This is a genomic window from Myroides guanonis (genome assembly GCF_900114085.1).
In the GTDB taxonomy this organism is placed as follows: Bacteria; Bacteroidota; Bacteroidia; order Flavobacteriales; family Flavobacteriaceae; genus Flavobacterium; species Flavobacterium guanonis.
Map to the genome: position 1 here is coordinate 1 of NZ_FORU01000008.1, position 57,671 is coordinate 57,671.

Sequence of the window (57,671 nt, forward strand, 5' to 3'; positions counted from 1 at the left end):
GGGTCAATTGAATCATAAAAGGTGAATTTGATTTAAATTATTCAAATCTGGGATATCAAAAAACAAAACAGATACTAAAGGATAACATAGAGGCATATAATAGTCTTAGACCACATAATAGTTGTGACAATTTAACCCCGAACCAAGCTCATTTAGAAAAGGGTTTTTTAACCAAGAGATGGAAGAACTATTACAAGATAAAACAACTAAAAAAAGAAGATGTACAGCAATCTTAGGACTACTAAATTACATGTACAGTTATAAGCAGGATTAATAACAATAACTGTACAGCTATACTAGGACGAGACACCTCCATATCTTTTGTGGACTTTGAGTAGACCTTAAGTGGACTTTCAGTGGACCTTGACTAGACACTGCATACTTTATCCATGCCTAATCCTTTCTTTTGACATAAACCACAAAAGGTTTACAGTTTATTTATCTGTTCCATTTCGTATGTTTTAGTCTGATACATTTTCGGATTTTCGGTGGAACTATTTTCCGTTTCATCCTAAAACAAAATTATGGTAGTTTTCAATGCACGATTTTAAATGTAGCAAAAATGGACACTTTTGGTCCATTTTAGTTTTTTTAAAACACTGGAAACAAGCGTCATAATAATTATGGATTTGCACCGGTGCGGGTTTCATTTGAAAAAAGGTCGATTTACCGAAGCCGACCCGAAAGAAACCAACAGCCTACCCACAGAAAAATGTGCTTTGATTCTTCTTTTGACCTTGGTTTTTTCGAAAAACAGTATTAAAAAACACAATAAAGCACCTAACACCTTTAAAAAAAGTTTTGAATTCATTTCAACCTAAAATCAAAATTTACAAACACACTTAAAAAGTAAAAGATGAAAGTATTTTAACCGTATTTGTTAGATGTTTTCTTTGAAGAATAACATAATGTCACAAGCAATAAGAAAAAATCTATAGCTAGTACAGACCTTTCATAAACGAACTCATATTTTCACTTCATTATTCCAATGCCGTTGGAGATGAAAAAACCCCATTAATAAAAATTATAGAAGCCTTTGAAATGATTTTTGATAAAGAACTGAAAGCAGATACCTACAAGCGTTTGTCGAATCAAAAGAAACGAAAAAAAGAATCAACTCCATTTCTAAATAAAATATCATCCATTCTGACAATGGAAACTCAAAAAATCTAAAGACAAATCCTAGTTGAAGTATCAGATTAAAAGCCTGTAGCTCCAAATCAGGTCTTGAATTTAACTTTCTAAACTACGACCATAAAAGGCTTTAAAAACCATTCAAAATCGTTTAAAACTACTAGAAATAGAACTAAACCGATTCTAAAAAAAATGAAATAAACACCAATAAAAAAGCCAACCCTATTCGGATTGGCTTTAAATATATAACTATAAAAAGATTCTAATTATTAAGAGCTTCAGCACCACCAACAATCTCTAAAATCTCATTAGTAATAGCCGCTTGACGCGCCTTATTATAACTCAATTTCAAATCATCTCTAAGTTCTTTAGCATTATCAGTTGCTTTGTGCATTGCAGTCATACGAGCTCCATGCTCAGAAGCAGTTGAATCCAAAACAGCTTTAAAAAGTTGTGTTTTTAAAGACTCAGGAATCAAACTTTCTATAATCTGAATTTTCGAAGGTTCATAGATATAATCAGAAGAAACATTTCCTTCAACTTCCATAGGTAGTAAAGGCAAGAATTGCTCCGTAATCACAATCTGAGTACCCGCATTCTTAAATTGATTATACACCAAATGAACAGCATCAAACTCTCCATCAACAAATGCTTTCATCAATTTATTAGCAATTACAGCAGTAGATTCAAAATTCAAGTGATCGAATAAATCGCTGTCATTTTCTAAAACAGGAAACGATTTTCTCAATGAATCATGTCCCTTTTTTCCAATAGTCAAAAGAGTAACACTTGCATCTTTGAAAACAGTAGTTTTCAACTGATTCACTTGTTTAATTACATTGGCATTAAAAGCACCACAAAGCCCTCTGTTAGAAGAAACAACCACTAACAAAACATTATTAACCTCGCGCTGTTCAGAATAAACACCTGAATTATCTCCTTCAAGAGTAGCGCTGATATTTTGGATTAATTCTGTAAGCTTCTCAGCATAAGGACGCATAGCAGTGATAGAATCTTGCGCCTTTTTTAATTTAGCCGCAGAAACCATCTTCATCGCTGATGTAATTTGCATCGTCGATCCAATCGATGTAATCCTATTACGTATTTCTTTAAGATTTGCCATTTGAAATAGTCTTGTTATTTAGAAAAGAGCAACTGCGAACAGCTGCTCTTTATCAAGTCTAAAATTTAGTATTTTGAAGAAACTTCTTTTGCAACTTTCTCAAGTGTAGCAGTAACTTCATCAGTTAACTTACCAGCCTTAAGAGCGCTTAAAGTATCTTTGTGTTTCATGTTTAAAACATCTAAGTAATCCTTTTCGAATTCCTTAACTTTATTAACAGGAACGTTTCTCAATAAGTTTTTAGAACCAGCATAGATAATAGCTACCTGGTCTTCAACTTTATAAGGGTCGTTAACTGCTTGTTTCAAGATTTCAACATTACGTCTACCTTTCTCAATAACATTTAAAGTAACAGCATCTAAATCAGAACCGAACTTAGCGAAAGCTTCTAATTCACGGAATTGAGCTTGATCTAATTTCAATGTTCCAGAAACCTTTTTCATTGATTTAATCTGAGCATTACCTCCAACACGAGATACAGAAATACCAACGTTAATTGCAGGACGAACCCCAGAGTTAAACAAATCTGATTCCAAGAAAATCTGTCCGTCAGTAATCGAAATTACGTTCGTTGGAATATATGCAGAAACGTCACCAGCTTGAGTTTCGATAATAGGTAAAGCAGTTAAAGAACCACCTCCTTTTACGAAAGGTCTCAAAGATTCTGGTAAATCATTCATGTTTTTTGCAATCTCATCATCACCGATGATTTTAGCAGCACGCTCTAACAATCTAGAGTGAAGGTAGAAAACGTCACCAGGGTAAGCCTCACGTCCTGGAGGTCTACGTAAAATCAATGACATCTCACGGTAAGCAACAGCTTGCTTAGATAAATCATCATAAATGATTAAAGCAGGACGACCAGTATCACGGAAATACTCCCCGATAGCAGCACCAGCCATTGGAGCATAAACTTGCATTGGAGCTGGGTCAGAAGCATTAGCTGCAACGATAACCGTATAGTCCATAGCACCTTTTTCCTCTAAAGTTTTTGCAATCGCAGCAACAGTAGAAGCTTTTTGTCCAATAGCAACATATATACAATAAACTGGTTGACCAGCATCGTAAAATTCTTTTTGATTTAAAATAGTGTCAATACAAACAGTAGTTTTACCAGTTTGACGGTCACCAATAACCAACTCACGTTGACCTCTACCTACAGGAATCATAGCGTCGATAGACTTAATTCCAGTTTGTAATGGTTCAGTTACAGGCTGACGATAGATAACACCAGGAGCTTTTCTCTCCAAAGGCATTTCGAATAAATCACCTCCGATTTCACCTTTACCATCGATTGGATTACCTAAAGTATTCACAACACGACCTACCATTTTTTCTCCTACTTTAAGAGAAGCGATACGTCCTGTTCTTTTTACTGTAGCCCCTTCTGCGACTTCTTTAGATGAACCTAATAAAACAACACCTACATTATCCTCTTCAAGGTTCAAAACCATTGCTTCCAGTCCGCTTTCAAACTGAACTAATTCTCCGTACTCAGCTTTAGATAACCCGTAAACACGTGCTACACCATCCCCTACGCTTAGAACTGTTCCAACTTCCTCTAAAGAAGTTTCAGTATTGAAACCAGATAACTGTTTTTTTAATATTGCTGAAATTTCAGCAGGATTGATTTCTGCCATTTTGTTTTATGTTTATACACGTATTCAACGTGCGGTGATTTTTAATTTGTTAATTCTCTCTTTAAAACTTGCAATTGATGTGCAATAGACGCATTGTATTGTCTATCTCCAATTCGCAAAATAAAACCTCCTAAAATAGATGGGTCTACAACATTTGTTATAACAACAGTCTTTGTAGAAGTTTCTTTAATTTTTGCTAAGATACGCTCTTCTAAAGCTGCATCCATCGGTATTGCAGTAGTAACAACAGCTTTTTCAAGCCCTCTTTGTTCATCGTACATTTCTTGAAATTTAGAAGCAATAGCTCCTAAAATTGCGAATCGTTTATTTTGCATTAACAAATTAAACAATTCTTTCGTCTCTCCAGAAACACTACCAAATATCTCAGAAACAGCACTTAACTTAGTATTACCGTTAATGATTGGATTCAAAAGAAACGTTTTTAATTCTTCGCTTTGAGCTACAGATTGAGAAATAAAGATCATATCATTATTAATCGCATCAGCATTTCCCTTTTCAGTAGAAATCTCAAGCATTGCTTTAGCATAACGTGAAGCTGCTCTTGTGCCTAACATAATGATTGATTTATTAGTTTAATTTAACTTCTTCTAACATTTTCTCAACCAACTTGGTTTGAGCTTCTTTATTCTCTAACTGATCTTTTATCAATTTCTCAGCTATTTCAATAGATAAGCTAGAAACTTGATTTTTAAGCACATTCAATGCCGCTTGTTTCTCTCCTTCAATTGCAGCCTTAGCTTGAGAAATCATTTTCTCTCCTTGAGCTTGAGCTTCCTCTTTAGCCTCAGCAATAAGAGCCTCTTTAATCTCACGAGCTTCTTTAATCATAGCATCGCGCTCAGCACGAGCTTCTTTTAAAAGACGTTCGTTATCTGTTTTTAAATTAGCCATTTCGCGTTTAGCATTTTCTGCTGCAGCTAAAGCATCTGCAATCCCCTCTTCACGAGCTTCTAATGCATTGACAATTGGTTTCCATGCGAATTTCCCAAGTACAAATATCAATACTACTAGAATAATGAATTGCCAGAAAAATAATCCAAAACTAAAATCGTTAATTAACTTTTCCATTTAAATCTAAAATTATACTATTTTATTTCTTTTACCTTTTGTTTGTTTAATTAAAACAGTACCTGTAACCAACCGTCACAGATACTGTTTTTTTCTTTTCTTGGATTAGTTCTTTCCTAAGATTAAAGCACCGAATGCTAAACCTTCCAATAATGCACCAATAATAATCATGGCAGTTTGGATTTTTCCAGCTGCTTCTGGTTGACGAGCAATAGCGTCCATTGCAGAAGAACCGATTTTTCCTAATCCTAAACCAGCACCGATAACGATTAAACCAGCTCCAATAATTGTTGGGATTTCCATAATAAATGATTTATATAATAATTAAACAAAGTTTCAAATTAATTCAAATAATCTCCTAGTGCTCTTCGTGCTCCTGAACTGCCATCCCGATAAACAACGAAGACAACATTGTAAAGATAAACGCTTGTAGGAAGGCAATCAACACCTCTAATACAACTAAAAACGTACTCAAAACAAAAGAGATTCCAACACTACCTCCAACTCCTAAAGATTGTTGATACAAAAACGCTACAGCAATTAACCCCATAACAACAGAGTGACCAGCAGTAATGTTTGCAAACAAACGAACCATTAAAGAGAAAGGCTTAATAATAGCACCTAAAATTTCAATAGGAGCTAAAAATATTTTCATAGGCCATGGAATACCAGGCATCCAAAAAATATGCAACCAGTGATCCTTATTTCCATTAAACTGTGTGATGAAAAACGTAAATATCGCCAAACACGCAGTAACAGAAATACTACCAGTTACGTTAAATCCAAGAGGAGTTAATCCCAAAAGATTCAATAAGAAAATCAAGAAAAATACAGTTAATAAATACGGCATAAACTTGCGGTATTTTTTAACTCCAATGTTTGGAATTGCCATTTCATCACGAACATATAAAACCAATGGCTCTAATACACGAGCGAAACCTTTAGGCAAATTATTCGGACCGTTTTTATACGTTCTCGCTAAACCTAAAAACATCACAAACAATAAGATTGTAGTAAAAAACAAAGAAGCTACATTTTTCGTAATAGAAAAATCTAGAGGTTTTTCATTTGATGGGTGCCCCTTCTCATCATAAGAGATAGTTCCTTCCGCATCTGTTTTATAAATTTTACTGTGGTACAAACGATATGTTTGACCGTCTTTTTCAACCAACTTATTCCCATGGTCAAATTCCGAAGACATAAAAACCTTCAATCCATTATCAATTAAGATAACTGGAAGTGAAAATCCATACTTTTTACCCTCAGCCTCATCAGCAAAGAAAATAAACGAATAATCATCTTTCAAGTGATGATCGATAAATTCTGCAACCTTGTCAGCTTGAGTCTTCTCAACCGCAACATGTTCTTCTTCTATAGCTACTGCATCCGTTTTTGACGTTACATCTACAGCTGTTTCAACCGATTGTTGAGCAAACGAAAATACTGGTGTTATCGCAAAAAGGATAACCGCTAATAAATTCAGTGATTTCTTCAGAGTCACCATACCTTTACCTATTGAATATTTATGGTTCTTAAAATTTTGTGCAAAACTACAATATATAATTTACTCCTGCACCCTAATTACAAACTTTTTTTATTTGAACGTACATCAATCTAAGTTATTTATTTAAAACACGATACGCCATAAAAGCGTCAGTCAATAAAAAAATCATGAAAGATGCAAAAAAATTATACTTCAAAAAATCCCCTGAAGCACTGACCCCCATATATCTATCAATGAGCAAATAACTAGCTATTCCCCTCACAGCAATCAATCCCAGAAAAACATATCCAACATTTTGAGGCATCGAAAATTGAATTCCAATTAAAGCAACATAAATCAAACAAGTTAAAACAAAGCCAAAAGCATAGATGCCAAACAAGGAGATTCCCATACTTTCCCAGTTACTATAAATCCCAAGAATTACAGACAACCCCAAATGCAAAGCAAAAAACAACACTAAAATTAAAACTACCTGAAGCCCTAACTTCAAGTTAAACCTATCCATCATTTATATAAAACTTTAAAATTATTCAATTATACTATTCTCAAAAAAACAACTTCAAACAAGCCTACACAGCCCACCTAACAACCTCTATTATTCAACAGACCCAGGAAGTCCAGTCATGGAACAAACGGCTTTAAAAACAGCCCCTGGCTCAACAGACAGCTTGCCCACCGTCACTTCTCCTTCAATAATTGCAGTAGCCTTAACAACCAATACCTCCTGCACAACAACATTCCCTTTTATAGTTCCCTCAACATCAGCATTAACACAACTAACATCTCCTTCAACAACTCCCTTTGGCCCGATAACCAAACGCCCAACTACATTTAAATCTCCCTTTAAAAAACCATCTAAACGAATATCTGCTTGAGTTTCAATTGTTCCGGTTATTTTGGTCCCCTCAACAATCCTATTTGTCCTACCTAATAAATCGGTATAAATTTTTTCGTTCTTCTTAAACATAATTACTCTTTTTCAACTTGTAGGAATACATCCCATATCTTTTTAATTTGAACAACCGCATAGTTATCTGAACTGATATAAAAAGCCTCTCTATCAATACCATAGTCAGGAGAAATTCTCAAAAACGAAACTACAGACTCTGCATTTGCCTTGCTATTCATTCCATGAAGCACAAAAAACACAGTATCGGCATTGTAATAATCCTTAGAGAATTTAACCCCATAAGACTGCCTGTCCATCGCATATAACTTCAACTTGCTTTCCAAAAGAGCCATCTTATCTAAATCAGATACATTGACAGCATATATAATTTTCCAATTAGTCGTCTTCACATCATCCTTCACAAGTTCTTTTTCCGCCAAACTAGGTACATCCTGACTTAATATGCGTTCTGCCTCTTTTCCTTCTGATGTAGAAGCATAAGTCAATCCAACATAATTAAGAGAAGTCTTATAAGCTTCCAACCCTTCAAGTCTTCCAACAACCAATGCTTTCAACAACTCTAGCTTACTCAAATAATCATCTCCGCTAAACTGCTCAATTGCACTGTTCAATTGCTGTAATACCTCCAAGTATTCACCTGATTCATATTCCCTTTTCAACCTAACATACACCTCTTCAGATGTTTCTGCAAAAGTTTGCTCCCCAAGCTTATTCTGCAATAAAAGAGCATAACGAGAATCAGGATATTCTGAAATAATACGCGCCTTAACTAGACCCGCTTTATTTTCATCTATACTGCTATAGATTTTATACAATTTGTAAAGAGCTGGCAACACCAAGCGCTCTTCTGGTTCAAAAAGCAACAATGCCTCCAATTTATCTGCTCCCATTTCAAACTCCGCAAACTTCTCACTGTAAATTGATCCCAACTGGAAATAAGCAAAATCACGATCCTTTTTTATAGAAGCAATCTCCTCCAAATCAGTCGGAACTTCTTTTAAATATGTTTCTATATTGTATCTAGGATCATCGAATTTCTCAGAAGTTGCACTATCTGCAACCACATCTAAGTCTTCTTCAACATCTGCATTCGCCGTTCCCATACTACTTCCCCATCTCCAATTATCAGCTAATGCACGATTACCCCAACGTTTCTTAAAATCGAGCTTCCCATAAGAAACAGCATTCTGAGAATAAAAGTAAAAACCTGTTTTTCCTTGTCCAGCACCACCAGACGACTGCATACTCTTCTCAATAGCCGACCCGAAATCTGGCATATTAAAAACATTATTAGCCCCAGAATCACCTCCTAACTCTGAATTTAATTTCCTAAAATCTTGCTTGCGAAGCTCATCTGCATACTTTTGAAAATACTCCCTTCTATCACTGTCGGAAAGATTTACTATATAAAGAATACTGTCATTCTCTTTTGCCATCTTTTCAAACAAAACCACATCGTGTAAACTCTCCCTCTTCTTCGCTATCTTATAAGCCTCCCTACTTCTAGTTGGCAAAATAGAAATCGCACTATCGTAATAATTCCCAGCTAATTCATAACTAGCCGTATTGAAATAAATCTCACCTATGTCTAAGTAATTACGAGCCTTTAATTGCTCGTCTCCTTTACTTTGTTTAACAGACTCTTTAAAATAATCTATAGATCGCTTATAATTGGTTTTACTGGAATAATACAGCCCCAATTGACGATTGATCAAATCCAAGTAAGGTCTATTCTCCCTGTCTTCCAACAAATCTGAATATTTATCTAAAAAAGCTACAGAGTCTATTTCCCCTTCTGCCCTATTGACAAACTGTTGTGCATGTGATTGAATCGTATACTGTCGCGGAGACTTTCTCTTCATATCGATCACTTCCTGAAAAAGAGAATACGCACTTGTTTTGTCATTCAAACTACTAGCTATCTGACCTAAAATGAAAGTATATCGAGCGCGCTCTTCTTTTAGAGAAGTCAAATCGCGAGCTTCTTTTAAAGGCACTGCCGCACTATCTAGATGTTCCAAATTAATATAAGCCTGAGCCAAAGTAGCTAAAGCATCGACCTTCACTTGATCTTTTAAACGTTCTTCCTTAAGAAGCTCCTTTAAATTCTCAATCGCCAATTCGTCATAACTCAATCTCAAATTGGTTTTCTCCCTCCAAACTCGAGCCTCATTGATATTGCCGCTTCCAGGATATTTATATAAGATATAATTAAACGCTTCAAGCGCAGGAATAAATCGATTGTCATAATACCTTGATTTTCCCAACATCAAATAAGCTTCATCCATTTGTGGGTTCTTCTCACGCCCACCCATATACATGGAGTGTTTCTGAATAGCCTTAGTCGCTTTCTCCTCCGCTAACTGAAAATCGGGATCTTTGGGTTCATTAGTTTCTGTCAAACGCTCTTCAACTTGCATTCGCTCGATAGGTAGAATACTCCAAAAATTATCATAGTAATTCGATCGCAAGTTTGTCAACCCCTGCTCAAAAGCCAAATTCCCATTATACAAAACATTGTACTTGGTAGTTGTGGAGTGGTAACCACGGTTGACCATAGAGTCCTTTTTAGTAGAACAAGCCCAAACAAATAGACTTGCTAATAGAATCGAAAAAAGTTTGACGTATGTTGTTTTCAATTTCAATAGTTTATGTAAAAACTTATAAATGACATTTTTAGTATTAACTAGAATGTAAAAATACATCACTTTTCTAATATCTCCACTTTTTTAAAAAATAAAAGCCCGCACAACACGATAAGCTATACGGACGTTTACTACTAACTAATCAATTTATAATCAATTTTGCAAAGCAAAAGATGATTCAATTCTCTTATAAATACTTGCTCATTAGTAGCATTTATCACAGAATGTTACAACGAATCTTATTATTTTTTAAATAATTAATCTCACCTACCATTTTCCTACACCCAATCCATCTAATGCACTCCAAAAAACCAAAGCATTGACTCAACTTGAACTGGGTTTTAAATTACCCAATTACTACCTATATTTGTAAAAACATTTTCAAAAATCCTTTTATGAGAAAAGACATAGAAATACCAACAGTAGAAGGCGTTGACATAGCAGCCGTGTTGGAGTGGAACGAAGAATTTATGCAAAATACTTGGTATGCATATCTTTTCAACAATACAGATAAAGACATGGAAGCTATCTTGATTGTATCACAAGCTTCTGGAATCATAGACGGTGAAGAAAGAGCGACAGGTTCTTTCAGACATGCCTTCCCAAAATTAGCACCTAAGGAATCTCAAAAAATAGAATTATTCGATGAAGCTGTTTTTCAACTAAACAATCATTTTTTCTTGACGTTCTTCACGGATGCAAAACTACACGATAAAGCCTTCACATTCCCTGCTAACAGCGTATCTGAAGACAAACTAATAGAACTAGAAAACTCTGACAAAAAAGGAGTATTAGCACTATAGCATATATTTACAGCTATCCCATTTGCAACAAAAGCAGACTATATCTCCTTTTGTTGCAAAGTCTTTAGGGATGCCCCATATACTATTTATCACTCATCTTCTCAATAGCGCTTTTCAGACTACTGACAGCATCCTCTAACTCCTTTTCATTCATAGAAGCAAAACCAAACCGGAAAGCATTCTGTTCCTCATCAATCCTTAAAATTTCTAGAGAAGAACTCTGAATTAGATTGCAAATTGAATATTGAGGCAATAACTTAATCCATATTGTCATTCCTCCAGAGGGTAATCTATAACTTATATAATCACTCAATTTCTCTTTCAACAATGTATCGAGAAAATCTCTTCTTTGATGATACGTTTTTTTTGCCTTTTTCAAATGACGCTTTAACTCTCCATCCACAATCAAAGTAGCCAATGCATTTTGCATATATCCATCACCCCCTACATCAATAAGCCTTCTCAAAGAAACCGCTTGTGCAATAAAATTTGAAGGCGCTACCATAAAACCAATACGCAAAGAAGGATCTAACATCTTGGAAAAAGAACCGATATAAATAACTGACCCATTGTGATTACTGCTAGCTAAAGGTAAATATGGCGAAGAAGCATAATGATAATCGTAATCATAATCATCCTCAATAATAGTAAAAGAATACTGTTTTGAAAGCGCTAATAGCTTAATTCTTCGTTCCACACTTAAGGTTACAGTAGTAGGGTAATGATGATGGGGAATTACGTAAACAGCAGTGATTTTCTTTTCCCTACATAAAATTTCAATGGCGTCGGTATCTATACCGTAATCATCGACAGAAACCTCTAAAACAGTAGCGTTCGCCTCTTTAAAAGTACTGTTTGCAATAGGATAATTCGGTTTAGCAACAATGATATTAGATCTGGAATCCAACACTAATTTCGATGCCAAATAGATGCTCATTTGAGCTCCATGAGTAATAAGAAGATTACTCGCAGATATTTGCAAGCCCCTAGTTTCATATAGGTAATTTGCCAGTGATTCCCTCAATCTTAAAGTACCTTGATCTGTACCCACATGAGCATTTCTAATCGACTGGTTTCTCGATGTATTTGATCGATACATTTTGAGTAACTGATCAATAGGAGACAAACGAACATCGGGTCGTCCATCATCAATAACTAAATCTGGAACGCGTTTACCCTCGCAAATCTCTACATTCTTTTGAACACTCTTTATTGGATAAAGGAAATCATTCTCATATGAATTCAACACAGCTTGTCCATTCCACTTTTGAGGTTTCAATATGGGAATGCGATCTGATACAGAAACGTGTTTTCTAGGGACGACAACAATCCAGTCTTGTGACTGCAACTCATCATAAGCTGCAATTACCGTTTTTCTATGAACATTAAGCATTTTAGCCAACTCACGACTACCAGGTAAATGTGTGCCCGACTTCAGAACCCCATCTTGTATAGCAGCTATAATAGAGAAAGCAATCTGTTTATAAATAGGAAGCTTAAGCCCTTTATCAAGTCGAATAATTGTTTCATATGGAAGCATACTGGACTACATATTAATTAAAATCTGGGTTGTAAAAGTAGTCCTATTTCAAAATACTTTTGACTTATAAAACAAAATATTTAAAAGCAATGGAATACAAAATTAGAAAAGCGAGTTTAGAAGATTTAAACGAAACAGCTGAATTATTCAATCAATATCGAATATTCTACCGCCAAGAATCCGATATAGAAAAAGGAAAATCTTTTATTAAAGAAAGACTGCTGAACGGAGAATCTGATATATTTTTAGTTCTAGTTAATAATAAAGCAGTAGGCTTTGTTCAACTCTATAAACTTTTTCATTACACCAAACTGCAAAAGCAATGGTTGTTGAGTGATTTATTTGTTTTGCCAGAGTATAGAGGTAATGGATTATCCTTAGCTTTGATTGAACGCAGCAAACGTTGGTGCGAAGAAACTGGGGCTTGTGGACTGATGCTAGAAACCGAGAAAACAAACGACATAGGAAATAAACTTTATCCTAGATGCGGATTTGAATATGACGGTGCCCACAACTATTATCATTGGTGGAAATAAAAAACACTAACTGTAAGCCCTAGCTATTTACCGATTCAAAAAGCATTTAGCAACGGGATTTAATTCCTCAAAAATTGATGTGCTATGGAAAATGAAATTATAAAAAACCTCAATCATGTACTCAAGAGAATAGAAACAGCTTGCGTACACAGCAATAGACCCCTTAGTGATGTAAAATTATTATTGGCAACCAAAACAGTTCCTGCCGAACGCATTAAAATAGCTTTATCAACAGGTCAAACCCTTATAGCAGAAAACAAGGTTCAAGAATTGAAGGAAAAATACGAAGCACTAAAAACAACTCCTCATATTAATCACTTTATTGGACACTTACAGACCAACAAAATTAAAGACATTCTAAAATATGATGTATCCTGTATTCAATCACTCGACCGAATAGAACTAGCTACGAAACTACATCAACGATTGCAGTTGGAAAACAAAACCTTAGAGGTATTAATCCAAGTGAATACGTCTAATGAAGAAAGCAAGTTTGGAGTACACCCAGAAAAAGCGCTAGAATTGGTTAAACAGGTAGCCCAACTAGATACTTTAAAAATAAAAGGATTAATGACTATAGGCTTGTTTAGCGCTGAAACAGAAAAAGTACGTGCTTGTTTTCGTTTATTGAAAAACACACAACAACAAATTAATGCACTACATCTCTCCAATGTAGAGATGAAAGAACTGTCAATGGGGATGAGCAATGATTTAGAAACCGCTATTGAGGAAGGTTCTACCATCATTAGAATCGGTACCGCTATTTTTGGACAACGCATTTATCCCGATAGCTACTATTGGGATGAAACAAAAAAATAACTAAATGTTTACTCTATAGAAAAGCCCCCATTTCAATAGAAATGGGGGCTTGATATTCAAAGCTCTATTAAAGAGAAGAACTATATATTGTTTTATACTCTAAAACTAAGTAGGATTCTTTGGAGAAAATAGTATTGAAGCAACTACTGAAAGCAATAGAACTCCACCTATAACTGATAACGACACTACTGATTCAATGTGTACAAATGGAGATATAATCATCTTAATACCAATAAATGATAAAATGATAGCTAATCCATATTTCAACTTTGAGAATTTATCCATAAAATTCGCCAATAAGAAATACATAGAACGAAGTCCTAATATTGCAAAAATGTTAGATGTATATAAAATAAAAGGGTCATCTGGAGCTATAGCAAAAATAGCAGGAATACTGTCTACTGCGAATAGTAAATCTGTAAACTCAATTACCACTAAAGCTACAAATAATGGAGTTACCATTCTAACGCCATTCTTAACCGTAAAAAACTTATCCCCATCATATTCGTTACTCACTTTAAAGAAGCGGTGAACTAAACGAACAGCAAAGTTCTTAGACATATCTTGTTCCTCTTCACTATCGTGTTTGTGAAACCAAGATTTAATCCCTGAATACAATAAGAATACACCAAAAAACGTAAGAACCACATTGATTTCAATGTTCTGTCCAAACACTTCCATCGCAGGCAAATAAGTGTGATTAATCAATTCAACCCCTGCAAAAATAAAGATTGCTCTGAAAACCAACGCTCCAATAATCCCCCAAAACAATACACGATGATGCAATTCTTTAGGTACCTGAAAAAAGGTAAAAACCAAAATGAAAACAAAGAGGTTGTCGACAGACAGCGCTTTTTCTATCCAATAGGCGGATTGAAACCTAGCAAAGTTTTCAAAATCGAGGTAATAATAGATTACGCCACTGAACACCATAGATAACCCAACCCAAACAACTGTCCAGATTAAAGCTTCTTTAGTTGAAACAACATGGCTATTCTTATTAAATACTCCCAAATCTAGAAGTAACATTATAAGAACTGCAATTCCGAAAACGATTAAGATTCCGGGATGATTAATTAAATGGTCCATTTTTATATTTTTTTAAAGTGCCAAAAATAAAGTATAAAAACTCCTCCAAGGGAATGCCTATAACAAACTATAAAACAACATTTTATAATGATATTTAAAATCCACTGAAATTCCTAAAACCCCATTAACACTCTAACTAACAGCAATATAAAAATAAAAAAGAGCGTATGTACAACAACACGCTCTTAAAAATAAAATTAATCTAATTTATCTGTTAATTTCTTGAATGTTTTCTTAGGGTCTTTGCCTTCATATAGAATATCATAAACCGCATCAATAATAGGTGTCTTTGCTCCATGTAACTTATTGAGTTCATAAGCACTTTTAGTCGCATAATAGCCCTCAGCTATCATACTCATTTCCATCTGAGCCGACTTGACAGTGTATCCTTTTCCTATCATATTTCCGAACATTCTATTTCGAGAAAATAACGAATAACCCGTAACCAATAAATCACCCAAATAAGCTGAGTCGTTTATGTTTCGTTTCATCTTGTGTACTTTCTTAATGAACTTCTTCATTTCTCGGATAGCATTACTCATCAACAAGGCTTGAAAATTATCTCCATAACCAAGACCATGAGCCATACCACAAGCTATTGCATAAATATTTTTAAGCATAGCCGCATATTCCGTTCCTACGATGTCATCGGAAATTTTAACCTTGATATAGTGACTACTAATGCAGTCTTTTACAACTTTTGCAACTTCTTCATTGCTACACGCAATGGTAATATAAGACAAACGCTCTAACGCTACCTCTTCTGCGTGACAAGGTCCTGTTATAACACCTATATTAGTATATGGAACATCATATACTTGGTGAAAATGCTCACCAACAATTAAACTGGTTTCTGGAATAATTCCTTTTATAGCCGATAAAACAACTTTGTCTTTTAAACTAACCGTAAGGTTTTTCATTTCAGAATTAAGGAATGCAGAAGGTACTGCAAACACGATATAATCTGCATATGCGATTGCTTCATTGATATCATTTGTCAAAATTAATTGATCGATATCAAATTCAACAGAACTTAGATAATTAGGGTTTCTAAAATTCTCTTTCAGTTCTGCTATAGCATTTTCACTACGCATATACCAAGCTATTTCAGAGAGATTTTCGCTAAGCATCTTTACAATTGCCGTTGCCCAACTCCCTCCACCTATAACTGCAAATTTTGGATAATCATTCATATATAATGGTTATTGCAAATTCAAAAGTAATTAAAAAACTAATTTATAGCAATTTCGAAAAAACAACATACAATAATCCAAACCGAAGAAACACATAAGAAAAATAGAAAATCAGAAATTAAAACCAACAGAAAGCACTCATTACAATAAAAAACGAAGCATTATTGCTAAATTACATCAATTAAAATCAATTCAACTAATACTCAATTTTTATAAATATTTTACAATTAGTTAACTCTCATGAAGCAACTATCCTATTTATAAAACACTTTTAGCGGTTATTTTGCAATCTCAAAGTTTGAAATAAATCCAACAAAAACAAATATTTTATCCACCACATACTAAAACAAAGTGTTTCGTAGTTATATATGTAATGCAATTAAATGATGTTTTTTGTTTTTGTTTTTAAAGCGCTCAATATTATTGAGCGCTTTTTAATTATAGACTAGACCGCTAAAGCTTCTAATTCTGAAAGCATAACCTCCCTAGTAGTATCTTTAATCGCTTTTTTATCCTTCTGTTCTTTCCCAGTTGTCAAAACAAACGGATGAACCACTATAGGTACTGTTCCAGGACGACCTGCAAAAAACTGAAACGGAAAATAGTTCTTTAGATATCCGAATGTAATAGGAACTATGGGTATCTGATAGTCAATCGCCAGACGAAAGGCTCCATCTTTAAACGTATCTAGTATTATGGATGTGTCATCCGGAACCCCTCCTTCAGGAAAAATACAAATACTCAAACCACTGTCTAAGCGCTGCTTAGCTTGTCTGAATACTTCCATGCGACTTTTTGAATCACTCCTATCTACTAGAATGCAAGTTCTCTTATAAAAATATCCAAAAAGAGGCATTCTAGCCAATTCCTTCTTTCCTACAAATACAAATGGATTATCCTTCACTAAAATAAGCATCAACATAATATCCATCATAGAAGTATGATTGGCAACAAACATATAACTCTTTCCCTTCTCTAATTTTTCTTTAAATAGAAGCGTATAGCGGAACCCCATACCGAAGAAAACAGCCTTTGCCCATATACGAGCAACAACAAAAAAATAAGGATATGTCTTATCATTCCATATAGTTAAAAGCAGCAAGGGAGAAAGCGCCACTATAACAATTAGTATAAGAAGATAAAACCACAATTTCCAGAAAAACCAAAAGACGTATTTTAGCACTTGCATGTATAACAATTTACATTTCACAGTTAAAAATGAACTTTCAAAAATACATATTAATCTAATCTGTAAAACAAATACTTGGACTGAAAAACCGTTTTTAAGTCAGAATAACCAGTTTAAAAACTCCATTTCCACTATCTTTGCGTTTAAACATTTACAAAAGATTAAAATGGCTAAAATTCTAACCGGAGTTCAAAGCACAGGAACTCCACACTTGGGAAATCTTTTAGGAGCTATCTTACCAGCAATTGAGATGGCAAACCGCAAAGAGAATGAGTCTTTTCTTTTTATCGCCGATTTACACTCTGCGACACAGATAAAAGACGCTAAAGTATTACATGAAAACACCTATAGTGTAGCGGCAAGTTGGCTTGCATGTGGATTAGATATTGAAAAAGTTACCTTCTATAGACAATCCGACGTTCCACAAACAACGGAATTAAGCTGGTATCTAAGCTGTTTTTTTCCTTTCCAAAGACTAACACTTGCACATTCCTTTAAAGACAAAGCTTCTCATTTAGCAGATGTGAATGCTGGGTTATTCACTTATCCTATGTTGATGGCTGCAGATATATTGTTATATGACGCTGAATTTGTTCCTGTGGGGAAAGACCAATTACAACATCTCGAAATTACGCGTGATGTAGCTTCAAGATTTAACCATCAAATGGGCGAAACATTCGTTCTACCAGAAGCAAAAATTGAGGAAAATATTATGACAATTCCCGGCATCGATGGGGAAAAGATGAGTAAATCTAGAAACAACTTTATCAACATATTCCAAGATGATAAAAAGTTGCGCAAACAAGTCATGAGCATTCAAACCGATAGCAAAGAACTTGAAGATCCTAAGAATCCTGACACTTGTAATATTTTTGCTATCTACAAACTTCTGGCTACTCCTGAAGATATAGCTACGATGAGACAAAACTACGAAGCTGGAAACTATGGATATGGCCATGCGAAACAAGCCTTGTTTGAACTAATCGTAGAACGCTTTAAGACAGAGCGTGAAAAGTATGATTATTACATAAACAACCTTGATGAAGTTGATAGACTTCTTCAAATAGGAGCTACTAAAGCTTCAACAATTGCAAATGCAACGTTGGGAAGAGTTCGCGAAAAACTAGGTTATAGAAAGTAATATGGAAATACAAAATTTGAGTGCGTTTTATAGAGAACATCAAATAGAATTCAATCAATTGGAAATAAACAAAGAGAGCAACGCGTATAGCGCTTGCTCTTTTTCATTAGATTCCAAAAACGTTGTTTACAGAAAAGCCAATAGCACTCCTAAAAAAATAGGACAGTTTGTAGCGATTTGGAAACGTAATGAAGAAGGAGAAACTGCACCTTACCACGAAAAAGACGACCTAGATTTTTTAATTATAGCTGTAGAAACAGATTCTAATAGTGGACATTTTATATTCTCGAAACAAATACTTTTAGAAAAAGGAATAATAAGCAATGAGAAAAAGTCTGGAAAAAGAGGAATTAGGGTTTATCCAAGCTGGGATGTTGTAACAAGTAAACAAGCTATGAAAACACAAGAATGGCAATTACGCTGTTTTATTGACTTTAATAATATTGAACAACAAGAATTAAATTCATTAAAGAAACTCTTAACCCTTTAAAATCAAATTAATTGTCTGAAAAAGGATTATAACCGCTCATAATAATTTCCCGGTAATGGACGAACCAATCCTTTTACTTCAAGATTTAGAAGAACCGTAGTTACCCTAAAAACGGGAATGCAGCTTTCTTCTGCAATAATCTCAACAAACTCTTTATCTCCGTTTCGAAATGCTTCATAAACATTTTGTTCATCACTCGTTAAAGCTAGAGATAATTCTGTTTGAATAGCTTTTTGCTTCTTGGATTGTTTTTCCCAATTTAACCCTTTAATCAAATCTGTTGCATCTGTTAACATAGCAGCTCTACTTGTCTTTATAAGATCATTACAACCTTTACTCATTGGATCGGAAATCCTTCCTGGAACCGCATAAACATCTCTATTGTAGTCATTGGCAAATCGAACTGTATTTAAAGAACCTCCTTTAAAAGCGCTTTCAATCACTATAGTTGCAGTACTTAGCCCAGCTATTATTCGATTTCTTTTGATAAAATTCTCGCGATTAAAGGCATCTGAACTCCAAAATTCTGTGACAAACCCACCGGACTCATTCATTTCTTCTACATACTTTGCGTGTTCTGATGGATATAACTGATTAAGTCCATGTCCTAACACACCAATTGTCTGCAATCCTCTATCAAGAGCCCCTTTATGTGATGTTATATCAATTCCATAGGCATATCCACTTACAATTATAGGATTATATTCTTTTAAATCATCCAATAGGTTATTACAGAACTCAACTCCTCTTGTGGTTGCTTGACGTGACCCCACAATACTTATTATCCTTTCATTGTTCCAATTTAATTCTTTGGAAGAGAACAACACTAAAGGTGCATCGACACATTCTTTTAATAGTTTCGGATATTTCCTATCGTTGATATAGGTAGCTTTCCATTTATTCGATTGCACTTGTATTAATTCCTTTTCTGCATCTTCAAATATGCTTTTATTTTCAAGACTACATAAAAGCTTATCTGTGATCCCTTCAATTCTAATTAAATCCTTTTTCTTTCGCGAAAAAACTTCTTCCGCACTGCCAAATTCTTCGACTAATCGTCGACCTAAAACAAAACCTACGCCTACGGTCTTTTGTAAAGCGAGGGTATAATACAGTTGATTTTCATTCATATCTTATTTTTATTTATTTTTCTCAAAGGTCTAATTTAAAGTTATTTACACTAAAAATACGCATTGTTAATAAGATTTGGAAATAAAGTTTTGAACAATGGCCAGAATGTATAACTTTGTGTTATGATGATAGAAAAACACATTTCTTCTTTGTTATATAGATATCAGTGCGTTATCGTTCCTGAATTCGGTGCTTTCTTGACCGAAATTCGCTCTGCGCGCTTTGATGAAAAATCTAGAACGTTTTTTCCGCCGCAAAAAACGATTTCCTTTAATGCGAATATCAAACATAACGATGGCTTGTTAGCAAATCATATTGCTCAAACAACACAAACAACGTACGACAAGATTGTTTATGATCTTCTAATAGAAGTAGAGAAATGGAATAAAAGCCTACAAACGAATAAGGCTCTATTTCTTGAAAACATTGGTGAACTAACGTTGAATTCAGAAAACAATCTGGAATTCATTCCATCTAACAATCCTAACTACTTAGCTACGTCTTTTGGACTTAGTTCTGTTATTGCAAAGAACATCGAACGAATTGATGTTGTTGCTCCAGAGCCTAAAGTTATTTCTTTACCTACCAAGAGAAGAACTAAACATCACGTGATGAGATATGCAGCAGTTTTTGCTGTATGTGCTGGTTTAGGAAGTATTATTGTAGACAATGAATTTAATTCAAGAATAGAAAAAGAAACTGTCTCTATTGAGAAAAAAGTACAAGAAAAAGTACAAGACGAAATTCAAAAGGCTACTTTTTTCATAGACACACCTGTCTCTCCAATTACATTAACTGTAAAAGAAAAGGCAGAAGTCAAACATCCTTACCACATTGTAGCAGGAGCCTTCAAAAGTGAAGAGAATGCACAGAAAGCTATTCAACAGCTAAAAACAAAAGGTTTCTCGAATGCAACCTATTTAAGTAAAAATAAATATGGATTATATCCTGTGCTTTACGGTAGCTATACCGATATGGCAAAAGCACAAGAAGTAATGAAAAGCATTCATAAAAAAGTTAATTCTGACGCTTGGATATTAATCCAATAAACACACATACCTAATCCTGAAGTTCTTTCAGGATTTTTTTATTTTAATTATACAACAATATGGAACCAAAACTAGTATCACATTCCACTACAGTAGTAACCGATTTGGTACTACCAGGGGAAACCAATCCACTAAACAATTTATTCGGAGGAGAACTATTAGCGCGTATGGATCGTGCAGCTAGTATTGCAGCAAGAAGACACTCTCGAAGAGTTTGTGTAACCGCATCAGTAAACCACGTAGCATTTAACCGCCCTATTCCATTGGGGAGTGTTGTAACCTTAGAAGCAAAGATATCTAGAGCATTCAAATCTTCTATGGAAGTATATATTGATGTTTGGATCGAAGACCGTGAGTCAGGTATTAAAAACAGAGCAAACGAAGCAATCTATACATTTGTTGCAGTTGATGAAACAGGACACCCTGTAGAAGTCCCTGGGATTATTACAGAAACAATCCTTGAAAAAGAACGATACGAAGCAGCGTTAAGAAGAAAACAATTAAGCCTAGTATTAGCTGGAAAAATGAATCCTAGCGATGCTACAGAATTAAAAGCATTATTTAAATAACAACTCATGAAAAACACTTTTTATCTATTAATAGCCTTTTTTATAGTAAGTATAAATTCACTCCACGCGTGGGGAACAACCGGACATCGTGTTGTTGCAGAAATTGCTGAACAACAGTTAAGTAGAAAAGCTAAGAAAAATATCAAGAAATTAATTGGCGAACAAAAACTTGCTTATTGGGCAAACTGGCCAGACTTTATTAAATCTGATAATGATTGGAAATTTGCTGACGGATGGCATTACGTTAACATCCCAGGAAATCTTGACAGAATGGCTTTCGACAAAGAATTAGAAAACACTACAGACGAAAATCTTTACAAAAGATCTCTGGTTCTAATAGATGCCTTGAAAGATAAAAATACAAGTTTTCAAAAGAAACAAGAATATCTATACTTCCTTATCCACATCATTGGAGACGCTCATCAACCTATGCATATCGGAAGACTAGATGACCTAGGTGGTAATAAAATAACTGTGGAATGGTTTAGAAAGAAAACCAACCTTCACACTCTTTGGGACTCTAAATTAGTAGATTTTGAACAGTATAGCTATACAGAATATGCAACTGTCTTAAACATCTATAACAAAAAAGCAAACAACGCTTTAAGTTCAGGAAGTCTTTTAGATTGGTTGTTTGATTCATACCAAATCACCAATGAACTCTATAAAATTGAACCAGAAGCTTCTTTAAGTTACCGTTATCAATACGATCACAAAGCAGCAATGGAAGAACAACTTTTAAAAGGAGGTCTTAGACTTGGCAAACTTTTAAATGAAATATTTGGATAATCCCAACTAATCAAATCAAAAACAGCCCTCTGAAAATTTCAGAGGGCTGTTTTTTTTATAACACTATAAAAAAAATTATCTTGAAGATCTTCCACTATTACCATTACCTCTACTACTTGTATTCGTAGACCCTGCTCCTCTAGAGCTTGGTGCGCTTGTTCTCCCACTATTAAAGTTAGTATTTGAACTTCTGTTAATTGTCGAAGAAGATCTGCTTGTAGAGTTACTCATAGGAGTTGATGATCTTTGAATCCTAGCTGGTTGAGAAGATACATTATTCACTCTATTTGAACTTACATTCGTCGCTCTTTGAGAACTTGTTGCTCTCGGAGAACTTGTTGCTCTTGATGAATTCGTAGCTCTTGGTGATACTGTGCTATTAGAACTTGAATTAATAGTACCGCGTGATGAACTTCCTCTATCGCTAGAACTTTGAACTCTATTTGACGTTCTTGATGATGAGTTGAAATTCCCTTCAGTTGTTGCTGCTCCTCGTCTATAACCAGAATCTCCATTAACTCTGTTCACATTTCTACCTGAACTTACACCCTGTCCTCTATTTGAAGTTGAATTTGACGGATTTCTACCACTCTCAACTCCTCTACTTTGTTCTAAGGCATATCTATTGGAAACATTACTATTTCTATTGCTAAAAGAATTCTGAGGGTAATCTCTTTCATATGCATTTGAACGTACTTCACGGTGCATACGAACTGCTCTAGAACTTCTTCTATTTGTTGCATAAACATATCTATTATTTCTATTAACATGAACATGTACATGGTCTATATAAGTATATACAGGATAAGGTTGCCAATAGCTGTAATACGTTGGATAATAATTCCAATACCACGATGAGCGATAAGGAGAGTATCCCGAAGACCAAAAGAAGCTAAACATACTAGGTGTATGAACATAGACTGGCTCATAGATATAGTTGTCACCGTATATATAACTATTACCAACTACCTGAACTTGAACTTGATTTCTTCTGTCCTTCTCTACCTCAATCGTAGCAACATCTTGGAACACATCTTGTCCCAAAACCGCCTGAATTACGATTAAATGGGTTTTACCTTCTACAGCTTCAATTACTCTCAAGTAATCAACATAACCATCTCTATTCAAATCTAAGTTAGACAACCTCATTTCTGGGTCATTAAGCCTAAACTCAAAATCCGCTAAATCTTTAGAGTCACCAAATACAGATGCAACCGCTTGTAAATCCAAATTGTCACTTATATCATAATTCTTTGCTGTCACTGTTGCTTGTTGAGCAAAAGTGCTAACACAGAAAAGGAGTCCTACTAAAATTGAAAAATATCTAAACCGTACCATAACAAGTGTTTTTTATCATTAACATTTTCACCCTGCATACTTCAACATCTATGCCAAAACACTTTTTAACTGGTATCTAGTTAATTAACATCATCTTTATCTGGAAATTTATGCTTGCCTTTTAGCATCTTTGAGATAGAAAAATTTAACATTGGATTTTCATTCTCCTCCTCACCTAACAAGAATCCCCAAGCACGCATACCGTCTACCCTATCAAAAACAATTTTAGCTATCGCCAAGGTCGGTATTGCTAATAACATTCCTGATATTCCCCACATCATATGCCCAATAACTAATCCTATCACAACAACTAAAGAGTTTACTTTTACTTTAGACCCAACTATCTTTGGCATAATTATATTTCCATCAATAGCATGAATAATTACCAATGCAATAAGAACTAAAACTACGTGACTTGCAGAAGTGGTTGCAAAAGTGATTAACACACCTATCAACATAGCCATAAAAATTCCAATATAAGGCAACACATTCAATAACCCTGTAATAATAGCCAACATAAAGTTATACTTAATACCAAGAATAGTATAAGCTATAAAAGTCATTATCGTAACTAAAATCATTTGCAAAAGAAGCCCTATCAAATACTTCTTAACCATGGTTTGTATTTCTACAATAATTTTAACTACTGTATTTTTGTGTTTGTGCTTAAAGCAAATAACCAAAAACTTCACTAAATGACGTCTATAAATCAGTAAGAAGATTGTATAAATAACCGTAAAAACCAGATACATCAACATTGTTGAAATGGAACTAAGCGTCTTAGCTAACAAATCTGTACCAGTACTCAATGAAGAAGCCGCATGTTCTGTAATAAAATCCAATTGCTTACTCTGTTGTATTCCAAATGTATCTTGAACCCAAAGTTGTATACTATGAACACCACTTACCAATTGTTCTTCAAAAGCTGGCCATTCTTGAGTTAACCTGCTCATCTGAGCACCAACCACAAACAATATTCCTACTACTACTGCTAAGAACAATAAGGTTGAAGAAATTGCAGATAAGGATCTCGAAAAATGAAACCTTCGTTCCATAAATACGCTTAATGGAATCAGCAATGTCGAAATTAGCATTGCCAGAAAAAGCGGAACAATAATGGATTCCCCAATAATTCCAATACAAATCAACAGTATCAAACTAATCAATACACAGCTAATCTTGATGTAAAACGGATAAGACCTTGTTTTCTCCATAGTTTTTCTTATAATTTTACATCAAAATACAAAAAAAGTGTCTTCAATTTACATTAAAGACACTTTTTAACAAATTCACATTGGTTGCTTAATCTAATTGCATTTCCAATACTTCTCCTTCAATAATTAAATCCGCTTCCGTAGCTGCGATAATATCTTCTACTGAAACTCCAGGAGCTCGTTCTAACAACCTCAACCCCTTTGGTGTAACTTCCATAACCGCTAGTTCAGTTACAATTTTCTTTACACATTGTACTCCAGTTAAAGGTAGTGTACAAGATTTCAAAATCTTTGACTCACCTTGTTTATTAACATGCATCATTGCAACGATTATATTCTCTGCAGAGGCTACTAAATCCATAGCTCCTCCCATACCTTTTACCATTTTACCTGGTATTTTCCAGTTTGCTATATCGCCATTTTCAGATACCTCCATAGCTCCAAGAATGGTTAAATCTACATGCTTCCCACGTATCATCCCAAAACTAGTAGCAGAATCAAAAAATGATGCACCCGCTAAGGTTGTAATAGTTTGTTTTCCAGCATTGATTAAATCAGCATCTTCTTCCCCTTCAAAAGGAAAAGGTCCCATTCCTAAAACTCCATTCTCGCTTTGAAATTCAACATTCATTCCTTCAGGTACATAGTTTGCAACCAAGGTTGGAATTCCAATACCTAGATTCACGTAAAAACCTTCTTGTAACTCTTGTGCAATACGCTTTGCTATTCCTACTTTATCTAACATAATTTCTTTTTAATGAATGGAACTAATTTTTTGTTCGAACAGTTCTTTGTTCTATTCTCTTCTCGTATTTATCACCTTGAAAAATACGTTTTACAAAGATTCCAGGAACATGAATCTCATTCGGATCTAAAGTACCAGCAGGAACTAGTTCTTCAACCTCTGCAATAGTAATTTTAGCCGCTCCAGCCATACAAGCATTAAAATTACGAGCTGTTCCCTTAAATATTAAGTTTCCAACCTCGTCCCCTTTCCACGCCTTTACAATCGCGAAATCAGCTTGAAATGCCTCTTCCATTATATGAGGTTTTCCATTAAAAACACGAACCTCTTTTCCTTCAGCAACCTCTGTTCCATAACCAGCAGGTGTGAAAAAAGCAGGTATTCCAACTTGAGCTGCACGACACTTTTCTGCCAAAGTACCTTGGGGTGTTAACTCCACTTCTAACTCTCCAGAAAGCATCTGTCTTTCAAATTCTGCATTTTCACCAACATAAGATGAAATCATTTTTTTTATTTGTCGCTTTTGAAGCAATAGCCCCAAGCCAAAATCATCTACTCCTGCATTATTTGAAATACATGTAAGACCCGTAATATTTTTCTTTACAAGTTCAGTGATACTGTTTTCAGGAATACCACATAGTCCGAAACCACCCAACATAATGGTCATATCATCCTTCACATCTTGCAAAGCTTCTTGCGCATTGGCAACCTTTTTATTTATCATAGTTTTGGTTAAATTAATTGGTTAAAAATATAAAAAAAACGCCTCTAAAAAAAGGCGCTTTAATTGATTTTAAAAATCAAATTCTTCTGTGCTTAATTCGATTGAATCAGTCTCAGTCTCCTCAACATCTACTTTCCAACAATCCACCTTTATAGAGAGATTTTCTGGTCTTTCAAATTGCCCTTTAGAAACGTGTAAATCTTTATCAGCATAACACTTCTGCATGAACAACGCCCAAATAGGCAGTGCCATAGTAGCACCTTGTCCATATAAAGTAGCTTTAAAATGAGCTGCTCTATCGTCATTACCAACCCAAACACCTGTGGCTAAGTTTGGAACCATTCCAATGAACCATCCATCACTGTTGTTCTGACTTGTTCCTGTTTTTCCAGCTATAGGGTTCGTAAATTTATAAGGATGCCCCGTTACTCTTTTATATCCAGCTCCACCACTAGCTGTTCTCAAGCGAATACCTGAACCAGACTCCGTAACTCCTTCAAGTAATTTTGTAACAGCATAAGCAATATCTTTACTCATAACATCTTTTGCTTCTGGAACAGAAGAATAAAGAATTACTCCGTTCTTATCGGCTATCTGAGTTACAAACTGTGGCTTAATATAAACCCCTTGATTCGCGAATGTACTATATGCCGCAACCATATCACTCACCGTAATTTCAACGGCTCCTAATGCGATTGCTGGAGTTTGTGCAATATCTGATTTAACCCCCAAGTCTCTTGTCATATCAACAACCGCCTTAGGTCCTACCTTATCCATTAATTTTGCAGTTACGGTATTCACTGAACCAGCTAACGCCGCCTTTAAAGTCATAATTCCTCTATAAGTTCTTGATGAATTCTGAGGTGACCAATCTTGACTAATTCCATAACGCCCTTTAGGCATAGTGAAAGGTGAATCAATAATTGAGTCACATGGAGAATAATGCAATTGTTCTATAGCTGTTGCATACACAAACGGCTTAAAAGTAGAACCAACTTGTCTTGCTCCTTGAGCAACGTGATCATACTGAAAATGTTTATAGTTAATACCTCCAACCCAAGCTTTAATATAACCTGTTTGTGGCTCCATAGACATAACACCAGTCTGTAAAAAGTGCTTATAATAAATAATAGAATCTCTTGGTGTCATGATAGTATCTTTATCACCTTGCCAAGTAAATATGCGCATATCTGTCTTTCTGTTAAAAGACTCAATGATTTCCTTTTCTGATTTGTCCTGCTCTTTCATCTGTCTCCAACGTTCAGAACTACGCATCGCCCTATTGATACTACGTTCTATTTCATCTTTAGACAAATTGTAAAAAGGAGCAGTCTTATTGTTCTTCTGTTGAATAAAAAACTCTTCTTGTAAATTAGACAAATGTTCTGTCACAGCCTCCTCAGCGTAACGTTGCATTCTCGAATCTATAGAAGTGTAAATTTTTAAACCATCTCTATATATATCATATGTAGTACCATCTTTCTTAGGGTTTTCTTTAACCCATCTGCGCATAAAATCACGCAAATACTCTCTAAAATAAGTAGCAATACCATCTTTATGACTCTCAGGAGTAAACTGTAACTTTAATGGAATTTCTTGAAGAGCTAAACTTTGCTCTTTAGTTATGTAATCGTTTTTTGCCATTTGATGCAAAACAACATTCCTTCTTTTCTGTACAAGTTCTGGTCGACGAACTGGGTTAAAATAAGATGGATTTTGCAACATCCCCACAAGCATTGCAGCTTCCTCTACTTTTAATTCCATAGGTTCCTTACCTAAGTAAACTCTAGTAGCAGAACGAATACCTACAGCATTATTAACAAAATCTGCTTTATTCAAATACATAGTCAAGATTTCCTCTTTCGTATATTGACGTTCTAACTTAATCGCAATAACCCATTCTTTCGCTTTTTGAGTAATACGCTTAAAAATACTGCGTGATCCCTCCCCATGAAAAAGAAGTTTAGCTAACTGTTGTGTGATAGTACTTGCTCCTCCACTACTACCAGCAGAAAACACAGCTCTTAACGTACCCCTAGCATCAATTCCTGAATGCGTAAAGAAACGCTCATCTTCTGTTGCTACTAAAGCATTGATTAAGTCAGCTGGTAAATCTTCATATTTAACAGGTACGCGATTTTCTAAATAGAAAGTACCTAAAGTTTTTCCATCTGATGAAATAATCTCAGTTGCGACATTGCTAGATGGATTCTCCAACTCATCAAAAGTAGGCATAGGTCCAAAAACCCCCCATGACGCACATAAAAAGAAGAAAATCACTGTAAAACATCCAAGCAAAACTATGCCCCAAAAAGCCTTGATATAACTACCAAAACCCTCATTATCTTTCTTAGTCTTAGACTCCATAATAATAATTAAATACTATTTCGTTTTCTCTATTTGAATCCCTATTTCTGAGATCCCCTTTAATAACTCAACTCCCTCAACATCACCAATTTCTCTAACCACTTGCTCCACTTTAAAAGTATAATCTCCCTTTACAGGAAAAACATACCCCTCTTTTATCCACAATTTATTCTCCTTAACATCGGAAAACCCTGTTCCTAAAAGTGTCCCATCTGGTTCTGCCATTTGGTATTCAAGAGTATCAACCCACACTATTTCATTGGGTTGCTCTACTTTCACAATAACAAATAAATTGCTGAAAGCATATTCTTTATTATTCCTGATGTTTAAAAACAAATTATAAGTAGATAATGTATCTTCTTGAGTTACCTCAAAACTTTTCACATCATCTTTTGACCACGCACCGTCCACTCTTTGGTAAGAGTCATAAAAAGTCTCCTTTTTACACGACATCAAAGTCATGAAAACTAACAACAACAGTAAACTATTTCTTTTCACCATCTGAACTATTTCCAGGATTATTATTCTTTGGTTTTTTTGGACGATTTGGTCTACTCACATTTTTCTTTGCATTGCGAGGTGCCTTTTTATCTCCTCCTTCTTCTTGAGGTTTTGGGCTGCTAACATCCTTTACAGACTCTTTAGCTCTTGGTTGTTGTTGCTTTTTTGGAGCTTGTTCAACGACCTGTGCTTCTTTTTGTGGAGTTCTTTTTCTAGCAGGTTTCTTTTTGCGTTTAGGTTGATCGAAACGTGTAACACTATCTTGTCCAACAGCATTCTGAAAGTTTTTCTCTTCTTCTACTACCTCTTCAACATAACTTTCTAACTCATTGGCTTTCTGATCTCGCTTGTTCATCTCAACGATTTCTAACACTTGCTCTACCGATAAAACATACCAGTTTGCAGAGTTATTTGCATAAGCGAACCACATTTGTCCTTTGAAAATATCAACCTTCTGACAGAAAGCAATCCCTTTAACTGTAAACAACTTCGTATCTGAATCTGGCATATGTTTAATAGCCTCAAGATAAGTATCTAACTCATAATTTAAACAGCATTTCAACTTTCCACATTGTCCCGCTAACTTTTGCGGATTTAATGATAGTTGCTGATAACGTGCAGCAGAAGTGTTCACACTTCTAAAATCAGTTAACCACGTAGAACAACACAACTCGCGACCACATGACCCAATACCCCCCAATCGAGCTGCTTCTTGTCGGAAACCGACTTGTTTCATCTCAATACGAATACTAAATTCTTTTGCAAAATCTTTGATTAGCTGTCTAAAATCTACACGTTCGTTTGCTGTATAATAAAAAGTAGCTTTTGAACCATCCCCTTGAAATTCAATATCCGATATCTTCATTTCAAGCTTCAGCTTAATAGCCAACTCACGAGCACGAACCTTCATAGGTTCTTCTCTATTTCTACAAGCTTGCCAAATATCAATGTCTTTCTGACTCGCTTTTCTATATACTTTTGGTAAAACCCCTTCAGGATCTACCTTTTTCTTTTTCATCTGAACTTTAACCAACTCACCTGTAAGAGTAACTATCCCAACATCATGTCCTGGTGAACCTTCCGTTGCAATAATGTCTCCTATAGACAAAGTTAAATTCTCTGCATTTTTATAAAATTCTTTTCTTCCGTTTTTAAAACGTACTTCAACAATATCGTAAACTTCACTACCGCTAGGATAAACCATATTTGACAACCAGTCAAACACTGTTAATTTATTACAGCTATCTGTTCCGCATGTTCCATTATTTTGACACCCCTTAGGTTGTCCCGAACTCCCTTTACTTGTTGAACAATTTGTACAAGCCATCTCTTTTTCTATATATTTAATGCCCGAAGGCGACTATTAATAATTTCATTTAATGTTTGTAAAGATAATATTTTTATGGGTCTATCGATTTTTTTTTACATTCATTATGATTTAGGTATTCAGAGGAGTTAACACCCGATTTCTGTTGCCTGAATTTCATCAGTTTCTCCAAATTATACAATCTTAACTGCACCACAAAAATCAAGTTCTACACAAGTTAAAATCACTCAACAACTGTTCAAAACAAGTCTTTAAATAATTGGAAAAACAATAACATACACCCCCATTCCTTAATTAGTTAAATTAAAAAAGGCTATTACCGGATTATGGTAATAGCCTTTTAAAATATTATTGAAATAGTATCTAGAATCTATATCCTAAAGTAACACCAGCATTCAATTCAACCGCCATAAAACGATCATTAACATCCTCACTGAAATTACGTCCTATGTTTACAAATGGTTGAACTGCGAAAGAATCATTACGCACCCACTTATACCCTACACCAACACCGATAATAAAGCTATCCATATTAGTAGTTTCTTTAATTACCTCGTTCAATTCGTTTTTTCCATTTTCTTCAAAATCACCAAAACGGTATTTCAAGAATGGAGAAACACTGTAACCAGATCCATTAGCATTATCTTCTCCTCCAAAGTAGAAATTGTAGTTTGCTGCAATACTATTTGTATTAAACTTTTTTCCTTTACTCTTACTCTCTGGATAGTAAGAGAAACGATCATTTATCATCAAATCAACTCCTACCGATTGATCACGGTCAATAAAATGTTCATAGCCCAATTCAACTGAAGCTGAAATAATAGTGTTGATAATATTTACTTTAACTTCATTTACAGCCTGTGCTTTTACAGCTACTGTGCTACCAAGTAGCATTACTAAAACCAATAACTTTCTCATCTTTTCTAATTTTTTTTTTGCAAATATACAAAAGGATTGATTACTTACCATTTCTTCCAAACTCATTTGGATATAATTCCACAACACTATCACTTTGCCAAAACTCATTAGTGTCCACGTCCATTACAGAAACCTTTCCATAAAAAGCAGCCCCCGTATCAATGTTCCATACATTTGCAGCCTTCGTTGGAATTGTAAAACCACAATACGTTACAGGAGTGTGTCCTATAAAAATTTCATTGTAATTTTTAAGCCTTTTGGGATACATAGAATCTTCTACCGACAAATTTGGGTTAATAGCTAAGGCCATCTCCCATAAAGTACGGTCCCACGTTAAATACTCTTTATAAAATTCCGCTTCAACCCCCCTTTGATTGGTAAACCCACCATGAACAAACAATCTATTTTTGTTATCTATATAATAATACAACAAATCTTCTAGAAACGAACAATGTTCTGCTTTCTCTTCAATGGAAATAGCTTCATATGATTTTACTGTAGCAGATCCCCCATGAGAAAGCCATTGTATATTTTCATTGTGACCATGCATCCAATCAATCGTTAATGATTCGTGATTTCCTCGTAAAAATACACACTCTTGTTTCCTGTTTAATTCCATTAACAACCGAACTACCTCCACAGACCCACTCCAACCATCAACATAATCCCCTAAGAATATTAACTTGTCCTCCTCTGTGATTTTTGCACGTTCTAAAACCTGTACAAGAGCTTTATAAGCTCCGTGTATATCTCCAATAACTAGTGTTCTACTCAATGCTTTCATTTTCATATTTCAATTTGCGCAAGATACGTATAACCTCTTTATAGGAACGATATACCTTAGGGTTTTCTAATTTCTTTATCAAAGAATCTAGTTGTAATAGCTTTTGTTTCGCATCGTCAAAACCATTCAAATAACAAATCATCAACATATGAGGTAAACGCGACAATTTATTTAAATCAACTTCATTCAAAAACATATTTTTCTGAAGTTTAGACAATAGCTTTAGATTATTGTTGTAGATATATCTTAACATATTATAATTATACTGAGGAGGTTCAAAAAGAACTCTACTCTTCATATCATAGAAGCCATTATCATGAAATCTAATAACGACCTCTTCAAAGGCATAGAAACTAGTTCTGTCGTTTAATCCCAGTTTGACATATTCTGTAACTATAAATGAATCTTCCGTATAAGATATGGTTACTGCATCTAAAGCAGAATAGAACAGTCGAACTTGCTCATTAATTAATTCAATATCAACACGTGAATAAAAACTCCGCCCTCTAATTTTATTCTTATTTCCTGCCCAACAAACAATAAAATTTTCTTTAAACACCTGATATTTAGGATTAATATCTTTATGTGTTTCGGTCATAAAACTCAAGACGCTCTCAAGAATAGTATTTAAATTATTCTTAGACATATTTTCGATAGATTCAACAAGTGCTTTATTATTATTCAGTCCATTTTGAACAATACTAGGTTGTGAATTACTTCCCATTCGATAGAATGCTGTATGCTTATCAATGTTGAGAAAAGTTTTCTTGAAACGGGAAACTCCTTTTTTACCTCTAATAGTAACCAGTCCCACCACCTTTCCAATAGGAAGACTGGGAAACAAAACATTCTCGTAAACAATTTGCGGAGGATTGTCAAGATAAGCGTCTACCAGATTTTGAATTTTACTATCATCAAAAAAATCCACACCCCTAATTTGGTTATCTTCGTCTTCAATACCGATAATTAAATAGGAGTTATTATCAGGGTTGCTATTAGACAACGCACATATATGTTTTATAAACTTTGCTTTACCCGCTTTAGTCTCTAAATTAAGTTGTCTTTTCTTGTCATAAAAACTATTTTCATCGTAATAAGAAAGTAAGTTTTTAATAAGTAATCTCTTGTTAACCACAACAATTAGCTTTTAGTTCTTAAAAATATAAAAAGATACTCACAAATGAGGCCCAATGAGACAAATTGATTCTTACATTTAACCTTATGTTAACAACTAGATTGCAAATAATTTTTGAATTTGCATCATCTAATAAAACAACATACTATTTTACGAACAATAATTATGGAAACGACCGATACAAGCTACGATATACGCGCATTAAACGAAAAAATTGAAAGAGAGAGCGCCTTTATCGATTTACTAACACTTGAAATGAACAAAGCAATTGTGGGGCAAAAACACATGATTGATCGTTTATTAATAGGATTACTAGGTCAAGGACACATATTGCTTGAAGGAGTACCTGGTCTAGCAAAAACCTTAGCTATTAACACGCTTGCCAAAGCAGTTCACGGTAGCTTCAGCAGGGTTCAGTTTACACCTGATTTATTACCTGCGGATGTTGTTGGAACCATGATTTACAACGTAAAGGAAAATGATTTCTCTATTCGTAAGGGACCTGTTTTTGCAAACTTTATATTAGCTGATGAGATAAACCGTGCTCCAGCAAAAGTGCAATCGGCATTATTAGAAGCAATGCAGGAAAGACAAGTAACGATCAGCGATGAAACTTACCCTCTTCCAAAACCGTTCTTAGTAATGGCAACTCAAAATCCAGTTGAACAAGAAGGTACTTATCCTTTACCTGAAGCTCAAATGGACCGTTTCATGCTTAAAACAGTGATAGACTATCCAAAACTGGAAGAAGAAAGAATGGTTATTCGTCAAAATCTAGCTGGTGTAAAAAACACTATAAATGCTGTCGTATCTCTAGAACAAATAGAGAGAGCACAAGCTGCCGTTAGAGAAGTTTATATGGACGAAAAAATCGAGAAATATATCCTAGATATTATTTTCGCTACAAGATACCCTGAACAATTCAAATTAGAAAGATTAAAACCTCTTATAAGTTTTGGTGCTTCACCTCGTGGAAGTATTAACTTAGCCATAGCTGCAAAATGTTACGCATTTATTCGCAGAAGAGGTTATGTAATCCCAGAAGACGTAAGAGCAATTGTTATAGACGTATTACGTCACAGAATTGGTGTTACGTATGAAGCTGAAGCTGAAAACATTACTTCCGTTGATATCATAAATCAAATCGTTAATGAGATTGAAGTGCCTTAATAAGTACTTCTAATATTATAGAAACCTATTTGTGATTCAAAACAAATAGGTTTTTGAGGTTATAGTAATTTTGAAAAGTTAAGAAATGGACATCCAAGACATCTTAAAAAAGGTCAAAAAAATAGAGATTAAAACAAGACGCTTAAGCGACCATATATTCTCTGGAGAATATCAGACATCGTTTAAAGGTCGAGGTATGTCATTTGCTGAAGTGAGACCTTATCAATTTGGAGATGATGTTCGTTCAATTGACTGGAATGTTACTGCAAGATATAATGAAACACACATCAAGGTTTTCGAGGAAGAAAGAGAACTTACACTAATGTTGATGGTTGATATAAGCGGTTCTCAAGAATTTGGTTCAGGGAATGATTTCAAACAAGATATTGTTACTGAAATAGCAGCAACCTTAGCATTTTCAGCTACTCAAAATAATGACAAGGTTGGATTAATCTTGTTTTCAGATCAAATAGAACTATTTATAGCACCCAAAAAAGGAAGAAGTCATGTGTTGCGAATCATTCGAGAACTAATAGACTTTAAACCCAAAAGTAAAAAAACAGACTTAACTCAAGCCTTAGAATATCTTTCCAAGGTAATAAAGAAAAAAGCTATTGTGTTTGTACTCTCAGACTTTATGAGTGCTCCCTATGAACAAACTTTAAAAATCGCATCTAAACGTCATGATATAACAGGTATTAGAATTTACGATAAAAGAGAAAAAGAAATACCTAATGTTGGACTTATAACAGTTGTCGATGCTGAAACAGAACAAGAAATGATTGTAAATACAGCGGACCCTTCTGTTAGAACACAATTTATGGCAAGGTTTATAGAAGCAGAACATCATTTTTTAAAAATGTTCCAAAAGTGTGGAGCAGGAACTATAAATATTAATCTTGAAGAAAGTTATGTCAAAAAACTACTAGCTTATTTCAAAGCTAAATAGCAAATGATGATTGATACCATGAGAAAGCATTTTATTCACATACTATTTTCTATATTTTTAATTTCAAATATAGCTACAGCACAGAATCCTTTAGAAACAACTGTAGATACTACCTCTATTAAAATTGGAGATACTTTTTTACTAACCTTAAAAGCGAAAGTTCAGAAAGGTTCTACAATTCAATTTCCCGAATCTGATAAGTTAGGAGATTTTGAAGTAATAGAAAGCTCCGCTATTGATACTATCCTATCTGAAACGAATCAAGAATTAATCAAAAAATATAGTTTAACTCAATTCGATTCAGGAAGTTACAGACTACCTCAACTACCTGTTATAATTGACAATAAAATCTTTAAAACACAAGGTATTGATATCTCCGTTTTAAATGTCGCTGTTGACACGTTAAAACAACCTATGTATGAAATAAAATCAGTAGCGAAAGACTCTAGTAGCAACTATGATTGGATTTACATACTTATTTCCGTCTTGGTTATTATTATAGGGATAGTACTTTACTACTATATTAAGAAGAGACAAGAATCCAATTTAAGTGAGGATGATTACTATAAATCACCTTACGAGAAAGCTATTAAAAAACTTAAGAAATTAGAAGAAAAGAAAAACTGGACTAGAGGTGATGCAAAACCTTATTATTCCGATATGACCTTCATTGCTAGGAGTTTCATAGAAGATACTTTTAACATATCTGCTCATGAGTTAACTACTCAGGAAATAGTTGCAATTTTACGTCAAACCTTGGCAAACAAAAAAGTAAAAATCAATAAATCAGTAATTGAAGAATTTAGAAAAGTTCTTCAAACAGCCGATTTGGTGAAATTTGCAAAATCGCAACCACAAGAATTTGAAATAACAGCCGATACTTCTAAAATAGAGAAAATTATCGATTCTATAAATACCGCTTATCCAATTTCAATAGAAAGTCAATCAGAAAAAATAAGATTGAGAGAAGAGCGCAAGAAGAAAAGAATTCGTTTCAGAAGACTTGTGCCTATATCTATTACAGGTTTTTTACTTTTAATAATAGGTACTATATATTTCCTTACTAATATTCAAGACAATACGTTATTTAAATCTTTTAGTTTCAATAGTACTAAACGTTTATTGAATAGAGAGTGGATTACAAGCACATACGGTTCTCCTGGAATTACAGTTAGCACACCTAAAGTTCTTTCTAGATATAATGACCCGACAGTTCAACAAACATTACCGACTGGGGTAACGAATGTACAACAGTTTTTAACTGGTGATATAAATGACCCACTTCACGTATTGTTAAACAATATTACAATGGAAAAAGAAGATACTTTTGACAAAAAGCTAATTATTTCTCACTCTATAAACATAATAACTCAACAGTTCAAAGCAAGCAATGTCAAATTTGATGAAAGTGATTTTGAAAACAGCAATGGAATTTCTGGAACAAAAGTAACTGGGAGTTATACAATTATACATCCCGCAACAAACAAAGAAGCGCAAATAACCTTCGAGATTGTTTTCTTAATCAATGGAACTAATGTAGATGAAGTTTGTGTGTTCTATTCGGAAAACGACGCAATCGGTCCAGAAGTAGCACAGAAAGTATTTGAGTCAATCATATATAAATCAGAAGAATAAATGAAAGGTATAACATTTTTAAATCCCGAATTCTTTTGGTTATTTCTTTTGCTTCCAATAGTAGTTTACATCTGGTTTCGCAATAAGACTAAACAGAAAGCAACTCTAAAACTTAGCAGTAATAAGAGTTTTGAAAATTCAACATCAATCTTAGTTACTCTAATGCCAATAACTTTAATCCTAAGAGTATTAGGTTTAAGTGCATTAATTGTAGCGATAGCTAGACCTCAAACCATTGATGTAGACCAACGCATACATTCTACACACGGAATAGATATCGTTATGGCAATGGATATTTCTGGAAGTATGTTAGCACGTGATTTAAAACCAAATCGTATTGAAGCACTTAAATTAGTCGCTTCCGACTTCATAACACAACGTGTAAATGACCGCATTGGTTTGGTAATATATGCAGCAGAAAGTTACACCAAGACACCTGTAACAAGCGATAAGGTGCTATTACTTAATGCCATGAAAAGCATAGAGTACAACAATGACTTAAGAGATGGAACTGCAATTGGGCTTGGCTTGGGGACTGCTATTAATAGACTAAAAGATAGTCCAGCTAAAAGTAAAGTAATTATTCTACTAACAGATGGTGTTAATAATGCAGGAGTAATCGACCCAAAGATGGGAGCTCAAATTGCTAAAGAATATGGAATAAAGGTATACACCATTGGGATAGGTTCTAACGGATTGGCAGAATCTCCATATGCCATGACCCCGTCTGGAGAAATACTATTTCGCATGGAAAAAGTAGAAATCGACGAGGCACTGTTACAAGAAATTGCAACAGAAACCGAAGGAAAGTATTTTAGAGCAACAGACACAGAGAGTTTAAAAAACATCTATGAAGAAATTAACCAACTCGAAAAAACGAAAATCGACGAACAGAAATTTGTAAGTAGAAACGAAAAATTTCACTTGATAGCATTGATAGGTTTCATCATACTATGTTTAGAATTTATTTTACAAAAAACCTTGTTTAGAGGATTTATATAAGGATATTATGTGGGAATTTGATGATAAAAAATATTTCTTTCTTTTAATAATAGTTGTTCTATTAGCCCTGTTGCTTGTAGGATATCTACTTTGGCAAAAAAGAGTACAAAAACAATTCGCTAGTGCGAAAGCCCTAGATGTTTTGGCTCCTAACCGATCAAAGAATAAACCTATTATTAAGGCTTGCATTTATCTGTTTGCATTGGCATTAATCACAATTGCTTTGGTTAACCCAAAAATTGGTACACGAATTGAAACTGTCAAAAGACAAGGAATCGATATTGTATTCATTCTTGACGTATCCAAAAGTATGTTAGCAGAAGATATGGCTCCAAATCGTCTTGCAAAAACAAAACAATTAGTAACACAGATTATCAATAATTTAGGTTCAGACCGTATAGGAATAGTTGGATATGCTGCAACAGCATTCCCAATGTTACCCATAACAACTGATTATTATGCTGCTAAGATGTATTTGCAAAGCATGAATACAGATATGGTATCTTCACAAGGAACTGATTTCGAAGATGCAATTAGAGTAGCGAGCAATTACTTTGACAACCCACAGACTAGCAAGTTAATGATACTAATCTCTGATGGTGAAGACCACGGAGAAGATATGAGTAATGCAGTGTCTATAGCTAAAGAAAAGGGAATTAAGATTATTTCAATTGGAGTGGGAACGGAAAAAGGCGGTCCAATTCCAATTAAAAGTCCTAAAGGTCTAGAATATAAAAAAGACTGGGATGGAAACACTGTAATAACTAAAATGAATCCTGAAACTCTAAACTATATTGCTACAGAAACAGGTGGGAAATATTACTATGGAGAAAACACTCAAGAAGTAGTTACATGGATAAAAAACGATTTAGAACAAATTGAGAAAACAGATTTTGAGTCACAGCAAATAGCTGAATTTCAATCACAATTTCAATGGTTTCTAATTCTTGCATTCTTATTACTCTTTATAGATGCCTTTATATTAGAGCGCAAAACAAAATGGATGCAAAAACTCAATCTATTTAACGAGAAAGACAAATAGTAGATAGAACGTATAATGACACTTGAACTATGAAAAACTTACTATATATACTTATAACTTTACTGACTATAACTCACAATTATGCACAGTCAGCCCAAAGTGCTATGCGATTAGGTAACAAGAGCTATGAAGACAAAAATTACATTCAAGCAGAAGCTAACTATCGAATTGCACAATCTAAAAGCACTAAAAGTAATATTTCTGAATACAATCTCGGAAATTCACTTTATAAACAAAACTTATCAAGCGAGGCAATAGCTACTTATAAGCGAACAATAGAAAATGCTGAAAGCAAAAGCGAGAAACATCAAGCATATCACAATCTTGGAAATGCCTATCTGAAAGAAAAAAAATATAAACAGGCAGAAGAAGCTTACAAAAACGCATTGCGAAACAATCCTAAAGACGATGAAACTCGATATAATTATGCATTAGCTAAAAAGTTAAACGAGGAAAATCCTGACCAAAATCAGGACAACAAGGATAATCAAGACAACAAGGATAATCAAGACGATCAAAACAAGCAAGATCAACAGAACAAAGACAACAATAAAGATCAAGACAAGTCCGATGACAAAAAAGAGAATCAGGACAAAAAGAATCAAGATGATAAGTCTGATGACAAAAATCAAAAAGACGATAAAAAAGACGATTCTAAGTCTAAACAAGATGAACAGCAATCCAAGCAGCAACAAGCTAATAAGGATCAAATGCAACGTATGCTTGATGCCATTAATCAAGAAGAGCGCAATGTTCAGCAACGTCTATTAAACAAAGATAAAAAAGACGAAGGTAAAGAAGCAACTGGTAGTGGAGCACCTAAAAAAGATTGGTAATTAAAATGAAAACACATTTAAAGATTCTTGTTCTATTAATTTTTACTTTCACTCAAGGAATGCTTGCGCAAGTCCAATTTGAATCAAGTGTTAGTAGAAATGAAGTTCCACTAAACGAAAATGTTCGTGTTGACTTCACCATGAACAGTGAAGGTGACAATTTTAAAGCTCCAACATTTGAAGGTTTCAAAGTTGTTGGAGGTCCAAATCAATCTGTTAGTTACGCTTGGACTAATGGTAAAAAATCATTTAGTAAAACATATTCTTTCTTTCTAGCACCTACTCGAAAAGGTACTCTTACCATCGGTAGCGCAAGTATACAAGTTGAAGATCAAACATACAATACAAAACCCATATCGGTAACAATTGTAGATGCTGTAAAAAGAGAAGATCCAAGAACCAGACTAAACCATTCACAAGAACAGGTTTTAAACGGTATTCACCTAGTTGCCGAAATTTCAAATACAACTCCATATCAAAATGAACCTATAACTATATTTTATAAAGTATATGTTGAAAGAGGGTCGAACCTGACAAATTGGAATGGAACCTCAATCCCAAAATACAATAAGTTCTGGGTTAATTCTATTGAAATTAAAGAACTAAAAGTAGAATCAGGCACTTACAATGGTAAAGAAGCCCAGTTCATTACATTTAAGAAAGATATACTAATGCCTCTAGAGGTAGGAAATATTGAATTGGAACCACTGGTCTTAGACATTCAAGCCGAAGTACCTACAGGTCGTCGTGATTTCTTTGGTTTTCCAGAAATGGGATACATAACCAAAACGTATACAACTGGTAAGAGAACCGTTAAAGTAAAACCACTACCTGAAGAAGGAAAACCAGATAATTTCTCAGGTGCTGTCGGTACCTTTGATTTTAAAGTTACCCCTTCCGGAGATACTAGTGCAAATGCCTTAGAGTCCTTGAACTTCAAAGTAGAAGTTAAAGGCCAAGGAAATATGAATCTATTTAGTTTGCCTAAATTGATAGCATCCGATAAGTTAGAAGTCTTTGACCCAGAGTACTCCGAAACAGTAAAAGCAGGAAATAACGGACTACAAGGATCAAAAACGGATAGTTACACAATAATACCGCAATACAAAGGAGAATATTATATTGACCCTATTAGCTTTAATTATTTTGATATAAAAAGTAAGTCCTATAAAACTATTTCCACAGATAGTATTAGAATAAATGTTATTAATGGTCCTGATTTACCTACTCAAGAAGAGACTATTAAAGAATCACAAAACAGCAATACAGAAGTATTTCAATCTTTGAAAACAAATCTAAATGCTAAGAAAAAAGACACTCAAAATTATTGGAATTCTACACTATTCTACATACTAACAAGCATTCCTTTCTTGTTAATGCCTTTTGCCGTAGTACTTATAAACTCGAAAAGAAGAAAGAATTCCGATTTTGAAGGATTGCGATTAAAGCACAATAATAGATTAGCAAAAAAATATTTAAGTGAGGCAAAGAAAAATATTCGCAATAAAGAATTGTTTTATGATGCGTTAGAGCGATGCTTACACAATTTCTTAAAAGCAAAATTGAATATAGAAACTTCTGAAATGAGCAATGACAATATCAAAGAACTGCTTACAGAAAATCATATATCCGAAGATTTAACGAATGATTATCTTCAATTAAAGAATGCTTGTGAATATGCGAGATATACTCCAACAGCCCAAGCAAATATGAATAACGATTATAACAATGCTATCGAAATCATAGCTCAATTAGAAAAACAATTCAAGTAAGTCGAATATGAATAAATTTATCTTCATACTAGTCCTGTTTACTTCCACCATTTGGGCGAAAGAAGTTGACTCTGCAGAAAAATTCAAAAAAGCAAATACTTTATATGAGCAAAAGCAATACAGCGAAGCTCTTAAAGAGTATGAATCTTTAGAACGAGAAGGAGTTCAATCCGATAATCTATATTATAATATGGGTAATACTTATTATAAACTACATGAAGTCGGTTCTGCAATCTATTATTATGAGAAAGCTCTATTAATAAATCCGGAATTAAAAGAAGCAAGTGTAAACTTAAAATTCGCTCAAAAATCATTAGAAGGAAAAATAACTAAAATTCAAAAATTAGAATCAAAAGACATTATATACCAATCTTTTAATTTTCTTTCTTTTAATCAGTGGGCAAAAGTCGCTACAATATTTGCTTTTCTATCCTTAGCTCTTTTCATATTGTATTATTTAAGTACTCAAAGCCTACTAAAACGTATTAGTTTTGCAAGTATTTTTGTTTGTGTCGCAGCAATGTTAATTAGTTCGTATGCTGCCTACTCTACCAAAGATTATGAAGACACTTACAATCCAGCTATCGTACTAGAAGACAATGCTGTTTTCAAAGATGAAGCAAAGAACAGTGCAAAAACAATAATGGAGCTAAAAGAAGGGACAAAAGTGTACATACTAGAAGAGAAGGCTTTATGGTTTAAAGTGAAATTAGAAAACCAAGAAATAGGATGGCTATTAAAAACGAGTCTGCGTCCCCTTAAATAGATTTCACTTCTTTAATATCCTTAATTACCTCCACACTTTTATCAAAGAGTGTGTCGACCAAATGAAATAAACTAGGAAATACTTCTTCTGCAATAAAGGAGTAGAAAACATAGAATTTAGATGATTGCAGACTTTCTGCGGCAACTATAACATGATTTACATTCACCTTTTCGAATAGTGCAAGTAGTAGACAACTAAAAAGCAGCACCCTCAATACTTCAAAAACACCTCCGAAAAATCGGTTAAAAAGACCAAGATACATCGCATTAAAAATTTCGGTAACCATCTTGGCAATGAAATGTACAATAAAGATAGCCAAACCAAAAGTCACAACGAACGCTAGTACTGACATAAAAGTTGAGTCCCAAGAGAATTTGAGATACAAATACGATTTTATAACATTGGAAAACTTTAGTGCGGCAATTATACCAATCAAAAAGGACAGAAAGGCAGCAACGGAAACAAAGAAACCTTCCTTAACTCCTTTATAAAACCCATATATAACAAAAAGCAGAACCGCAATATCTAAAATCATAGCAGAGATAAGTATCAAAATGCTAAGATAAATATTTAGCGTGGAACTCTGTTTTAAAGGAAGTAGTATCTTTGTACTTTATATAACAAAATTATGGCAAGAGACGAACAACTCAAAATAAGATGGGAACAACTCATCGAAAAGATATCTACAAAATTTGGTGATGGAGAAAGATTAGACTTAGAAGCAGTCATTTATTTGATTGGAATACAAGAAATAGGTAACTCCAAGAAGAAATACAAGAAAGATGACAAGATAAACCTTATGCATATTGCTATTTGTAGACTATTGGAACCTTATGGATATTATGAATTCGACCACTTCGATGAAGATGGTTGGCCACACTACAACGTTTTGGAGCAACTTCCAGCATTAAAAGCAGGAGAGCAATCGGTATTGATGAAAGAAGCCATCGTTCAGTATTTTATTGAAAGCCAATTTATCTCCTAAAACCAACACTTCACGTTAATTTTAAACTCTAAAATTTCGTGACTCGTTTAAAAACTGTAAATTTGTCCATTACTTGTACTGAAAATGATTGATAAGATAAAAGAATACATCGGTGAAGCGCAACATTTTACTACCGATAATAAAGAAGCATTAGAGTCTTTTAGAATTAAATTTCTATCGAAAAAAGGAATTTTAAACGATTTATTTGCAGTTTTTAAAACTGTTCCAAATGACCAAAAGAAAGAATTTGGACAGACGATTAATTTACTGAAAAATACGGTTGAAGAAAAAGTAAAAACTATTCTGGAATCTTTAGAATCTAAAGATGTTCAAGGATTGTATGGTGACTTAACTAGACCTGGATATCCTTTTGAAATAGGTGCAAGACATCCTATTTCTCTTGTAAAAAACGAGGTGATAAGCATTTTCTCTAACATTGGATTCAACGTTTCAGAAGGTCCTGAAATTGAAGATGATTGGCATAACTTTGAAGCTTTGAACTTTCCAGAATACCATCCTGCTAGAGATATGCAAGATACATTCTTCGTTCAAACAAATCCAGAACATCTTTTGCGTACACATACATCATCTGTACAAGTGAGATATATGGAGAACAACAAACCTCCTTTAAGAACCATCTCTCCAGGACGTGTATTTAGAAATGAAGCGATATCCTCTCGTTCACACTGTATTTTCCATCAAGTAGAAGGTTTATATATTGACAAAGACGTATCGTTTGCAGATCTTAAACAAACATTGCTTTACTTTACAAAAGAGATGTTTGGAAAGTCTAAAATACGTTTACGCCCTTCCTATTTCCCATTTACAGAGCCAAGTGCAGAAGTAGATATTTATTGGGGACTTAAAACTGAAACTGACTATAGAATTACTAAAGGTACAGGTTGGTTAGAGATTATGGGGTGCGGAATGGTAGACCCAAATGTTTTAACAAACTGTGGTATAGACCCGAATGAATATAACGGTTTTGCTTTTGGAATGGGAATTGAACGTATGGCAATGTTATTATATCAAATCAGCGATATCCGAATGTTCTACGAGAATGATGTACGTTTCTTAGAACAGTTTAAATCAAATTTTTAAACATATTACACATATATAGAAAGAGAGAACACTGATAACAGTGTTCTCTCTTTTCATTTTTACATAGCCCTTACATATTCTTTTTAAAACCAATCATAATACCATCCTTTTGGAAAGCACTTCCGCTATAAGAACGAACATAATCAACTCTAAAGAATCGGAATTTCCCAAAACCTACATTAGAAAAACCTGCCGTAAATTCCATATAAGGTTTATAATCAGATACCGTTGCATTGTGATACCCCAATACTGTATTCCAACCTGTCTTGTTTAACAATGGAATCTTATTGATTAAAAAACCCTTAAAATCATACTCCAAATGAGTTTCTATGTATGATTTATTAGTACTAAGAGTATAGTAAGGCAATAAATTAAAAGATTTCAAAAATGTATCTCCAATAGTTAAGTGTGTTTCATTTCCAGAGAAATGCTTTCTATCAACAAATGAGATATCACTTTCATTAAAATAATGTCCCATACCTAATGAATACGAAAACTCTCCCTTGTTACTAACTTCAACTGATTGATTAATTTGAGCAGAGATTAAATCATAGTTTAGATTACTTTCACTTCCACCAAACCCCTTCTCATAATAAATATGCACCTTAGGATAACTAGGATTACTTATATAGGTTTTACCCTCAGGATAAGTAATATATTTCTGACCAAATGAAAAGCCTGCTCCTAATTTGAACTTATACAAATGATGATTATCTATTGCAGCAGATTCAAAATCATTAAGATCTTGAGGGTTATTAGATGTATAAGCCCTATTCCCAGAATACAAAGAAGCATTCGTATTATTAAACAATGGTTTTCTTTGCTCATACCCCAAAGCAGTACTAATTTGTATTGTCTCTTCTAGAAAACGACCACTATATCCTGCATACACTTCTTCATTGTTATAATACTTAGCAAAATTCTTTCTAGCTAATAAAGAAAAGGCAGCATTTATATATTCATTTATATTTGACTCATGAAACTGCTTGATCTGAGTTCCTCCTTTTAGATATATAGAAGATTTGTGTACATCACCAAACCTATGAGAAGCATATCCATAAGCTCTGAATCTCTCAGAAGAAACTCCATAATTAACATCCGCTTTCAAACTGGTATAAGAACCTTTCTCCTTATTTCTAAAACTAGCACCGACTCCTGTTCCTAAAGAAAGCCCCTGAACTGTATTAAAACCGATCTTTTCAACATCTATTAATCCATCAAAAGTAAATGTAGCCTTTCTGTCTGGAGCTGTGTAGCGGTAACCAAATAAAGGGTCATCTAGTTTAAATGCATTATTTTTTCTGCGGATACTGTCTAAATATTGAGGTGATTGTCTTATTTCCTTAATACTATCTTTAAGCTGATAATCGCGAACCTCCTCATCGGTTAGCGCAAACATTCTATTTGATTCCCAGAAATCATCTTCTTTCTTATGTACATCTTTACTATATGATAGAATCTCCTTTCCAAAAGTTTGGTTAGTAAATTGAGGCATGAAATCATAATTGTTGAAAACGCTTAAAAATATCCCCTGCACTCTAATTCCGAAAATCCCAAAAGTCATATCAATATTCTGAGAACGTTTTACCCAAGTTTGAATCTCCTTTTCATAGAAAAAGTTCTGATTAATAGCTATTTCCTCAATGATAGGCTCCTGAAGACTTATACCACTAACCGCTAAATCCATTCCGTAAATAGCTCCACTATCATCAACAATATATAAGTCACCATAGAAAACAGGTTGTGTTTTCACCTTTGGAATTACTTTTATCTTATTAATAACTCTTCCCTCATCTTTAAAAGTAGCCTCTAAATTAAACTTGTAATAAGAAAATGCCTGATTGGCAATAGGAGAAATAAGTTTAGTACCAATATCTGCAATATCAATATGATTTTCGTAAAAATCATAGAATGACTCATCGGCAGTGTTAAAGCTATAACCATTATCACTTCCACTCACCTTAGATGCAACAATATGCTCCTTAAGTTTATTCGGATTTTTAAACTTTAATTCAGACACCGTCTCTGATAAATACATAATTCCCTTTCCTAAAGAATCTACACCTGTGTCTTTTAAATCAGCATCATTAACTTTAATCTTATTCATCAACGCTTTCGGAACCTTTAGAGACTTAACCATTCCCTTTGAATAGAAATCAACCTCAAACTCAGACAAGCCTTTAGTGTTTATCTCTTTGTTTTTAATCGCTCTTCGAATGATTTCATCAGCAGGATTATCACCAACCCGAATTACGATATCCTCCAACATAAACTCCTCCTCTACCAAAACGATATCTTTTGTAATGACATCACCTTGATAGACTATCTGCGAACGCACGGTTTTATAACCTAAAAACTGATATAACACCGTATATGATCCGTTATTCCGAATAGTTAACTCGTACTGTCCATTTTCATTACTGATAGTTCCATTTTGAGTATTTTCAAGTAATACAGTTGCAAAACTTACTGGATTTCCCTGTTCATCTCTTACAGTTCCCTTAATCTGTCCCAAGGATGTAAAACCCATCAAAAGACCAAATATCAATAGCAGTTGTCTCATTATAATTACGTTTAATAGTAGTTAGTATGAAGTATTAGACAACAAAAAGAGATAATTGTTACATTTATAAATTATTGATTAGCAATCCTAACCGATAAACAATGAGATTAAATAGAATACATAATCTAGAAGAGCCAATAACAGTCGTATCATAATAATTAAATAAGTTGATGATTGCGTATTGCTTTTTCTAATTCAGAATTTAGAACCGGTCGAATTACCGTACGCGTAATAATAAACAACAGTACAAATAGTGTTAAGAATCCACTCGCAAGCACCATCCTTAGTGGAGACAGTGACTCATCAAGACGAAGTCCTAAAATACTATTTGAAATATTAAATACATTTATAAAAATAACTCCAAATGGTATTGCATAAAATTGATTGGCAACACTGTCAATCAACCACTTTTTACCAGCATTTTTCTGTCTTCTCTTAATAACAATCATCTTACGAAAACCATCAACAAGGGTATAGACAAACAAACCATAAAAAACAATTCCATAACCTATTGAAGCATATTCTTTAAAAGTCGTTCCAAAAGCAAATAACAATAAAAATATAGCGACGGTTACAACAATCTTTGGAATTGAAAAGAAGTCTTTTAACGCTTGAAACGTAATTTTATAATAATAGTTATGCAATTCGGCCTGCTTCTTCTCTATCATACCTACAAATCCAAATATTCCAAATTTCTTATACTCTTTTTGCAAAGCCTCGTCAAAGGAAAGTTCAGGGTGAGCTCTCCACTGTTCTTCTATTCCATTTGCTAAATGATCTACCAATTCTAACTCCACATCGTAATATTCTACAAAACGCCTTTTAGTAAATGAGTGAAGCTCTTTTATTTGTTCTTCAGTAACTTTCTTCATAACTAAGACAATTTCAGATTCATGATTTGTTGCATATTGCGTACGAAACTCTCTAACTCCTCTAATTTGTTATTCGTTTCTTTAACGCCAGATTCTGTAAGTTTATAATACTTTCGAACCCTACCCTCAACACGCTCCATTTCCACATCCAAAAAACCCTCTGATTCCATTTTATGTAAAGCAGGATATAGTGCTCCTTCCGTTAAATTCATCTCTCCCTCCGTAATTTCTTTAACCTTTTGAGTTATTTCATAACCATACATTCTACCATGATTCTCTAACAACTTCATAATGATGGTATTCAAACTTCCTTTATACAATTGTTGCTGCTTTTTCATACTTAACTTTCTTAGGTATAACAAATATAAAACTTTTCTAATACCTACAACTCATAGGTATACTTTTCTTCTATTAAAAATCATTTGCATTTCGTATTTTTGTTAACTATTAAAAATGTTAGATAATGTCCAAATTCAATATACTAACTGTCAAAGAAGTTCGAAATGAAACTCCTAATGCAGTATCCATTTTATTCGACATACCGCAACATCTACAAGAGGACTATACTTTTGTAGCGGGTCAATATGTAAATATTAAATACCAATACGAAGGCAAAGAAATACGTAGAGCATATTCAATATGTTCTTCTCCTAATAGTGGTGAATTAAGAGTTGCTGTAAAGAAAGTTCCAAATGGGGCTTTTTCGGAATTTGCAAATACATCTTTAAAAGTAGGTGACACTCTAGAAGTACAAACTCCTGAAGGTAGATTCATTTTAGAACCTAATGTAAAAGCAGCTAATAATTATGCAGCATTTGTGGCAGGAAGTGGAATCACTCCTGTTATGTCAATCTTAAAAACTGTTTTAGAACAAGAACCAAATAGTACTTTTGTATTAGTTTATGGAAATAGGACAGTTGAAGAGACAATCTTCCACAAGGAAATACATGATTTACAACAGAAATACATCAATCGTCTTTTCGTACATTTTGTGTATTCACAAGCAAAAGAAGAAGAATCTGTATTTGGGCGTATAGAAAAATCAACTGTAAACTTTGTACTTAACAACAAGCACAAAGAAAAAAGTTTTGAACGTTACTTCCTATGCGGTCCTGAGAACATGATTGACACAGTGGGTGAAATTCTTAAAGAACGTAACGTAAAAGAAAAACAAATTTCCTTTGAAATCTTTACCCCTAATAATGATGGAAATAAAGAGATCGAAGCAGAAGGAACTTCAAAAATAACAGTAACAGTGGACGATGATGAAACATCTTTCACTATGTCTAAGAAAATTATTTTATTAGACGCTGTATTAAAAGAAGGGATAGACGCTCCATACTCTTGTCAAGGAGGTATTTGTAGTTCTTGTATGTGCAGAATCACCAAAGGTTCAGCAGAAATGAAGAAAAACTCTATTTTAACAGATGATGAAATAGCAGAAGGTTTAATTCTTTCTTGTCAAGCAATTGTAACCTCTGACGAATTACACATTACTTACGACGACGTATAACAGTGTAATAAGGTTCCAACTAATTTAAATTAGGAGCCATTAAAACTTAATAAGAAAATAGTTTGTTATAAAAGAACCCTCTCTCTATAACGTGAAGTTATAGAGAGAGGGTTCTTTCTGTTATAAGTTTATCGGCTCTAAACAACTAAACTATTTAGTTTCTCAGCTACCTTTTCAAAATGGAAACTTTCATAAACCTCGTCAAAAGCTTTCTTAATTTCACCATTCATTAAGTTTCCAATACTTCCCTGATGTGTATGTTGTATATCTTTAGAAGGTTCATACTTTCCATTTTCAATAGAAAACCCAATCTCTTTATATGCTTCTCTAAAAGGAACACCGTCCAAAACCATCTTGTTCACTACCTCAACGCTAAACAAATAATCATATTTCGGGTCTGACATAATATCCTTGTTAATTTGAATCTCGTTAAGCATTAAAACCAAAGCATCCATACATTCTTTTAGAGAAGTAAAAGCAGGAAACAAATTCTCTTTTAACAACTGCAAATCCCTATGATATCCTGATGGTAAATTAGTTGTAACTAATGCTATCTCATTTGGCAAAGCTAAAATCTTATTACAACGAGAACGGATCAACTCCAATACATCCGGGTTTTTTTTATGAGGCATAATGCTTGACCCTGTAGTTAAATAATCTGGAAAACTAATAAAACCATAATTCTGACTCATATATAAACAAGCATCCATAGCAAATTTAGAAAGCGTGGCTGCAATAGAACTCAGTCCCTGTGCAATAATACGTTCTGTTTTACCTCTTCCCATTTGTGCATACACTACATTCACATTCATAGAGTTAAACCCTAACAACTCAGTAGTTAGCTGTCTATTTAGAGGAAAAGAAGAACCATAACCCGCCGCAGACCCTAAAGGATTCTTATTACTTACCTTCCATGCCGCTAACATCATTTCTAAATCATCCACTAAACTTTCAGCATATGCGCCAAACCACAATCCAAATGAAGAAGGCATCGCAACTTGAAAATGTGTATAACCAGGAAGTAACACTTCTTTATGCTGTTCACTAAGCTGTTGTAATCTTTGAAACAATATTTTGCTTTTAGAAACTATCTCTTCTATTTCATAACGGAAATAAAGCTTTAAATCCACAAGAACTTGGTCGTTCCTAGAACGTCCAGCATGGATTTTCTTTCCTGCATCTCCAATTTTTTGTGTAAGCAAAAGCTCTACTTGTGAATGTACATCTTCTACTCCTTCTTCAATCACAAAATCACCATTAGCTATATTCTTAAATATAGCTTTTAACTCATCCTGAATACTAATCAATTCCTTCTTATTCAGTAACCCAATTTGCTTTAGCATACGAGTATGAGCCAACGACCCCAATACATCAAAAGAAGCCAATTTCAAGTCCAAAACCCTGTCTTGACCTACAGTAAAATCCTCAACCCAAGAATGAGCAACACTACCCTTTTGCCATAACTTACTTGCATTTGCTTGATTTGTGCTATTCATACCTCCTGTTGATTTATCCTTTATAGTTGTAAACGATTGCTTTTCCATAATTTCATTTCATTTTATAGCGCGTCATACTATTTATTGTACAACACATTTTTAAGCATTTTTAGATACAAAGAAATTCCTTCTTCAATCTCTTGAACATATATAAATTCATCGGCAGTATGGGAGCGCGCCGAATCTCCTGGTCCGCATTTCAATGACGGTATATTTAATAATGCTTGATCACTTGTTGTTGGAGACCCATAGGTTTCCCTTCCCAAACTAATTCCCGCCTGAACAATGGGATGTGATTTCGGAATAGAAGATGGTTTCAAACGAGTAGAACGAGCACTAACCTCACAATTCACCTTTGATTTAATAACTTCTAATACTTCTTCATTCGTATAAGAATCAGTTACCCTAATATCTACAACAAAATCACATTCAGCAGGAACCACATTATGTTGTGTCCCCGATTGAATTTGAGTAACACTCATCTTAATCTTACCAAACTCTTCCGACACTTTTGGAAACTCATAGGTTTGAAACCACTGAATATCTTGTAACGCTTTATAAATAGCATTCTCTCCTTCATTCCTAGCCGCATGGCCAGATTTCCCTTTTGCCTTACAGTCTAATACCATCAGTCCGCGTTCTGCAACCGCAAGATGCATTTGTGTTGGCTCACCTACAATAGCAAAATCCAACTTCCCTAACTTAGGAAGCACATGCTCTAAACCAGCATTCCCTGAAATCTCCTCTTCTCCTGTTGCAGCAATGCAGAGATTATACTCCATGTCAACAGCATCATAGTAATTTAAAAATACAGCTAACAATGAAACCAAACAACCACCAGCATCATTACTACCTAATCCATACAGTTTTCCATCAATTTCAGTCGCCCTAAAGGGATCCCTTGTGTAATCCTTATTTGGTTTTACCGTATCGTGATGTGAATTAAGTAAAATAGTAGGTTTACTCAAATCGTAGAATTTATTAAAGGCCCAAACATTGTTTGAATCCCTATAAATAGTCACTCCCTCTGCTATTAGAAAATTCGCAATAACATCTGCTGTTTTATCTTCCTCTTTACTAAAAGAAGGAATCTCAATCAAACTTTTTAGAAGAGTAAGCGCCTTCGTCGTTAATAAATCAACCATACTATATTCTTGTTTAACTTTTTTTAAAATTTTCACGTAACCAATTATTGAATACGGGTACCACAATTAAGCTTATTTAATGACTCATAACTTCTAATCCAAACCTCAGTTACTCCCAGATGGGCAGCCTTCATTGCATTTTCAATTTTAGGTAACATGCCTTTGGTAATAACACCCGTTTCCTTCAATGTTTCTATCAACATATCATCTACAATTGGAATCAGAGATTGAGCATCTTGGACATCTTTCAATACTCCGCTGTGTTCAAAACAATACATAAGAGATACATTATAGATACCAGATAAAGCAATAGACAAACAACTTGCAATAGTATCTGCATTTGTATTTAATAACTGCCCTTGGTCATCTACAGTTATTGCAGAAAATACAGGACAAAATCCTAAATCTAATAACTGCTGTAATCTTGACACATTAATTGACTCATCTGTACAATCACCAACAAAACCGTAATCCAAAAGTGCTGTTGAACGTTTTACCGTTTTTATCAATCTCCCATCGGCTCCACACAAACCAAGTGCATCGCATCCATTAGTCTGTAATTGCGCGACCACCTTTTTGTTGATTAAACCTGCATAGACCATCACTGCTATAGGTAGCGTCTCCTCATTTGTAATACGCCTTCCTTCAATCATTTCTGTATTAACACCAAGTTTATTCGCCAATTGTGTAGCTACCTTACCTCCTCCATGAACCAATATCTTAGAACCTTCTATTTTCGAAAAATCATGTAAAAAAACAGTCAACTTTTCTGCATCATCCAAAATCTCTCCACCTACCTTTACTATTGTTAATTTTCTCATCACTTGTTATGTGTCAACATTTCCGTAAGAACCGCCTGAGCTGCCCATACTCTATTTCCCGCTTGCTCTATTACTATAGAGTGGTCACTATCTAAAACCTCAGAAGACAATACTAAATCACGACGAACAGGTAAACAATGCATCACCTTCGCATTATTGGTCGCTTCTAACTTTTCTAAAGTTAACATCCAATTAGAATCCATAGAAAGTACCTTTCCATAATCCTCATAACTAGACCAGTTCTTTACATATACAAAATCAGCATCCTTCAATGCCTCTACTTGATTTGTTGTAATTGCAGCCCCTTTCGTAAACTCCTCGTCTAATTCATAACCTTCCGGATGTGTAATCACAAAATCCACCAAGCCCTCGGCCTCTGCTCTACACATCCACTCTGAAAAAGAATTTGGTACCGCTTGTGGCAAAGCTTTCACGTGAGGTGCCCAACTAAGAACTACCTTTGGTTTTCTAACTTTTGGTATATAATTCCCTTTCTCAGCATCATAGAAGTATTCTCCTTGTTCTATTATCGTAATTAAGTCTGTAAGACTTTGCAAAGGATGTCTTGTCGCTGTTTCAAGGCTCAAAATAGGTTTTTTACAGTAGTTCGCGAACTTAAAAAATAGATCGTCACTATAATCTTCCTCCTTAGAATCTAACTTGGGAAAAGAACGCACACCCAAAACATCACAATAGCTCCCCATTACAGCGGCAGCTTCTTTTATATGTTCAGCGTTTGCTCCATCCATAACAACACCCTCTCGAGTTTCTAAAGCCCAACCCTCGGTGCCCATGTTCAACACCATCACTTCCATCCCCAAATTTCTTGCTGCCTTTTGAGTACTCATTCTCGTTCTTAAACTTGGATTTAAGAAGATTAAACCCAAAGTTTTATGCTTCCCTATATACTCATTTCCAAATGGATTCTCTTTACATTCAAGAGCCGTTTTAATAATATGAGATAGAGACACTATATCGTTTGTTGAAAAAAATTGTTTCATTTCTTTTCTTGTGTTTTTAATACTGTTGTAACCTTTTTTTAAACGCTTCTAAAAAGAAATCCGCATCCATTTTAGTTATATTCAATGGAGGTAATAATCTAATAACGTTTGGATTAGCAGTACCCGTAAAAATATGATCTTCAAAAAGTAACTGTTTTCTAACCTCTGACATTTGAACAGGCAATTCAATCCCAATCATTAAGCCAATTCCACGAACCTCCTCCACTCCTTGAATCTGCTTTAGTTCGTCTATTAAATAAGTTCCTATTTTCGTTGCATTGTCTAGTAAATTCTCTCCTTGAATCACCTCTAAAACTGATAAAGCCGCTACACAAGCCAGATGGTTTCCTCCAAAAGTAGTTCCTAACTGACCGTGCCAAGGCTTAAACAATGGACTTACAGCAATAGCTCCAATGGGAAAACCATTACCCATTCCTTTTGCCATCGTATAAATATCTGCTTGTACATTTTGATGTTGAATGGAATAAAATTCTCCAGTTCTACCATAGCCACATTGTACCTCATCTGCAATAAAAACCGATTGATATTGAGTTGTAAGCTGTCTAATCTTAGACAAAAAACTAGGATTAGCAACTTGAATGCCACCAACTCCTTGTATTCCTTCAACAATAACAGCGGCAATCTCTTCACCAAACATATCAAAGGCTTGCTCTAAAGCAACCTCATCATTAAAAGGAAGAAATTGCACATTAGAATTTTCGTTAATAGGAGCTATTATTTTCGGGTTGTCTGTAACGCTAACGGCCAAAGAAGTTCTTCCGTGAAAAGCACCTTCAAAAGCAATCACCCTTTTTCTAGATGTATGAAAAGACGCTAATTTTAGCGCATTTTCATTCGCTTCAGCTCCTGAATTACACAAAAACAACTGATAGTCATACAAACCGGAAACCTCTCCCAACATACTGGCTACCTGCTGTTGCAATGGCATTTCTATAGAATTGGAATAAAACCCAATTTTATCGAGTTGATTCTTTAATCGACTAACATAATGAGGATGAGTGTGCCCAATCGATATTACGGCATGACCCCCGTAAAAATCTAAATACTTCGTGTCATTTACATCAAACACATAACTTCCTAAACCTTTACTAATTTCAATAGACTGTAAAGGATATACATCGTATAATTTCATAATATTTCTTTAGTAGATTTAGAAAGCCGAAGCCTTCAATTGTAATCCTGTTTTCTCTTCTAGACCGAAAAGTAAATTCATATTCTGAATAGCCTGACCGCTAGCTCCTTTTAATAAGTTATCAATCGCAACAGTAATTATTACATCTTGATTTACTTTTTGAATGTTTATCAGACATTTATTGGTGTTGACTACCTGTTTCAAATCAACAGCCATATGGCTAAAATGCGTAAAAGGATGTTCTTTATAAAACTCCTCGTAAATTGACTCTAATTTAGAAAGCTCCAAATCTGACTGAAACAATAGAGTTGCAAAAATTCCTCTTGAAAAATCTCCTCGAATAGGAATCATTTTCATTTGAGGTTTGTATCCTTTTTGCAATTGTGCTAAACTTTCTCCAATTTCATTCAGATGTTGATGTTCAAATACTTTATAAGTAGAAACATTATTGTTTCTCCAGCTAAAATGAGAAGTTTCAGAAAGTTGTTGACCTGCACCAGTAGCACCAGTAATAGCATTTATATGCAAAGGAATATCCAAACCATCTATTGAAGCCAAGGGTAACAATGCCAATTGAATCGCAGTAGCAAAGCAACCAGGATTCGCAACATACTTAGCCTTTTTAATAGTCTCTCTATTTAACTCTGGTAATCCATATACAAATTCTCCAGCATTGTCCTTTAACCTAAAATCCTGACTTAAATCAATGATTTTTAAATCATTCGAAAACATATTTCTTTCTAAAAAAGTTCTCGAATCTCCATGAGCTAGACACAAAAACAAAACATCTATGTCTTGACTTAATGTATCAGTAAAATAAAGATCGGTATCACCAAATAAATCTGAATGTACACTATAAATCGGTTTCCCGGCCTGACTACTAGAATGCGCAAACACTAATTTCACCTTTGGATGTAACAACAACAAACGAAGTAATTCTCCTCCGGCATAACCAGCACTTCCAACAACACCTACTTTAATTGCTTTCACTTTGTTCAGTTTTAGATTGATTAACTTGATGCCAAATCATAACCTGATTACCAAATATTTTAGAGAACCCTTTCACATCTTCTCCCGTCCAAGCATTATTCATTTCACCATAGCTACCAAATTGACTAGACATCAAGTCATATTCTGACTCAATTCCTAATATTACAAAACGATGTGGATGCAATTCTACATGGACTTTTCCACTAACTGCTTGTTGTGAACTATTCAAGAAAGCTTCTATATCTCTCATAATTGGATCATGAAACTGCCCTTCATGTAGGAAGTTACCATAAAATGAAGCTAATTGTTCTTTCCAGCTCAATTGCCATTTGGTAAGCGTATGTTTTTCCAAAGCGTGATGCGCCTTTATAATCAATAAAGGAGCAGCAGCCTCAAAACCTACTCTACCCTTGATTCCAATAATAGTATCTCCAATATGTATATCTCTACCAATACCAAAAGGTTGTGCTAGTTCTTGTAGCTCTTGTATCAATTCAGTAGGTTTCATCTTTTGCCCATTCAAAGCAATAGGTTCACCGTTTTTGAATTCAATTTCTATAGACTCCATTCCCTCTTTCGTAACCGCAGTTGGCCATGCCTCTTCCGGCAAATAACCTAAAGAATGAAGTGTTTCTTTACCTCCAACAGAAGTTCCCCAAAGACCTTTATTAATAGAGTATTTCGCTTTTTCTACATTGATTTCAACACCGTGTTCCTGTAGAAAAGCAATCTCCTCTTCTCTGCTTAGCTTCAAGTCTCTTATAGGAGTAATAATAGAAATGTGTGGAGTTAAAATATTAAAAATCATATCAAACCTCACTTGATCATTCCCTGCACCAGTACTTCCATGTGCTATTGCTTCAGCTTCAATTTCTTTAGCATAGTTTGCTATTGCTGTTGCTTGACAAACACGCTCAGCACTAACAGAAAGTGGATAACTAGCATTCTTTAAAACATTTCCAAAGATCAAATACTTTATACTATCATTGTAATATTCCTCTGTTTTATCAATAGTTACGTGAGAAACCACCCCTAAATCATAAGCCTTCTTTTCAATTTCTACTAGTTCAACTTCACTAAACCCTCCGGTATTTACAACCGCAGAATGAACTTCATATCCCAAAGTTTCTTTTAAATATATAACACAGAAGCTTGTATCCAAACCTCCACTAAATGCTAAAACTATTTTCTTATTATGCATGATTTACTTTTCTTTTTAATTGTGTTCTTTGCGATGCCTTTACAGTATTTTTAAAACGTAGTTGTAAACGTTTCAACAAGGATTGTTTTTTCTGCATCTGACTTAAACGTTCCTTTGCTTTCTTCTTTATATCAATCCGTTCACGCCGATCACGATCCTTATCTTCAGGATTCCAAAGCATAGCCGTACACAAACAATTTTGTCTTGATTTACTTTGAAGAA

The 57,671-nt window shown here is 34.3% G+C and carries 56 protein-coding genes (1 of these 56 running past the window's edge); 20 read left to right on the plus strand and 36 right to left on the minus strand.

Annotated features, from left to right (window positions below; genetic code table 11):
- The first annotated feature begins 966 nt into the window (after positions 1 to 966).
- The gene (locus BM024_RS13915) at positions 967 to 1,173 is read left to right on the plus strand and encodes an RteC domain-containing protein (protein WP_394333275.1); all 207 of its coding nucleotides are present in this window, start codon (positions 967 to 969) and stop codon (positions 1,171 to 1,173) included.
- A gap of 223 nt (positions 1,174 to 1,396) precedes the next feature.
- Here BM024_RS13915 and atpG read toward each other — a convergent pair whose 3' ends face one another.
- The 9 genes from atpG to porW all read right to left on the minus strand — a co-directional run bounded on the left by atpG (position 1,397) and on the right by porW (position 10,039).
- The gene (atpG, locus tag BM024_RS07840; RefSeq protein ID WP_090678988.1) at positions 1,397 to 2,257 is read right to left on the minus strand and encodes an ATP synthase F1 subunit gamma; all 861 of its coding nucleotides are present in this window, start codon (positions 2,255 to 2,257) and stop codon (positions 1,397 to 1,399) included.
- A gap of 65 nt (positions 2,258 to 2,322) precedes the next feature.
- Positions 2,323 to 3,897 carry a F0F1 ATP synthase subunit alpha gene (atpA, locus tag BM024_RS07845; RefSeq protein WP_090678990.1) on the minus strand — a complete coding sequence of 525 codons (1,575 nt, stop codon included), beginning with the start codon at positions 3,895 to 3,897 and terminating at the stop codon, positions 2,323 to 2,325.
- A gap of 41 nt (positions 3,898 to 3,938) precedes the next feature.
- Complete coding sequence (gene atpH, locus BM024_RS07850) at positions 3,939 to 4,472, minus strand: ATP synthase F1 subunit delta (protein ID WP_090678992.1); 534 nt, start codon at positions 4,470 to 4,472, stop codon at positions 3,939 to 3,941.
- Positions 4,473 to 4,485: 13 nt separating this feature from the next.
- On the minus strand, positions 4,486 to 4,986 hold the full coding sequence (locus BM024_RS07855) for a F0F1 ATP synthase subunit B (protein ID WP_090678994.1): 501 nt from the start codon (positions 4,984 to 4,986) through the stop codon (positions 4,486 to 4,488).
- 105 nt (positions 4,987 to 5,091) lie between these two features.
- The gene (locus BM024_RS07860; protein ID WP_090678996.1) at positions 5,092 to 5,289 is read right to left on the minus strand and encodes an ATP synthase F0 subunit C; all 198 of its coding nucleotides are present in this window, start codon (positions 5,287 to 5,289) and stop codon (positions 5,092 to 5,094) included.
- A gap of 55 nt (positions 5,290 to 5,344) precedes the next feature.
- A complete protein-coding gene (gene atpB / locus BM024_RS07865; RefSeq protein ID WP_090678997.1) occupies positions 5,345 to 6,490 on the minus strand; it encodes a F0F1 ATP synthase subunit A in 1,146 nt (381 codons plus the stop codon).
- A gap of 115 nt (positions 6,491 to 6,605) precedes the next feature.
- The gene (locus BM024_RS07870; RefSeq protein ID WP_090678999.1) at positions 6,606 to 6,998 is read right to left on the minus strand and encodes a hypothetical protein; all 393 of its coding nucleotides are present in this window, start codon (positions 6,996 to 6,998) and stop codon (positions 6,606 to 6,608) included.
- Between the two features lie 87 nt (positions 6,999 to 7,085).
- Positions 7,086 to 7,457, minus strand: a complete 372-nt coding sequence (locus BM024_RS07875) for a bactofilin family protein (protein WP_090679001.1) — start codon at positions 7,455 to 7,457, stop codon at positions 7,086 to 7,088.
- A gap of 2 nt (positions 7,458 to 7,459) precedes the next feature.
- Positions 7,460 to 10,039 (minus strand): type IX secretion system periplasmic lipoprotein PorW/SprE, encoded by a 2,580-nt coding sequence (porW, locus tag BM024_RS07880; protein ID WP_090679222.1) that lies wholly within the window; start codon positions 10,037 to 10,039, stop codon positions 7,460 to 7,462.
- Between the two features lie 401 nt (positions 10,040 to 10,440).
- On the opposite strand from porW, the gene BM024_RS07885 reads away from it, so the two are divergent.
- A complete protein-coding gene (locus BM024_RS07885; RefSeq protein WP_090679003.1) occupies positions 10,441 to 10,848 on the plus strand; it encodes a hypothetical protein in 408 nt (135 codons plus the stop codon).
- A gap of 82 nt (positions 10,849 to 10,930) precedes the next feature.
- Here the strand turns inward: BM024_RS07885 and pdxR are convergent, their stop codons facing one another.
- Entirely contained in the window at positions 10,931 to 12,388 is a 1,458-nt protein-coding gene (gene pdxR, locus BM024_RS07890; protein WP_090679005.1) for a MocR-like pyridoxine biosynthesis transcription factor PdxR, read from the minus strand.
- Between the two features lie 89 nt (positions 12,389 to 12,477).
- On the opposite strand from pdxR, the gene BM024_RS07895 reads away from it, so the two are divergent.
- Positions 12,478 to 12,924, plus strand: coding sequence for a GNAT family N-acetyltransferase (locus BM024_RS07895; protein WP_090679007.1), 447 nt, complete (start codon positions 12,478 to 12,480; stop codon positions 12,922 to 12,924).
- An 84-nt stretch (positions 12,925 to 13,008) separates the two neighbouring features.
- Positions 13,009 to 13,743 (plus strand): YggS family pyridoxal phosphate-dependent enzyme, encoded by a 735-nt coding sequence (locus BM024_RS07900; RefSeq protein ID WP_090679009.1) that lies wholly within the window; start codon positions 13,009 to 13,011, stop codon positions 13,741 to 13,743.
- Positions 13,744 to 13,848: 105 nt separating this feature from the next.
- Here BM024_RS07900 and BM024_RS07905 read toward each other — a convergent pair whose 3' ends face one another.
- The 3 genes from BM024_RS07905 to BM024_RS07915 all read right to left on the minus strand — a co-directional run bounded on the left by BM024_RS07905 (position 13,849) and on the right by BM024_RS07915 (position 17,214).
- Positions 13,849 to 14,832, minus strand: coding sequence for a TerC family protein (locus BM024_RS07905; RefSeq protein ID WP_090679011.1), 984 nt, complete (start codon positions 14,830 to 14,832; stop codon positions 13,849 to 13,851).
- A gap of 197 nt (positions 14,833 to 15,029) precedes the next feature.
- Complete coding sequence (locus BM024_RS07910; protein ID WP_090679013.1) at positions 15,030 to 16,025, minus strand: NAD(P)H-dependent glycerol-3-phosphate dehydrogenase; 996 nt, start codon at positions 16,023 to 16,025, stop codon at positions 15,030 to 15,032.
- A gap of 445 nt (positions 16,026 to 16,470) precedes the next feature.
- Positions 16,471 to 17,214 carry a lysophospholipid acyltransferase family protein gene (locus tag BM024_RS07915; protein ID WP_090679015.1) on the minus strand — a complete coding sequence of 248 codons (744 nt, stop codon included), beginning with the start codon at positions 17,212 to 17,214 and terminating at the stop codon, positions 16,471 to 16,473.
- A gap of 166 nt (positions 17,215 to 17,380) precedes the next feature.
- On the opposite strand from BM024_RS07915, the gene trpS reads away from it, so the two are divergent.
- Together trpS and BM024_RS07925 are read left to right on the plus strand one after the other, a co-directional pair.
- On the plus strand, positions 17,381 to 18,355 hold the full coding sequence (trpS, locus tag BM024_RS07920; protein ID WP_090679017.1) for a tryptophan--tRNA ligase: 975 nt from the start codon (positions 17,381 to 17,383) through the stop codon (positions 18,353 to 18,355).
- Between the two features lies 1 nt (position 18,356).
- Positions 18,357 to 18,845, plus strand: coding sequence for a MepB family protein (locus BM024_RS07925; RefSeq protein WP_090679019.1), 489 nt, complete (start codon positions 18,357 to 18,359; stop codon positions 18,843 to 18,845).
- A 26-nt stretch (positions 18,846 to 18,871) separates the two neighbouring features.
- Here BM024_RS07925 and dprA read toward each other — a convergent pair whose 3' ends face one another.
- Positions 18,872 to 19,975, minus strand: a complete 1,104-nt coding sequence (gene dprA, locus BM024_RS07930) for a DNA-processing protein DprA (RefSeq protein WP_090679021.1) — start codon at positions 19,973 to 19,975, stop codon at positions 18,872 to 18,874.
- A gap of 123 nt (positions 19,976 to 20,098) precedes the next feature.
- Here dprA and BM024_RS07935 point away from each other — a divergent pair, with 123 nt between their 5' ends.
- From BM024_RS07935 to BM024_RS07945, 3 genes are read left to right on the plus strand one after another with little or no spacing between them, the layout of a single operon-like run.
- Positions 20,099 to 21,025 (plus strand): HU domain-containing protein, encoded by a 927-nt coding sequence (locus BM024_RS07935; RefSeq protein WP_090679024.1) that lies wholly within the window; start codon positions 20,099 to 20,101, stop codon positions 21,023 to 21,025.
- Positions 21,026 to 21,084: 59 nt separating this feature from the next.
- Positions 21,085 to 21,594 (plus strand): acyl-CoA thioesterase, encoded by a 510-nt coding sequence (locus BM024_RS07940; protein WP_090679026.1) that lies wholly within the window; start codon positions 21,085 to 21,087, stop codon positions 21,592 to 21,594.
- Between the two features lie 6 nt (positions 21,595 to 21,600).
- A complete protein-coding gene (locus BM024_RS07945) occupies positions 21,601 to 22,383 on the plus strand; it encodes a S1/P1 nuclease (protein ID WP_090679028.1) in 783 nt (260 codons plus the stop codon).
- Between the two features lie 75 nt (positions 22,384 to 22,458).
- On the opposite strand, the gene BM024_RS07950 is transcribed toward BM024_RS07945, so the two are convergent.
- The 10 genes from BM024_RS07950 to BM024_RS07995 all read right to left on the minus strand — a co-directional run bounded on the left by BM024_RS07950 (position 22,459) and on the right by BM024_RS07995 (position 33,436).
- A complete protein-coding gene (locus BM024_RS07950) occupies positions 22,459 to 23,721 on the minus strand; it encodes a hypothetical protein (RefSeq protein WP_090679031.1) in 1,263 nt (420 codons plus the stop codon).
- An 80-nt stretch (positions 23,722 to 23,801) separates the two neighbouring features.
- On the minus strand, positions 23,802 to 24,935 hold the full coding sequence (locus tag BM024_RS07955) for an AI-2E family transporter (RefSeq protein WP_090679033.1): 1,134 nt from the start codon (positions 24,933 to 24,935) through the stop codon (positions 23,802 to 23,804).
- An 88-nt stretch (positions 24,936 to 25,023) separates the two neighbouring features.
- A complete protein-coding gene (locus BM024_RS07960; protein ID WP_090679035.1) occupies positions 25,024 to 25,680 on the minus strand; it encodes a CoA transferase subunit B in 657 nt (218 codons plus the stop codon).
- Between the two features lie 22 nt (positions 25,681 to 25,702).
- Positions 25,703 to 26,404, minus strand: coding sequence for a CoA transferase subunit A (locus BM024_RS07965; protein ID WP_090679038.1), 702 nt, complete (start codon positions 26,402 to 26,404; stop codon positions 25,703 to 25,705).
- 69 nt (positions 26,405 to 26,473) lie between these two features.
- The gene (locus BM024_RS07970) at positions 26,474 to 28,771 is read right to left on the minus strand and encodes a PBP1A family penicillin-binding protein (RefSeq protein WP_090679041.1); all 2,298 of its coding nucleotides are present in this window, start codon (positions 28,769 to 28,771) and stop codon (positions 26,474 to 26,476) included.
- Between the two features lie 15 nt (positions 28,772 to 28,786).
- On the minus strand, positions 28,787 to 29,272 hold the full coding sequence (locus BM024_RS07975; RefSeq protein ID WP_090679043.1) for a gliding motility lipoprotein GldH: 486 nt from the start codon (positions 29,270 to 29,272) through the stop codon (positions 28,787 to 28,789).
- Complete coding sequence (locus tag BM024_RS07980) at positions 29,256 to 30,599, minus strand: PSP1 domain-containing protein (RefSeq protein ID WP_090679045.1); 1,344 nt, start codon at positions 30,597 to 30,599, stop codon at positions 29,256 to 29,258. Before BM024_RS07980 ends, BM024_RS07975 begins: the two co-directional genes overlap by 17 nt.
- 363 nt (positions 30,600 to 30,962) lie before the next feature.
- On the minus strand, positions 30,963 to 31,517 hold the full coding sequence (locus BM024_RS07985; RefSeq protein ID WP_090679225.1) for a DUF3575 domain-containing protein: 555 nt from the start codon (positions 31,515 to 31,517) through the stop codon (positions 30,963 to 30,965).
- A gap of 40 nt (positions 31,518 to 31,557) precedes the next feature.
- On the minus strand, positions 31,558 to 32,292 hold the full coding sequence (locus tag BM024_RS07990; RefSeq protein WP_090679227.1) for a metallophosphoesterase family protein: 735 nt from the start codon (positions 32,290 to 32,292) through the stop codon (positions 31,558 to 31,560).
- Positions 32,285 to 33,436 carry an ATP-binding protein gene (locus BM024_RS07995; protein WP_090679047.1) on the minus strand — a complete coding sequence of 384 codons (1,152 nt, stop codon included), beginning with the start codon at positions 33,434 to 33,436 and terminating at the stop codon, positions 32,285 to 32,287. Before BM024_RS07995 ends, BM024_RS07990 begins: the two co-directional genes overlap by 8 nt.
- A gap of 165 nt (positions 33,437 to 33,601) precedes the next feature.
- Between BM024_RS07995 and BM024_RS08000 the strand changes: the two genes are divergently transcribed.
- The 8 genes from BM024_RS08000 (at position 33,602) to BM024_RS08035 (ending at position 42,608) form a co-directional block, all read left to right on the plus strand.
- Positions 33,602 to 34,606, plus strand: coding sequence for an AAA family ATPase (locus BM024_RS08000; protein WP_090679049.1), 1,005 nt, complete (start codon positions 33,602 to 33,604; stop codon positions 34,604 to 34,606).
- A gap of 85 nt (positions 34,607 to 34,691) precedes the next feature.
- Complete coding sequence (locus tag BM024_RS08005) at positions 34,692 to 35,555, plus strand: DUF58 domain-containing protein (RefSeq protein ID WP_090679051.1); 864 nt, start codon at positions 34,692 to 34,694, stop codon at positions 35,553 to 35,555.
- A gap of 3 nt (positions 35,556 to 35,558) precedes the next feature.
- Entirely contained in the window at positions 35,559 to 37,190 is a 1,632-nt protein-coding gene (locus BM024_RS08010) for a BatD family protein (RefSeq protein WP_245753876.1), read from the plus strand.
- On the plus strand, positions 37,191 to 38,192 hold the full coding sequence (locus tag BM024_RS08015) for a vWA domain-containing protein (protein WP_090679054.1): 1,002 nt from the start codon (positions 37,191 to 37,193) through the stop codon (positions 38,190 to 38,192).
- A gap of 7 nt (positions 38,193 to 38,199) precedes the next feature.
- The gene (locus BM024_RS08020; RefSeq protein ID WP_090679057.1) at positions 38,200 to 39,234 is read left to right on the plus strand and encodes a VWA domain-containing protein; all 1,035 of its coding nucleotides are present in this window, start codon (positions 38,200 to 38,202) and stop codon (positions 39,232 to 39,234) included.
- Positions 39,235 to 39,263: 29 nt separating this feature from the next.
- Positions 39,264 to 40,070, plus strand: coding sequence for a tetratricopeptide repeat protein (locus BM024_RS08025; RefSeq protein WP_090679059.1), 807 nt, complete (start codon positions 39,264 to 39,266; stop codon positions 40,068 to 40,070).
- 5 nt (positions 40,071 to 40,075) lie between these two features.
- Positions 40,076 to 41,842: a BatD family protein gene (locus BM024_RS08030; RefSeq protein WP_090679061.1), complete on the plus strand. Its 1,767-nt coding sequence runs from the start codon at positions 40,076 to 40,078 to the stop codon at positions 41,840 to 41,842.
- A gap of 7 nt (positions 41,843 to 41,849) precedes the next feature.
- Positions 41,850 to 42,608: a tetratricopeptide repeat protein gene (locus tag BM024_RS08035; RefSeq protein ID WP_090679063.1), complete on the plus strand. Its 759-nt coding sequence runs from the start codon at positions 41,850 to 41,852 to the stop codon at positions 42,606 to 42,608.
- On the opposite strand, the gene BM024_RS08040 is transcribed toward BM024_RS08035, so the two are convergent.
- On the minus strand, positions 42,601 to 43,143 hold the full coding sequence (locus BM024_RS08040; RefSeq protein ID WP_090679065.1) for a CvpA family protein: 543 nt from the start codon (positions 43,141 to 43,143) through the stop codon (positions 42,601 to 42,603). The genes BM024_RS08035 and BM024_RS08040 overlap by 8 nt on opposite strands.
- 93 nt (positions 43,144 to 43,236) lie before the next feature.
- Between BM024_RS08040 and BM024_RS08045 the strand changes: the two genes are divergently transcribed.
- Positions 43,237 to 43,593, plus strand: coding sequence for a hypothetical protein (locus tag BM024_RS08045; protein ID WP_090679067.1), 357 nt, complete (start codon positions 43,237 to 43,239; stop codon positions 43,591 to 43,593).
- Between the two features lie 84 nt (positions 43,594 to 43,677).
- Entirely contained in the window at positions 43,678 to 44,694 is a 1,017-nt protein-coding gene (pheS, locus tag BM024_RS08050) for a phenylalanine--tRNA ligase subunit alpha (RefSeq protein ID WP_090679068.1), read from the plus strand.
- A 70-nt stretch (positions 44,695 to 44,764) separates the two neighbouring features.
- Here pheS and BM024_RS08055 read toward each other — a convergent pair whose 3' ends face one another.
- The 3 genes from BM024_RS08055 to BM024_RS08065 form a co-directional block, all read right to left on the minus strand.
- Positions 44,765 to 47,257 carry a DUF5686 and carboxypeptidase regulatory-like domain-containing protein gene (locus BM024_RS08055; RefSeq protein WP_090679070.1) on the minus strand — a complete coding sequence of 831 codons (2,493 nt, stop codon included), beginning with the start codon at positions 47,255 to 47,257 and terminating at the stop codon, positions 44,765 to 44,767.
- Positions 47,258 to 47,415: 158 nt separating this feature from the next.
- Complete coding sequence (locus BM024_RS08060; RefSeq protein ID WP_090679074.1) at positions 47,416 to 48,129, minus strand: hypothetical protein; 714 nt, start codon at positions 48,127 to 48,129, stop codon at positions 47,416 to 47,418.
- 2 nt (positions 48,130 to 48,131) lie between these two features.
- Complete coding sequence (locus BM024_RS08065) at positions 48,132 to 48,467, minus strand: PadR family transcriptional regulator (protein WP_090679077.1); 336 nt, start codon at positions 48,465 to 48,467, stop codon at positions 48,132 to 48,134.
- A gap of 125 nt (positions 48,468 to 48,592) precedes the next feature.
- Here BM024_RS08065 and BM024_RS08070 point away from each other — a divergent pair, with 125 nt between their 5' ends.
- Complete coding sequence (locus tag BM024_RS08070; protein ID WP_090679079.1) at positions 48,593 to 49,642, plus strand: ferredoxin--NADP reductase; 1,050 nt, start codon at positions 48,593 to 48,595, stop codon at positions 49,640 to 49,642.
- Positions 49,643 to 49,779: 137 nt separating this feature from the next.
- On the opposite strand, the gene argH is transcribed toward BM024_RS08070, so the two are convergent.
- The 8 genes from argH to BM024_RS08110 form a co-directional block, all read right to left on the minus strand.
- Positions 49,780 to 51,138 (minus strand): argininosuccinate lyase, encoded by a 1,359-nt coding sequence (gene argH, locus BM024_RS08075; protein ID WP_090679230.1) that lies wholly within the window; start codon positions 51,136 to 51,138, stop codon positions 49,780 to 49,782.
- A gap of 77 nt (positions 51,139 to 51,215) precedes the next feature.
- Positions 51,216 to 52,283 carry a M20 family metallo-hydrolase gene (locus tag BM024_RS08080; protein ID WP_090679232.1) on the minus strand — a complete coding sequence of 356 codons (1,068 nt, stop codon included), beginning with the start codon at positions 52,281 to 52,283 and terminating at the stop codon, positions 51,216 to 51,218.
- 44 nt (positions 52,284 to 52,327) lie between these two features.
- Complete coding sequence (gene argB, locus BM024_RS08085) at positions 52,328 to 53,104, minus strand: acetylglutamate kinase (RefSeq protein WP_090679081.1); 777 nt, start codon at positions 53,102 to 53,104, stop codon at positions 52,328 to 52,330.
- Positions 53,104 to 54,105: a Rossmann-fold NAD(P)-binding domain-containing protein gene (locus BM024_RS08090; RefSeq protein ID WP_090679083.1), complete on the minus strand. Its 1,002-nt coding sequence runs from the start codon at positions 54,103 to 54,105 to the stop codon at positions 53,104 to 53,106. The genes argB and BM024_RS08090 overlap by 1 nt, the downstream gene beginning before the upstream one ends.
- 16 nt (positions 54,106 to 54,121) lie before the next feature.
- The gene (locus tag BM024_RS08095; RefSeq protein ID WP_090679086.1) at positions 54,122 to 55,261 is read right to left on the minus strand and encodes an aspartate aminotransferase family protein; all 1,140 of its coding nucleotides are present in this window, start codon (positions 55,259 to 55,261) and stop codon (positions 54,122 to 54,124) included.
- Positions 55,262 to 55,276: 15 nt separating this feature from the next.
- Positions 55,277 to 56,248 (minus strand): N-acetyl-gamma-glutamyl-phosphate reductase, encoded by a 972-nt coding sequence (argC, locus tag BM024_RS08100; protein WP_090679088.1) that lies wholly within the window; start codon positions 56,246 to 56,248, stop codon positions 55,277 to 55,279.
- The gene (argG, locus tag BM024_RS08105; protein ID WP_090679090.1) at positions 56,235 to 57,449 is read right to left on the minus strand and encodes an argininosuccinate synthase; all 1,215 of its coding nucleotides are present in this window, start codon (positions 57,447 to 57,449) and stop codon (positions 56,235 to 56,237) included. The genes argC and argG overlap by 14 nt, the downstream gene beginning before the upstream one ends.
- Positions 57,442 to 57,671, minus strand: the end of a protein-coding gene (locus BM024_RS08110; RefSeq protein WP_090679091.1) for an N-acetyltransferase. 478 nt of this gene lie beyond the right edge of the window; only the last 230 of its 708 coding nucleotides appear in the window; its start codon lies beyond the right edge, outside the window — the gene reads right to left on this strand; it ends in the stop codon at positions 57,442 to 57,444. Before BM024_RS08110 ends, argG begins: the two co-directional genes overlap by 8 nt.

What these genes read in the sequence shown, in the direction of transcription:
- argG (WP_090679090.1), bottom strand. Translation starts at nt 57,449, where the DNA reads ATGCATAATAAGAAAATAGTTTTAGCATTTAGTGGAGGTTTGGATACA.
- BM024_RS08020 (WP_090679057.1), top strand. Translation starts at nt 38,200, where the DNA reads ATGTGGGAATTTGATGATAAAAAATATTTCTTTCTTTTAATAATAGTT.
- BM024_RS07885 (WP_090679003.1), top strand. Translation starts at nt 10,441, where the DNA reads ATGAGAAAAGACATAGAAATACCAACAGTAGAAGGCGTTGACATAGCA.
- pheS (WP_090679068.1), top strand. Translation starts at nt 43,678, where the DNA reads ATGATTGATAAGATAAAAGAATACATCGGTGAAGCGCAACATTTTACT.
- BM024_RS07870 (WP_090678999.1), bottom strand. Translation starts at nt 6,998, where the DNA reads ATGATGGATAGGTTTAACTTGAAGTTAGGGCTTCAGGTAGTTTTAATT.
- argB (WP_090679081.1), bottom strand. Translation starts at nt 53,104, where the DNA reads ATGAGAAAATTAACAATAGTAAAGGTAGGTGGAGAGATTTTGGATGAT.
- argH (WP_090679230.1), bottom strand. Translation starts at nt 51,138, where the DNA reads ATGAATAGCACAAATCAAGCAAATGCAAGTAAGTTATGGCAAAAGGGT.
- BM024_RS07855 (WP_090678994.1), bottom strand. Translation starts at nt 4,986, where the DNA reads ATGGAAAAGTTAATTAACGATTTTAGTTTTGGATTATTTTTCTGGCAA.
- BM024_RS07935 (WP_090679024.1), top strand. Translation starts at nt 20,099, where the DNA reads ATGATGATAGAAAAACACATTTCTTCTTTGTTATATAGATATCAGTGC.
- BM024_RS07950 (WP_090679031.1), bottom strand. Translation starts at nt 23,721, where the DNA reads ATGGTACGGTTTAGATATTTTTCAATTTTAGTAGGACTCCTTTTCTGT.
- BM024_RS07980 (WP_090679045.1), bottom strand. Translation starts at nt 30,599, where the DNA reads ATGGCTTGTACAAATTGTTCAACAAGTAAAGGGAGTTCGGGACAACCT.
- BM024_RS07975 (WP_090679043.1), bottom strand. Translation starts at nt 29,272, where the DNA reads ATGGTGAAAAGAAATAGTTTACTGTTGTTGTTAGTTTTCATGACTTTG.
- BM024_RS08080 (WP_090679232.1), bottom strand. Translation starts at nt 52,283, where the DNA reads ATGGTTGATTTATTAACGACGAAGGCGCTTACTCTTCTAAAAAGTTTG.
- trpS (WP_090679017.1), top strand. Translation starts at nt 17,381, where the DNA reads ATGGCTAAAATTCTAACCGGAGTTCAAAGCACAGGAACTCCACACTTG.
- BM024_RS07900 (WP_090679009.1), top strand. Translation starts at nt 13,009, where the DNA reads ATGGAAAATGAAATTATAAAAAACCTCAATCATGTACTCAAGAGAATA.
- BM024_RS08015 (WP_090679054.1), top strand. Translation starts at nt 37,191, where the DNA reads ATGAAAGGTATAACATTTTTAAATCCCGAATTCTTTTGGTTATTTCTT.
- pdxR (WP_090679005.1), bottom strand. Translation starts at nt 12,388, where the DNA reads ATGCTTCCATATGAAACAATTATTCGACTTGATAAAGGGCTTAAGCTT.
- BM024_RS08055 (WP_090679070.1), bottom strand. Translation starts at nt 47,257, where the DNA reads ATGAGACAACTGCTATTGATATTTGGTCTTTTGATGGGTTTTACATCC.
- BM024_RS08000 (WP_090679049.1), top strand. Translation starts at nt 33,602, where the DNA reads ATGGAAACGACCGATACAAGCTACGATATACGCGCATTAAACGAAAAA.
- BM024_RS07945 (WP_090679028.1), top strand. Translation starts at nt 21,601, where the DNA reads ATGAAAAACACTTTTTATCTATTAATAGCCTTTTTTATAGTAAGTATA.
- BM024_RS08070 (WP_090679079.1), top strand. Translation starts at nt 48,593, where the DNA reads ATGTCCAAATTCAATATACTAACTGTCAAAGAAGTTCGAAATGAAACT.
- BM024_RS07915 (WP_090679015.1), bottom strand. Translation starts at nt 17,214, where the DNA reads ATGCAAGTGCTAAAATACGTCTTTTGGTTTTTCTGGAAATTGTGGTTT.
- BM024_RS08010 (WP_245753876.1), top strand. Translation starts at nt 35,559, where the DNA reads ATGATGATTGATACCATGAGAAAGCATTTTATTCACATACTATTTTCT.
- atpB (WP_090678997.1), bottom strand. Translation starts at nt 6,490, where the DNA reads ATGGTGACTCTGAAGAAATCACTGAATTTATTAGCGGTTATCCTTTTT.
- BM024_RS08060 (WP_090679074.1), bottom strand. Translation starts at nt 48,129, where the DNA reads ATGAAGAAAGTTACTGAAGAACAAATAAAAGAGCTTCACTCATTTACT.
- BM024_RS07875 (WP_090679001.1), bottom strand. Translation starts at nt 7,457, where the DNA reads ATGTTTAAGAAGAACGAAAAAATTTATACCGATTTATTAGGTAGGACA.
- BM024_RS07925 (WP_090679019.1), top strand. Translation starts at nt 18,357, where the DNA reads ATGGAAATACAAAATTTGAGTGCGTTTTATAGAGAACATCAAATAGAA.
- dprA (WP_090679021.1), bottom strand. Translation starts at nt 19,975, where the DNA reads ATGAATGAAAATCAACTGTATTATACCCTCGCTTTACAAAAGACCGTA.
- BM024_RS07895 (WP_090679007.1), top strand. Translation starts at nt 12,478, where the DNA reads ATGGAATACAAAATTAGAAAAGCGAGTTTAGAAGATTTAAACGAAACA.
- BM024_RS07965 (WP_090679038.1), bottom strand. Translation starts at nt 26,404, where the DNA reads ATGATAAATAAAAAGGTTGCCAATGCGCAAGAAGCTTTGCAAGATGTG.
- BM024_RS07910 (WP_090679013.1), bottom strand. Translation starts at nt 16,025, where the DNA reads ATGAATGATTATCCAAAATTTGCAGTTATAGGTGGAGGGAGTTGGGCA.
- BM024_RS08025 (WP_090679059.1), top strand. Translation starts at nt 39,264, where the DNA reads ATGAAAAACTTACTATATATACTTATAACTTTACTGACTATAACTCAC.
- BM024_RS08005 (WP_090679051.1), top strand. Translation starts at nt 34,692, where the DNA reads ATGGACATCCAAGACATCTTAAAAAAGGTCAAAAAAATAGAGATTAAA.
- BM024_RS07940 (WP_090679026.1), top strand. Translation starts at nt 21,085, where the DNA reads ATGGAACCAAAACTAGTATCACATTCCACTACAGTAGTAACCGATTTG.
- BM024_RS07905 (WP_090679011.1), bottom strand. Translation starts at nt 14,832, where the DNA reads ATGGACCATTTAATTAATCATCCCGGAATCTTAATCGTTTTCGGAATT.
- atpH (WP_090678992.1), bottom strand. Translation starts at nt 4,472, where the DNA reads ATGTTAGGCACAAGAGCAGCTTCACGTTATGCTAAAGCAATGCTTGAG.
- BM024_RS07970 (WP_090679041.1), bottom strand. Translation starts at nt 28,771, where the DNA reads ATGGAGTCTAAGACTAAGAAAGATAATGAGGGTTTTGGTAGTTATATC.
- atpA (WP_090678990.1), bottom strand. Translation starts at nt 3,897, where the DNA reads ATGGCAGAAATCAATCCTGCTGAAATTTCAGCAATATTAAAAAAACAG.
- atpG (WP_090678988.1), bottom strand. Translation starts at nt 2,257, where the DNA reads ATGGCAAATCTTAAAGAAATACGTAATAGGATTACATCGATTGGATCG.
- BM024_RS07955 (WP_090679033.1), bottom strand. Translation starts at nt 24,935, where the DNA reads ATGGAGAAAACAAGGTCTTATCCGTTTTACATCAAGATTAGCTGTGTA.
- BM024_RS07860 (WP_090678996.1), bottom strand. Translation starts at nt 5,289, where the DNA reads ATGGAAATCCCAACAATTATTGGAGCTGGTTTAATCGTTATCGGTGCT.
- BM024_RS08035 (WP_090679063.1), top strand. Translation starts at nt 41,850, where the DNA reads ATGAATAAATTTATCTTCATACTAGTCCTGTTTACTTCCACCATTTGG.
- BM024_RS08065 (WP_090679077.1), bottom strand. Translation starts at nt 48,467, where the DNA reads ATGAAAAAGCAGCAACAATTGTATAAAGGAAGTTTGAATACCATCATT.
- BM024_RS08045 (WP_090679067.1), top strand. Translation starts at nt 43,237, where the DNA reads ATGGCAAGAGACGAACAACTCAAAATAAGATGGGAACAACTCATCGAA.
- BM024_RS08030 (WP_090679061.1), top strand. Translation starts at nt 40,076, where the DNA reads ATGAAAACACATTTAAAGATTCTTGTTCTATTAATTTTTACTTTCACT.
- BM024_RS08090 (WP_090679083.1), bottom strand. Translation starts at nt 54,105, where the DNA reads ATGAAACAATTTTTTTCAACAAACGATATAGTGTCTCTATCTCATATT.
- BM024_RS08040 (WP_090679065.1), bottom strand. Translation starts at nt 43,143, where the DNA reads ATGATTTTAGATATTGCGGTTCTGCTTTTTGTTATATATGGGTTTTAT.
- BM024_RS07960 (WP_090679035.1), bottom strand. Translation starts at nt 25,680, where the DNA reads ATGTTAGATAAAGTAGGAATAGCAAAGCGTATTGCACAAGAGTTACAA.
- BM024_RS07985 (WP_090679225.1), bottom strand. Translation starts at nt 31,517, where the DNA reads ATGAGAAAGTTATTGGTTTTAGTAATGCTACTTGGTAGCACAGTAGCT.